This window comes from Kitasatospora sp. NPDC008115, assembly GCF_042957205.1.
Lineage (GTDB): Bacteria > Actinomycetota > Actinomycetes > Streptomycetales > Streptomycetaceae > Kitasatospora.
In genome coordinates, this window is record NZ_JBIBHU010000039.1 from 1 (window position 1) to 54,510 (window position 54,510).

The 54,510-nt window shown below is 74.6% G+C and carries 55 protein-coding genes (1 of these 55 only partly in view); 23 read left to right on the forward strand and 32 right to left on the reverse strand.

The annotated features are described in order from the left end of the window. Nucleotides 1-752 precede the first annotated feature (752 nt). A complete protein-coding gene (locus ACFZBX_RS33945; protein ID WP_391537647.1) occupies nt 753-1,430 on the reverse strand; it encodes an SMI1/KNR4 family protein in 678 nt (225 codons plus the stop codon). Between the two features lie 193 nt (nt 1,431-1,623). Here ACFZBX_RS33945 and ACFZBX_RS33950 point away from each other — a divergent pair, with 193 nt between their 5' ends. Further along, entirely contained in the window at nt 1,624-2,154 is a 531-nt protein-coding gene (locus ACFZBX_RS33950; RefSeq protein WP_391537648.1) for a hypothetical protein, read from the forward strand. Nucleotides 2,155-2,251: 97 nt separating this feature from the next. Beyond that, nucleotides 2,252-3,340 carry a LuxR C-terminal-related transcriptional regulator gene (locus ACFZBX_RS33955; RefSeq protein ID WP_391537649.1) on the forward strand — a complete coding sequence of 363 codons (1,089 nt, stop codon included), beginning with the start codon at nt 2,252-2,254 and terminating at the stop codon, nt 3,338-3,340. Between the two features lie 497 nt (nt 3,341-3,837). On the opposite strand, the gene ACFZBX_RS33960 is transcribed toward ACFZBX_RS33955, so the two are convergent. After that, nucleotides 3,838-4,377, reverse strand: coding sequence for a hypothetical protein (locus tag ACFZBX_RS33960; protein ID WP_391537650.1), 540 nt, complete (start codon nt 4,375-4,377; stop codon nt 3,838-3,840). A 159-nt stretch (nt 4,378-4,536) separates the two neighbouring features. On the opposite strand from ACFZBX_RS33960, the gene ACFZBX_RS33965 reads away from it, so the two are divergent. After that, nucleotides 4,537-6,462 (forward strand): BTAD domain-containing putative transcriptional regulator, encoded by a 1,926-nt coding sequence (locus ACFZBX_RS33965; RefSeq protein WP_391537651.1) that lies wholly within the window; start codon nt 4,537-4,539, stop codon nt 6,460-6,462. A 42-nt stretch (nt 6,463-6,504) separates the two neighbouring features. Here the strand turns inward: ACFZBX_RS33965 and ACFZBX_RS33970 are convergent, their stop codons facing one another. From ACFZBX_RS33970 to ACFZBX_RS33980, 3 genes are all read right to left on the reverse strand, one after another. After that, nucleotides 6,505-6,720 carry a hypothetical protein gene (locus tag ACFZBX_RS33970; RefSeq protein ID WP_391537652.1) on the reverse strand — a complete coding sequence of 72 codons (216 nt, stop codon included), beginning with the start codon at nt 6,718-6,720 and terminating at the stop codon, nt 6,505-6,507. 117 nt (nt 6,721-6,837) lie between these two features. Further along, the gene (locus ACFZBX_RS33975; protein WP_391537653.1) at nt 6,838-7,149 is read right to left on the reverse strand and encodes a hypothetical protein; all 312 of its coding nucleotides are present in this window, start codon (nt 7,147-7,149) and stop codon (nt 6,838-6,840) included. Nucleotides 7,150-7,190: 41 nt separating this feature from the next. Next, a complete protein-coding gene (locus tag ACFZBX_RS33980; protein ID WP_391537654.1) occupies nt 7,191-7,592 on the reverse strand; it encodes a hypothetical protein in 402 nt (133 codons plus the stop codon). A 312-nt stretch (nt 7,593-7,904) separates the two neighbouring features. On the opposite strand from ACFZBX_RS33980, the gene abc-f reads away from it, so the two are divergent. Next, a complete protein-coding gene (gene abc-f, locus ACFZBX_RS33985; protein ID WP_391537655.1) occupies nt 7,905-9,581 on the forward strand; it encodes a ribosomal protection-like ABC-F family protein in 1,677 nt (558 codons plus the stop codon). A 36-nt stretch (nt 9,582-9,617) separates the two neighbouring features. Here the strand turns inward: abc-f and ACFZBX_RS33990 are convergent, their stop codons facing one another. Continuing rightward, entirely contained in the window at nt 9,618-10,142 is a 525-nt protein-coding gene (locus tag ACFZBX_RS33990) for a MarR family winged helix-turn-helix transcriptional regulator (protein WP_391537656.1), read from the reverse strand. A gap of 98 nt (nt 10,143-10,240) precedes the next feature. Here ACFZBX_RS33990 and ACFZBX_RS33995 point away from each other — a divergent pair, with 98 nt between their 5' ends. The 3 genes from ACFZBX_RS33995 (at nt 10,241) to ACFZBX_RS34005 (ending at nt 12,750) form a co-directional block, all read left to right on the forward strand. After that, nucleotides 10,241-11,119: an NAD-dependent epimerase/dehydratase family protein gene (locus tag ACFZBX_RS33995; protein ID WP_391537657.1), complete on the forward strand. Its 879-nt coding sequence runs from the start codon at nt 10,241-10,243 to the stop codon at nt 11,117-11,119. A 302-nt stretch (nt 11,120-11,421) separates the two neighbouring features. Next, the gene (locus ACFZBX_RS34000; RefSeq protein ID WP_391537658.1) at nt 11,422-12,054 is read left to right on the forward strand and encodes a hypothetical protein; all 633 of its coding nucleotides are present in this window, start codon (nt 11,422-11,424) and stop codon (nt 12,052-12,054) included. A 45-nt stretch (nt 12,055-12,099) separates the two neighbouring features. After that, a complete protein-coding gene (locus ACFZBX_RS34005) occupies nt 12,100-12,750 on the forward strand; it encodes a carbohydrate binding domain-containing protein (RefSeq protein ID WP_391537659.1) in 651 nt (216 codons plus the stop codon). A 33-nt stretch (nt 12,751-12,783) separates the two neighbouring features. Here the strand turns inward: ACFZBX_RS34005 and ACFZBX_RS34010 are convergent, their stop codons facing one another. After that, nucleotides 12,784-13,875: a DUF5937 family protein gene (locus ACFZBX_RS34010; protein WP_391537660.1), complete on the reverse strand. Its 1,092-nt coding sequence runs from the start codon at nt 13,873-13,875 to the stop codon at nt 12,784-12,786. Between the two features lie 101 nt (nt 13,876-13,976). Here ACFZBX_RS34010 and ACFZBX_RS34015 point away from each other — a divergent pair, with 101 nt between their 5' ends. Then, nucleotides 13,977-14,201 carry a hypothetical protein gene (locus tag ACFZBX_RS34015; RefSeq protein WP_391537661.1) on the forward strand — a complete coding sequence of 75 codons (225 nt, stop codon included), beginning with the start codon at nt 13,977-13,979 and terminating at the stop codon, nt 14,199-14,201. Between the two features lie 159 nt (nt 14,202-14,360). Here the strand turns inward: ACFZBX_RS34015 and ACFZBX_RS34020 are convergent, their stop codons facing one another. From ACFZBX_RS34020 to ACFZBX_RS34030, 3 genes are all read right to left on the reverse strand, one after another. Beyond that, a complete protein-coding gene (locus ACFZBX_RS34020) occupies nt 14,361-14,948 on the reverse strand; it encodes a hypothetical protein (protein ID WP_391537662.1) in 588 nt (195 codons plus the stop codon). A gap of 66 nt (nt 14,949-15,014) precedes the next feature. Next, entirely contained in the window at nt 15,015-16,358 is a 1,344-nt protein-coding gene (locus ACFZBX_RS34025; protein WP_391537663.1) for a PP2C family protein-serine/threonine phosphatase, read from the reverse strand. A 102-nt stretch (nt 16,359-16,460) separates the two neighbouring features. Continuing rightward, nucleotides 16,461-16,775 carry a hypothetical protein gene (locus ACFZBX_RS34030; RefSeq protein ID WP_391537664.1) on the reverse strand — a complete coding sequence of 105 codons (315 nt, stop codon included), beginning with the start codon at nt 16,773-16,775 and terminating at the stop codon, nt 16,461-16,463. A 304-nt stretch (nt 16,776-17,079) separates the two neighbouring features. Here ACFZBX_RS34030 and ACFZBX_RS34035 point away from each other — a divergent pair, with 304 nt between their 5' ends. After that, a complete protein-coding gene (locus ACFZBX_RS34035; protein ID WP_391537665.1) occupies nt 17,080-17,994 on the forward strand; it encodes a hypothetical protein in 915 nt (304 codons plus the stop codon). A gap of 30 nt (nt 17,995-18,024) precedes the next feature. On the opposite strand, the gene ACFZBX_RS34040 is transcribed toward ACFZBX_RS34035, so the two are convergent. Both ACFZBX_RS34040 and ACFZBX_RS34045 read right to left on the reverse strand, forming a co-directional pair. Next, a complete protein-coding gene (locus tag ACFZBX_RS34040) occupies nt 18,025-19,860 on the reverse strand; it encodes a hypothetical protein (protein WP_391537666.1) in 1,836 nt (611 codons plus the stop codon). Nucleotides 19,861-19,995: 135 nt separating this feature from the next. Then, complete coding sequence (locus ACFZBX_RS34045; RefSeq protein ID WP_391537667.1) at nt 19,996-21,222, reverse strand: helix-turn-helix domain-containing protein; 1,227 nt, start codon at nt 21,220-21,222, stop codon at nt 19,996-19,998. 348 nt (nt 21,223-21,570) lie between these two features. Here ACFZBX_RS34045 and ACFZBX_RS34050 point away from each other — a divergent pair, with 348 nt between their 5' ends. Continuing rightward, nucleotides 21,571-23,574: a M4 family metallopeptidase gene (locus ACFZBX_RS34050; protein ID WP_391537704.1), complete on the forward strand. Its 2,004-nt coding sequence runs from the start codon at nt 21,571-21,573 to the stop codon at nt 23,572-23,574. Nucleotides 23,575-23,665: 91 nt separating this feature from the next. Here ACFZBX_RS34050 and ACFZBX_RS34055 read toward each other — a convergent pair whose 3' ends face one another. Then, the gene (locus tag ACFZBX_RS34055; RefSeq protein ID WP_391537668.1) at nt 23,666-24,295 is read right to left on the reverse strand and encodes an RICIN domain-containing protein; all 630 of its coding nucleotides are present in this window, start codon (nt 24,293-24,295) and stop codon (nt 23,666-23,668) included. Nucleotides 24,296-24,440: 145 nt separating this feature from the next. On the opposite strand from ACFZBX_RS34055, the gene ACFZBX_RS34060 reads away from it, so the two are divergent. Further along, nucleotides 24,441-25,343, forward strand: a complete 903-nt coding sequence (locus tag ACFZBX_RS34060; RefSeq protein WP_391537669.1) for a LysR family transcriptional regulator — start codon at nt 24,441-24,443, stop codon at nt 25,341-25,343. A gap of 9 nt (nt 25,344-25,352) precedes the next feature. Here the strand turns inward: ACFZBX_RS34060 and ACFZBX_RS34065 are convergent, their stop codons facing one another. Beyond that, nucleotides 25,353-26,564 carry an MFS transporter gene (locus ACFZBX_RS34065; RefSeq protein ID WP_391537670.1) on the reverse strand — a complete coding sequence of 404 codons (1,212 nt, stop codon included), beginning with the start codon at nt 26,562-26,564 and terminating at the stop codon, nt 25,353-25,355. A gap of 210 nt (nt 26,565-26,774) precedes the next feature. On the opposite strand from ACFZBX_RS34065, the gene ACFZBX_RS34070 reads away from it, so the two are divergent. Further along, nucleotides 26,775-27,149 (forward strand): hypothetical protein, encoded by a 375-nt coding sequence (locus ACFZBX_RS34070; RefSeq protein WP_391537671.1) that lies wholly within the window; start codon nt 26,775-26,777, stop codon nt 27,147-27,149. Nucleotides 27,150-27,197: 48 nt separating this feature from the next. Here the strand turns inward: ACFZBX_RS34070 and ACFZBX_RS34075 are convergent, their stop codons facing one another. After that, nucleotides 27,198-27,947 (reverse strand): DUF4232 domain-containing protein, encoded by a 750-nt coding sequence (locus tag ACFZBX_RS34075; protein ID WP_391537672.1) that lies wholly within the window; start codon nt 27,945-27,947, stop codon nt 27,198-27,200. Between the two features lie 243 nt (nt 27,948-28,190). Here ACFZBX_RS34075 and ACFZBX_RS34080 point away from each other — a divergent pair, with 243 nt between their 5' ends. Continuing rightward, entirely contained in the window at nt 28,191-29,012 is an 822-nt protein-coding gene (locus ACFZBX_RS34080; protein ID WP_391537673.1) for a hypothetical protein, read from the forward strand. Between the two features lie 12 nt (nt 29,013-29,024). Here the strand turns inward: ACFZBX_RS34080 and ACFZBX_RS34085 are convergent, their stop codons facing one another. Both ACFZBX_RS34085 and ACFZBX_RS34090 read right to left on the reverse strand, forming a co-directional pair. After that, nucleotides 29,025-29,726, reverse strand: a complete 702-nt coding sequence (locus tag ACFZBX_RS34085; protein ID WP_391537674.1) for a 2-phosphosulfolactate phosphatase — start codon at nt 29,724-29,726, stop codon at nt 29,025-29,027. Between the two features lie 220 nt (nt 29,727-29,946). After that, nucleotides 29,947-30,294: a hypothetical protein gene (locus ACFZBX_RS34090; RefSeq protein WP_391537675.1), complete on the reverse strand. Its 348-nt coding sequence runs from the start codon at nt 30,292-30,294 to the stop codon at nt 29,947-29,949. Nucleotides 30,295-30,506: 212 nt separating this feature from the next. Between ACFZBX_RS34090 and ACFZBX_RS34095 the strand changes: the two genes are divergently transcribed. The 4 genes from ACFZBX_RS34095 to ACFZBX_RS34110 all read left to right on the forward strand — a co-directional run bounded on the left by ACFZBX_RS34095 (nt 30,507) and on the right by ACFZBX_RS34110 (nt 34,641). Continuing rightward, nucleotides 30,507-31,457: a 2-hydroxyacid dehydrogenase gene (locus ACFZBX_RS34095; protein WP_391537676.1), complete on the forward strand. Its 951-nt coding sequence runs from the start codon at nt 30,507-30,509 to the stop codon at nt 31,455-31,457. A 34-nt stretch (nt 31,458-31,491) separates the two neighbouring features. Then, the gene (locus tag ACFZBX_RS34100) at nt 31,492-32,682 is read left to right on the forward strand and encodes an acyl-CoA dehydrogenase family protein (RefSeq protein WP_391537677.1); all 1,191 of its coding nucleotides are present in this window, start codon (nt 31,492-31,494) and stop codon (nt 32,680-32,682) included. Nucleotides 32,683-32,698: 16 nt separating this feature from the next. Continuing rightward, nucleotides 32,699-33,448, forward strand: a complete 750-nt coding sequence (locus ACFZBX_RS34105; protein ID WP_391537678.1) for an SDR family NAD(P)-dependent oxidoreductase — start codon at nt 32,699-32,701, stop codon at nt 33,446-33,448. 125 nt (nt 33,449-33,573) lie between these two features. Next, nucleotides 33,574-34,641 carry a methyltransferase gene (locus ACFZBX_RS34110; protein WP_391537679.1) on the forward strand — a complete coding sequence of 356 codons (1,068 nt, stop codon included), beginning with the start codon at nt 33,574-33,576 and terminating at the stop codon, nt 34,639-34,641. A 17-nt stretch (nt 34,642-34,658) separates the two neighbouring features. Here the strand turns inward: ACFZBX_RS34110 and ACFZBX_RS34115 are convergent, their stop codons facing one another. After that, nucleotides 34,659-35,468, reverse strand: coding sequence for an SAM-dependent methyltransferase (locus ACFZBX_RS34115; RefSeq protein WP_391537680.1), 810 nt, complete (start codon nt 35,466-35,468; stop codon nt 34,659-34,661). A 54-nt stretch (nt 35,469-35,522) separates the two neighbouring features. Here ACFZBX_RS34115 and ACFZBX_RS34120 point away from each other — a divergent pair, with 54 nt between their 5' ends. Then, entirely contained in the window at nt 35,523-35,936 is a 414-nt protein-coding gene (locus ACFZBX_RS34120) for a MarR family winged helix-turn-helix transcriptional regulator (protein WP_391537681.1), read from the forward strand. A 42-nt stretch (nt 35,937-35,978) separates the two neighbouring features. Here ACFZBX_RS34120 and ACFZBX_RS34125 read toward each other — a convergent pair whose 3' ends face one another. From ACFZBX_RS34125 to ACFZBX_RS34140, 4 genes are all read right to left on the reverse strand, one after another. Then, nucleotides 35,979-36,344: a peptidase inhibitor family I36 protein gene (locus ACFZBX_RS34125; protein ID WP_391537682.1), complete on the reverse strand. Its 366-nt coding sequence runs from the start codon at nt 36,342-36,344 to the stop codon at nt 35,979-35,981. Between the two features lie 97 nt (nt 36,345-36,441). Further along, the gene (locus tag ACFZBX_RS34130; RefSeq protein ID WP_391537683.1) at nt 36,442-36,882 is read right to left on the reverse strand and encodes a VOC family protein; all 441 of its coding nucleotides are present in this window, start codon (nt 36,880-36,882) and stop codon (nt 36,442-36,444) included. A 181-nt stretch (nt 36,883-37,063) separates the two neighbouring features. Continuing rightward, the gene (locus tag ACFZBX_RS34135; protein ID WP_391537684.1) at nt 37,064-38,410 is read right to left on the reverse strand and encodes a hypothetical protein; all 1,347 of its coding nucleotides are present in this window, start codon (nt 38,408-38,410) and stop codon (nt 37,064-37,066) included. A gap of 123 nt (nt 38,411-38,533) precedes the next feature. Beyond that, complete coding sequence (locus tag ACFZBX_RS34140) at nt 38,534-39,157, reverse strand: hypothetical protein (protein WP_391537685.1); 624 nt, start codon at nt 39,155-39,157, stop codon at nt 38,534-38,536. A gap of 182 nt (nt 39,158-39,339) precedes the next feature. On the opposite strand from ACFZBX_RS34140, the gene ACFZBX_RS34145 reads away from it, so the two are divergent. Then, nucleotides 39,340-40,140 carry an aminoglycoside adenylyltransferase domain-containing protein gene (locus tag ACFZBX_RS34145; protein ID WP_391537686.1) on the forward strand — a complete coding sequence of 267 codons (801 nt, stop codon included), beginning with the start codon at nt 39,340-39,342 and terminating at the stop codon, nt 40,138-40,140. Nucleotides 40,141-40,234: 94 nt separating this feature from the next. Here the strand turns inward: ACFZBX_RS34145 and ACFZBX_RS34150 are convergent, their stop codons facing one another. Then, a complete protein-coding gene (locus ACFZBX_RS34150; protein WP_391537687.1) occupies nt 40,235-41,230 on the reverse strand; it encodes a polysaccharide deacetylase family protein in 996 nt (331 codons plus the stop codon). 262 nt (nt 41,231-41,492) lie between these two features. Here ACFZBX_RS34150 and ACFZBX_RS34155 point away from each other — a divergent pair, with 262 nt between their 5' ends. Together ACFZBX_RS34155 and ACFZBX_RS34160 are read left to right on the forward strand one after the other, a co-directional pair. Next, a complete protein-coding gene (locus tag ACFZBX_RS34155) occupies nt 41,493-42,314 on the forward strand; it encodes a methyltransferase domain-containing protein (RefSeq protein WP_391537688.1) in 822 nt (273 codons plus the stop codon). 150 nt (nt 42,315-42,464) lie between these two features. Then, nucleotides 42,465-43,688, forward strand: coding sequence for a benzoate/H(+) symporter BenE family transporter (locus ACFZBX_RS34160; protein ID WP_391537689.1), 1,224 nt, complete (start codon nt 42,465-42,467; stop codon nt 43,686-43,688). Between the two features lie 32 nt (nt 43,689-43,720). Here the strand turns inward: ACFZBX_RS34160 and ACFZBX_RS34165 are convergent, their stop codons facing one another. From ACFZBX_RS34165 to ACFZBX_RS34175, 3 genes are read right to left on the reverse strand one after another with little or no spacing between them, the layout of a single operon-like run. Then, nucleotides 43,721-45,331: an MFS transporter gene (locus ACFZBX_RS34165; protein ID WP_391537690.1), complete on the reverse strand. Its 1,611-nt coding sequence runs from the start codon at nt 45,329-45,331 to the stop codon at nt 43,721-43,723. A 38-nt stretch (nt 45,332-45,369) separates the two neighbouring features. After that, nucleotides 45,370-45,666, reverse strand: a complete 297-nt coding sequence (locus ACFZBX_RS34170; RefSeq protein ID WP_391537691.1) for an SHOCT domain-containing protein — start codon at nt 45,664-45,666, stop codon at nt 45,370-45,372. A 44-nt stretch (nt 45,667-45,710) separates the two neighbouring features. After that, a complete protein-coding gene (locus ACFZBX_RS34175; protein WP_391537692.1) occupies nt 45,711-46,181 on the reverse strand; it encodes a DUF1269 domain-containing protein in 471 nt (156 codons plus the stop codon). A gap of 251 nt (nt 46,182-46,432) precedes the next feature. On the opposite strand from ACFZBX_RS34175, the gene ACFZBX_RS34180 reads away from it, so the two are divergent. Continuing rightward, a complete protein-coding gene (locus ACFZBX_RS34180) occupies nt 46,433-47,806 on the forward strand; it encodes a hypothetical protein (protein ID WP_391537693.1) in 1,374 nt (457 codons plus the stop codon). A gap of 12 nt (nt 47,807-47,818) precedes the next feature. On the opposite strand, the gene ACFZBX_RS34185 is transcribed toward ACFZBX_RS34180, so the two are convergent. After that, a complete protein-coding gene (locus ACFZBX_RS34185; protein ID WP_391537694.1) occupies nt 47,819-48,217 on the reverse strand; it encodes a PLDc N-terminal domain-containing protein in 399 nt (132 codons plus the stop codon). Between the two features lie 157 nt (nt 48,218-48,374). On the opposite strand from ACFZBX_RS34185, the gene ACFZBX_RS34190 reads away from it, so the two are divergent. Beyond that, nucleotides 48,375-49,286, forward strand: a complete 912-nt coding sequence (locus ACFZBX_RS34190; RefSeq protein ID WP_391537695.1) for an SGNH/GDSL hydrolase family protein — start codon at nt 48,375-48,377, stop codon at nt 49,284-49,286. A gap of 6 nt (nt 49,287-49,292) precedes the next feature. Here the strand turns inward: ACFZBX_RS34190 and ACFZBX_RS34195 are convergent, their stop codons facing one another. The 5 genes from ACFZBX_RS34195 to lanKC all read right to left on the reverse strand — a co-directional run. Next, a complete protein-coding gene (locus ACFZBX_RS34195; RefSeq protein WP_391537696.1) occupies nt 49,293-50,699 on the reverse strand; it encodes a pyridoxal phosphate-dependent decarboxylase family protein in 1,407 nt (468 codons plus the stop codon). 98 nt (nt 50,700-50,797) lie between these two features. After that, a complete protein-coding gene (locus ACFZBX_RS34200) occupies nt 50,798-51,343 on the reverse strand; it encodes a suppressor of fused domain protein (protein ID WP_391537697.1) in 546 nt (181 codons plus the stop codon). A gap of 56 nt (nt 51,344-51,399) precedes the next feature. Then, nucleotides 51,400-53,223 carry an ABC transporter ATP-binding protein gene (locus tag ACFZBX_RS34205; RefSeq protein ID WP_391537698.1) on the reverse strand — a complete coding sequence of 608 codons (1,824 nt, stop codon included), beginning with the start codon at nt 53,221-53,223 and terminating at the stop codon, nt 51,400-51,402. A gap of 155 nt (nt 53,224-53,378) precedes the next feature. Beyond that, a complete protein-coding gene (locus ACFZBX_RS34210; RefSeq protein WP_391537699.1) occupies nt 53,379-53,516 on the reverse strand; it encodes a SapB/AmfS family lanthipeptide in 138 nt (45 codons plus the stop codon). Nucleotides 53,517-53,588: 72 nt separating this feature from the next. Next, a protein-coding gene (lanKC, locus tag ACFZBX_RS34215; RefSeq protein WP_391537700.1) for a class III lanthionine synthetase LanKC crosses the window boundary here: on the reverse strand, nt 53,589-54,510 show its 3' portion. 1,634 nt of this gene lie beyond the right edge of the window; only the last 922 of its 2,556 coding nucleotides appear in the window; its start codon lies off the right edge, out of view; it ends in the stop codon at nt 53,589-53,591.

The window sequence follows — 54,510 nt, forward strand, 5'->3', positions numbered from 1 at the left end:
ACACCGACCAGAAACCAACCCACCCCCACCCACGGCCACCCCCAGAGAGACCACAACCCGCCCCCGACCGCCACCAGCCCCCACAACCCGACCCCAACAGCCGGACCACCACACCCCCACACGCGCCACTCAACCCGGACCAGCAACCAACCACCCCTTCACCACATGCCGGCCAACCCCCACCGGCCACCCGGCCCCCTCCCCCACACCCCGACCACCACCACAAACAAGGCCAACCAACCCACAAACAGGAACCACCCACAACCACCACAACCCCGAAACCCCCAACACCCCCCGACCACGAACACCCAACCACCCACCCCCACCACACACCCCAAACCATACCCGGACCCTTCGCACACAACCCCGAAAGCCCAAACCCCCCACCCCTATCCACCACCACAACACGGACCACGACTTTCAAAAGCCGCTGCCCTACCCACCGTCGAGTCTGTCGATCGACCGGGAGCCTCGATCGGGTGACTGCGGACCCCACCAGGCAGCGACCAACCGTCAGGTCCGACCAAGTGCCGGAGCACAGGCGCAAGGGCGGGAATCAGCCCATCAACGCTGGCGGCGAACCCCCGGACAGGGAAAAGGAGTTCAGCCTCACACCCGCCGCCGAATCCGGTAAGGACCGCCGACCCTACGGCGTTGTGGTCAGGGGCACGCTCGGCCGGCGGGGGCCCGCCGATCGGCTGCGATGAGATCCTGTGTCCGTGCGGTAGGCGTAGGGCCGCAGGTTTCCAGGATCAGTTTCGGTCCAGCCCGCAGACCGTCTCGGCCGCTGCGAGCCACCCGAGGTACCCCCCTGCGAAGTCCAGTGGGGAGCCGTCGGTGTCGTACATCGGATGAAGATCCGTGCCATTGCAGCGATCGTCGCGCCACATTCGGCCGCGTTCCGGTCCGGTGACGACCAGCCAGACCACCGTCCCGCAACCCTCGCCGCACAGGCTGAGCGCCCCGGCTGTCCGGCGCGGGTCGTGCTGCACCTCGCCCAGACGCTCCTCCCACGCCTCGAAGGCGGCGTCGAGATCGGCGAGGTCGTCGAAGTCCTCCCGCAACGGCCGCCCGGCCAGGATCTCAACCGTTGCCACCGGGTCCGCCCCACCTGGGAACAACTCGGCGAACATGCCCGGCTCTGCCTCCTCAAGGAGCTCTCCGGCCCAGTGCCAGCCTGCGGAACCATCGCGCCGCACCGGGAGAATGCCGTAGGCCGGACCAGCCCCTCCGGCTCCGACGTGCAGCAGGAAGAAGCGATAGTCCTCGGGCAGATCAACATCCAGCCACGCTTCGAGGTCGGCCACCTCGGCGGCGGTCAGGGGGTCATCGAGCGCAAAGCCGTGGGCCCTCGCCCCGAACACCTCGTCGCCGCCCGGCACTGCGGCAAGTGTCAGAACCCGATCACGCACCCCGGTCCAGTCGGTCACAGTGCCCGACCCTACCGGCCACCGCCGACACTCGGCCTGCCCGGGTCGGCGGACCGTAGCACTTGGAGGCCGGGAGAGCCGGCGGAGGGGAGACGCACCGTTGAAACTCCCGCGGCGCTGTCGACAGGCCTTGACCAGTTGCTGGATCATGGATGTACGAGGAGATCAAGGCCAGTCGTGGAACGGGGTGGGGATGGGCGTCAGCGATCTGGTGCGCGCCGAGTTGGCGCGGCACGACTGGACCGCGCTGACCTGCGCCTGCCTCGACTCGGCCGAGCATCTCCCGCTCGTGTTCGAGACGCTTCTGGGTGCCGAGACTCCCCAGGAGGCCTTCGGCTACAGCCTCTCCGGACATGTCGAGTACAGCGGCATCATCGCAGAGTGCTCCGCACCCGCGGGCGGCGTCATCCTCGCAGCTCTCGCTGGTGAGCTCTCGCCGATGGTTCGGAGTGAGTTCCTGGACACGCTGCTACGTGTGGCCTACGGCTCGGAGCATGACGACGCGCCGTCCTCGGCACGTGCGGAGGACGAGTTCCGGACGGTGGTTCGGGAGGGCTTCTGGCTCCTCATGCAGGCCGGTCTTGCCGGCAGCGCGCAGGACGCCGAGACGGTGGCCGACCTCTGCGAGTACTACGACCTCGGTGATCAGAAGTCGGCGTACTACCAGTCGCTGCTGCGAGCGCGCGTACGCGCGAAGACCAAGCGCCGAGGGGCGGGTCGATAGTCAGGCGGCGACCGGCGGCATCCCGGGAGCGTGTGGGGAACACCAACTTCGGCCCTATGGTACGGAGATGACCTCATTCCGTGACAGGGAACGCCGCATGGTGGGAGAGATCGACGATCTGGCGGCGGCGAAGCTCCCGCTGGAACAGTTCTTCCGGCAGCTCCTCACCATCCTCGGGCCCGCTCTCGGATCCGAAGCGGGCTGCCTGCACGGGGCCGATCCGGTCACCGGCTTCCTGACCTCCACCGTTGCCGAGGGTCTGCAGGCGACCGCCTTCGAGCACGCCATCCGGCTGGAGATGTGGTCCGACGACACCACCCGGTTCGTCGACATCCGAGCCGCCGGCCGCGTCGTGGAAACCGTCCACCGCGCCACCGGCGGCCGTCCCGAAAGCAGCGTGCGCTACCGGGAGTTGCTCGCCGAGTACGGGCTGGGCGACGAGCTGCGGATGAACTTCGATGTCGGCGGCGGGCGGTGGGGAGCCGCCGCGTTGATGCGCGAGGCCGGGTCGGCACCCTTCGGCGCGAGCGAGCAGCGGCTGGCCGAGCGGGCCGCCCGGGCCGTGGCCGCCGCCCTGCGCGACTATGCGCTGCCCGCCACAGGCTCCCCTGACGGGCAGGACCTCCGGGCGGACCCGCAGGACGGACCGTACTGGCTCGGGGTCGCCGTCATCGGCCCCACCGGTCAGCTCACCTCCGCGGACTCCGGGGCCCGGCAACTGTTCGAGGAGCTCTCCGAGCCGCAGTACCGCCCCGCCGGAGTACCGACCGCGTTGATCTACCTCTCCGAGCGGGCCCGCATCCACGCGACCTCCGCGAACGCGGGCGCCCACGCCTGGACCCTGCTGCGCCGCCCCAGCGGCCAGTGGATCGCCGTCCGCGCCTCGTTGCTCGACCAGTGCCCGCGGGGCAGCGTCGCCCTGGTCGCCCAGCCCGCGAGCCCGGTCGACGTCATCCCGCTGTCCCTGCTCGCACACCGGTTCTCCCCCCGCGAGCAGGAGGTGGTCCTCCAGGCGGTACGGGGCCTGAGCACCAGGGACATCGCCCACCGGCTCTTCCTGAGCCCGGCCACCGTCCAGGACCACCTGAAGTCGGCCTTCACCAAGACCGGCGTACGCAGCCGCCGCGAACTCGTCGCGCTCCTCGCGGCCCCGTACACCGCCCGACTCGGCCACCCGCCGACCTGACGCCCCCCGCCCGACCGGTCCCGCTCCACCCCGCCCCGGAGGCCGGCACGAGCCCGGACGGCACGACAGCCCCAGGTCACCGACCTGGGGCTGTCGTGGAGCGCTCCGCAACGGGTCGTCCCCCTACCACAGGGAGGAGATCGTCGGCCCCCCACAAACCTGGGATGCCACCGGTCGCCGCCGGATGGGAAGGTCTCTTCCGGCGCCGCCCCCCGCAAAGCGGTCCGCCCCGCCCCCCATGACACCTTCCCGGCAGAGGAGTTCCCGCCCCATGCCCCGTGCCCCTCACCCCGCCCTGCCTCCCCGGCTGCCGAGGAGCCCCGAACACAGGACGGCCCGCCCGGCCGAGGGTGACCCGGCCACTCGCGCCGGAGCCCTCGCGCCGTGCTCCGAGGGCTCCGGACCGGAGACGGAGCCGAAGGCGGAACCGGAGGCGGAGGCGGTACGGCCGGGCGGACTACCCCCCGCCCCGCCCGGCCGTCACCACCGCGCCGCCGTCAGTTCCAGGGGTTGGCCTGCTGGTCGTTGATGGCGGTCCAGAAGCGGGCGTTGGGGTTGATGTTGCCGTACGCCCAGAAGCTCCACCCGCCGACGTACTCCAGGTTCGGGCCGTAGCGGCCGTCGTGGAACTCGGCCTGGCGCCAGCCGATGCCGAAGGACGCCTGGCAGACGCTGTTCGCGGCGGCCTGGCTGTTCAGGCGCGAGCCCTTCACCGGCTGGCTGAGGGCGACGGTGCCGCCGGCCCAACCGTTGTAGAAGCCGATGCTGATGCCGTCCGGCGCCGGGCTGCCGTCCACGTTGATGCACAGGACCGGCAGCGAGACGGACGGAAGGGTGTCGCCGTTGTACGGGTCGCTCGGCGTCGAGTGCGCCGGGCCGCCGACCTGAACGGTCCCGTCAGGTCCCGTCGCGAGCACCTGCCAGGTCATTCCCTTGTGAGTGGCCGGCCCGGCGGCCTGCGCGGTGCTCGCCGAGAGGGGTACGAGGGCAAGGCCGAGTGCGACGGCCAGGGCTGCGGCCTGCTTCACGCGCTTCATCCAACTGCTCCTTGAGTGTGGGAGAGCCGGCCCCAGCGGGGCCGGTGGGAGAAGACTTCCAACGAGGTGCACAAAGTCGACATGAGTCCGTCATGAGGCGGTCACGGGCTTCGAGGGTGTCCGGGTCGCCTCGGCATCGGCCAACAACGGGAAGGAAGCATGGAGTTCAAGATTCTGGGGCCACTGGAAGTGTGGACCGACGACGGCAGACGGGCCCGGACGGAAGGGGCCAAGCAGGAGCGGATGCTCGGCACCCTGCTGCTGAACGCCGGATCCGTCGTCCCGGTGGCCCGACTGGTCGACGCGGTCTGGGACGACGAACCGCCGGCCACGGCCCACCGCCAGATACGGAACCTCGCCGGGCTGCTGCGGCGCAAGCTCGCCGCCGTCCACGACGGGCCGCCGGTGCTGCTCACCGACGGCCCCGGCTACCGGATCGCACCGAACGGCCACCAGGTGGACGCCCTGACCTTCGCCCATCGGGCCTCGGCGGCGCGCCGGCTTGCCGAGCGCGGCGAACCCGCGGCAGCCGTACAGGAGTTCCGATCGGCGCTGGGCCTGTGGCGCGGCCCGGTGCTCGACGGGCTGTCCGGAAGTCTGCTGGCCGCCGGCTCGGTGGCACTCAACGAACTGCGGCTCACCGCCTGGGAGAACTGCCTGGACCTGGAGGCCGAACTCGGCCGGCACCGGCAGACCGTCCCGGAGCTGACCGCGCTGGTCGCCGAGCACCCGCTCCGGGACCGCTTCGTGACGCAGCTCGTCCGGGCCCTGCACCGGGCGGGACGACAGGCCGACGGGCTCGCCGCCTACCGCCGGTTCGCGCGACAGCTGGCCGACGAACTCGGCCTCGACCCCGGACCTGAACTCCAGCTCCTGCACCAGGAGTTGCTGAAGGACGGGCTTGCCGACCCGGCCGCCCTCGCGCCCCGCCCCCGGCAGCACGTGCCCAGGCCCGCCCAACTGCCGCCCGCGCTGGCCACCTTCGTCGGGCGGAGGGTGGAACTCGGCGCCCTGGACGGCCTCACCGAACCAACCGGCCCGACCGAACCAACCGGCCCCACCGGCTCGACCGGCTCGACCGTCGCCGCCGGGATCGGCGTGGTGACCGGCGGCGCCGGGACGGGCAAGACCACCCTCGCCGTGCACTGGGCTCACCAGGTCCGCGAGCGCTTCCCCGACGGTCAACTCCACGTCAACCTGCGCGGGTACGCCCTCGACCCTCCGCTGACCCCCCACGAGGCGCTGGCCCGCTTCCTCCGGGCCCTCGGCACCGACCGCGACCAGATACCCGGCACCATCGACGAGAGCGCCGCCCTGTACCGGTCGCTGCTCGCCGACCGCAGGGTGCTGGTACTGCTCGACAACGCCCGCAACGCCGAGCAGGTCCGCCCGCTGCTGCCCGGTTCGGCGGGCTCGCTGGCCCTGGTGACCAGTCGGGACGGGCTGGCCGGGCTCACCGCCTGCGACGGCGCCCGGCGGCTGGTGCTCGACGTCCTGCCCCAGCCCGAAGCCGTCGAACTGCTCGCCCGGATCACCGGCGCCCACCGCACCCGCGCCGAACCCCGCGCCGCCGCCGAACTCGCCGCCGCCTGCGGTCACCTGCCGCTCGCCCTCGGCATCGCGGCGGTCCGCCTCGCGGAACGCCCCCACCGCACCCTGGTGGAACACGCCGCCGAACTGCGCGACACGGAGGACCGCCTCACCGCGCTCCAGCTCGACGGCGACGCCGCCTCCGCCGTCCGGGTCGCCTTCGACCTCTCCTACCGCGCCCTGCAGCCCACCGCCCAGCGGCTCTTCCGACTGCTCGGCCTGGCCCCCGGCCGCTGCATCAGCACGGCCGCGGCCGCCGCGCTCTGCGACTCGGCCCCTGCGGCGACCAGGCCGGTGCTCGAACACCTCGCCGCCGCCCACCTGCTCAACCCCGCCGGCCCGGACCGCTACCGCCTGCACGACCTGCTGCGCTGCTACGCCGCCGAACGCGCCACCGCCGAAACCGGCTCCGCCGACCGCGCCGCCGCCCGGGAACGCCTCCGCTCCTGGTACCTGCACCACGCGGAGCCGTCGGCCCACCTGCTCACCCCGTAGCGCCGGCGCCCGCCGCGTGCCCCGCGTCCTGAGCGCCAGGCCTCAGCGACAGATCCAGTAGCTGTCGCGGGCCGGGTGCCGGCGCCGCTCACCGGTCGGACGCGTCACCACGACGTCACCGCCCTCGTACGAGACGCGGTCACCCGCCGCGACGAACACCGGCTCGTCCAATCCGACACGGAAGTCGGAGTGGAGCAGGAACTCGCTGAGCAGCAGCATCCGCGGCAGCGGGGTGATTCCGTCGAAGTTCACGCGCATGAGCCCCAGCGTCCCAGGATCCAGTGCCGTCGCGACAGGCGTCCGGCCCTTCAATTCCAAGGGAGGCGGGCGCCCTGCCAAGGCGCACCGGTGCGCCTTGGCCGGGCGCCCGATGGGTCAGCGGGTGCAGCTGATCGCGGCGTTGGCCCCGTAGTAGCCGGGGGCGAGGCGGTAGGACTCGGCGTAGAGCAGCACGCACTGCTCGTTGAGGAAGCCGCTGATCAGCGCCCGTCGGCGGGCCTCGTTCTCGGCCTCGCGCTTCGCCTCCTTGGGGCTGTTCTCGTAGGCGGAGCCCGTGAACTGCTGCGTCTCCTGGACGGTGGCGGTGGCCGTGCTGGTGGCGGCGGTGGCGTGCGCGGCGCTGGGTGCGAGCGCGGCCAGGCCGGCGAGGACGAGGGTGGCGCCGGACCGGACGAGTATCGACTTCATGGTGGTTTCCTCTTTCGTTCCCGATGGACCTTGACAGGGGCTCAGCGCTGGCAGAACACCTGGGCGACCGCGGTGAACCAGCCGAAGCCGGTCGACCTGACCTCGGAGCCCAGGAGGTAGCACTGGCTCCGCTGCCAGCCGGCCGACTGGGCATAGACGTAGGCCACGTTCGCCGCGCTCTCGATGGCCGAGCCCATCGAACCGCCCGTCCCGCTGCCCATGAACTTCGCCATCTCGGTCGCGGAGACCGACGCGGCTCCGGTCGATCCGGCTGCGGTCGATGCGGCTGCGGTCGACACAACTCCGGTCGATGCGGCTGCGGCCGGGGTGGCTGCGGCCGGGGTGGCCTGGGCGGAGGCGGCACCGCCGAGCAGGCAGGCCGAGGCGGCGAGGGCCACGGCGGTGATACGCAGGCGGGTGTGGAGGCCGGACGAACGGCGCATGGGAACTCCCCGGTGATGTTCGGACAGTGACTGGAGCGGCCGGTCGTACCGGCCGACGCGCTCACTCTCGCCCCGCGCTCTCCGGCCCGGCAAAGCCCTTCGGCCACCGTCGAATCCGGGCCCCGCCACCGGGTGGGAGCAGCCCAGGGGCGCGGGCGGTCCGGGACCGGCGCCACCGAGGTCGTCGGTGGGGTGGCGGGTGGGGTTGTTATGATGGGGGTATGGCTTTCCTCTTCTTCGTCTGAGTCCGGGCACGGCCGTTGCCGCCGTTTCTGCTGCCCGTAGACCCTTCGCATGTCCAGGGAAAGTCCTATGCGCGATCGCGCCCGTCCTGTCCTGTCCGCCGTCGGCCGTGTTGCGGCGGCGCAGTTGTCCGTCAAGGACGTCACCAAGTCCTACGGGACCCGGGTCGTCCTCGACCAGGTCTGTTTCACCGTGCGGCCGGGTGAGAAGGCCGCCGTCGTCGGCGAGAACGGTGCCGGGAAGTCCACGTTGCTGCGACTGCTCGCCGGGGTGGAGGCGGCGGACGGTGGGGAGGTCACCGTCGTGTCTCCCGGCGGGGTCGGCCATCTCGCGCAGACGCTCGGGCTGGGCGCGGATCGGACGGTGGGCGATGCCGTCGATCATGCGCTGGCGGAGTTGCGGGAGATGGAGCGAGGGCTGCGGGCGGCGGAGGAGTCGCTGGGCGGGGCGTCGGAGGAGGAGCTCGCCGCGTACGGGGAACTGCTGATCGCGTACGAGGAGCGGGGCGGGTACGAGGCGGACGCCCGGGTGGAGGCCGCGATGCACGGGCTCGGGCTGGGGCGGATCACGCGTGAGCGGCTGCTCGGGTCGCTGTCCGGCGGGGAGCAGTCGCGGCTCGCGCTCGCCTGTGTGCTGGCGGCCGCGCCGGAGCTGCTTCTGCTGGACGAGCCGACGAACCACCTCGACGCGGCGGCCGTGCGCTGGCTGGAGGAGCACCTGCGCGCGCATCGCGGCACCGTCGTCGCGGTCACCCATGACCGCGGCTTCCTGGAGCGCGTCGCCACCACGATCCTTGAGGTCGACCGGGACGACCGCACCGTGCGCCGGTACGGCGACGGGTGGGCCGGCTACCGCAGTGCGAAGGCCGCCGCCCGGCGCGGTGCGCAGCAGCGGTACGCGGAGTGGGTCGAGGAGGTGGCCCGCGCGCAGGAACTGCTGGAGGCGGCGGGACGGCGGCTGGCCACCACCGGCCGGGACCCGAAGCAGGGGTTCGGCAAGCACCGCCGCTCCAGTGAGGCGAAGCTCGGCGGGCAGGTGCGCGCCGTCCGGGAGCATCTGGAGCGGCTGCGGCGCCACCCGGTGGCGGAGCCGCCGGCGCCGCTGCGTTTCACCACGGACCTGTCGGCGGCGGAGGAGCTCCCGGCTACGCCGGCGGACGGGCCGGCCCGGGCGCCGCTCGCCGAGCTCGACGGTGTGCGGGTCGGCGAGCGGCTGTGGCTCGACGGGCTGCTGTCGGTCGCGCCCGGTCAGCGGCTGCTGGTCACCGGCGAGAACGGCGCGGGCAAGACGACGCTGCTGCGCGTCCTGGCCGGTGACCTGGAGCCGGACGCGGGCACGGCGCGCCGTCCCGCGCGGATCGGCTACCTCGCGCAGGAGCTGCCGGCGCGCTCGACCCGGCTCCCGCTGCTCGACGCGTTCGCCGCCGGACGGCCGGGCCATGCGGACGAGTACGCCGGGCGGCTCCTGGCCCTGGGCCTGTTCCGCGAGGAGGATCTGCACGTCCCGGTCGCCGCGCTGTCCGCGGGGCAGCAGCGCAGGCTGCAGATCGCGGTCCTGGTGACCCGGCCCGCGGACCTCCTGGTCCTCGACGAACCGACCAACCACATCGCGCTCGATCTCGTCGAGGACTTCCAGCAGGCGATCGCGGCGTTCCCGGGGGCGGTGGTCGCCGTCTCGCACGACCGCGGCTTCCGCGCCCGCTTCGGAGGGGAGCGGTTGGAGCTGCGGGCCGGCCGGAGGCGGTGACCGGGGCGGCCCACGCGGCCCACGCGGCCGAGGCGGCTACCCCTCGACGTGGTCGCCGAGGGTGACGAGGACGCGGCGCAGCAGGCCGGCCAGCTGGTCGCGTTCGGCACCGGTGAGCCCGGTGAGCTGGCCTTCCTCGCCGACGAGGTGGTGTTCGACGAGGCGGTTGGCGAGTTCCCGGCCGCTCTCGGTCAGGGAGATCAGCACCCGGCGGCGGTGGGCGGGGTCGACGGCCCGGTCGACCAGGCCCTTCTCCACGAGGTGGTCGATGCGGTTGGTGAGGGCTGCGGAGCTGACCATCGCGGCCGAGCTGAGCTCGCCGGCGGTGAGGACGTGCGGCGCACCGGCGCGGAGCAGGGTGGCCAGGACGTCGAACTCCCAGGGTTCGATGCCGTGGAGGGCGAGGTTCTCCTTGATCCCGCGCTCCAGCAGGCGCGAGGCGCGCGAGATGCGGCCGATCACGCCCATGGGAGAGGCGTCCAGGTCGGGGCGGACCGCGCGCCACTGGGCGATGATGCGGTCGACGCCGTCATGCTGCGACTGCTGTTCCGGTTCCGTCATGCCCCGGAGTCTAACATTTCGACGTGGAAGTGTTTGACATCTCCGATCAGGCCTGCCTATAGTTTCGATATCGAAATTTTTGACTATGGGGGATCACCATGAAGGTCCTGCTCACCGGCGCCACCGGCTACATCGGTTCCGCCGTCACCGAACACCTCATCGCCGCCGGCCACCAGGTCGTCGCGCTCACCCGGAGCGCCGAGCCGCAGCCCGGCCGCGGCTGGCACGCCCAGGTGGTCGGCGACACCGCCGACCCGGCCTCGCTGGACGGCGCGGTCACTCCCGACATCGAGGCCGTGATCCACCTGGCGCCGCCGAGCGGCGACGCCGAGGTCGACACCGCCGTCATCAAGGCGCTCGCCACTCCCCTGCGCGGCACCGGCCACCCCTTCGTCTACACCAGCGGCGTCTGGGTGCTCGGCGCCACCGGTGAGGAGCAGGAGGTCGGCGAGCGGGCGCCGGTCAACCCCATCGACATCGTCGGCTACCGTCCGCGGATCGAGCAGCGGGTGCTGGCCGAGTCCGCCGAGGGCGTGCGCGCGGTCGTCGTCCGCCCCGCCATCGTGTACGGGCGCGGCGGCGGCATCCCCGCCATCCTGGTCGACCGGGCCCGCACCCAGGGGGCACCCGAGTACTACGGCGAGGAAGGCGTGCGCTGGCCGACCGTCCACGTGGACGACCTGGCCGAGCTGTTCGTGGCCGCGGTCGAGCGGGCCGAGCCGGGCACGCTCTGGCACGGCGTCGGCGAGCCGGCCGTCCCCGTGCGCGACCTCGCCCGCGCCGCCGGGCGGGCCGCCGGTGTGCCCGCCGATCCGCACGTGGTGCCCGTGGAGAAGGCCGCCGAGGTCTTCGGCGCGCTCTTCGCGGACGCCCTCGCCCTCGACCAGAGCGTCAGCGGCGCCGCCGCCCGTACCGGCCTCGGCTGGAAGCCGGGTCGGCCGGGCGCGGTGGCCGAGATCGGAGCGGGTTCGTACTGACCTGCCGAGAGGCCCCGCCCGCGGCGGACCGGATACCGACCGGCCCGCCGCGGGCGGGGCCTCGTTGACGTCCGGTCACGGCGGCCGTCGACGGCCGTCCGTCCCAGGAGTCCCGGCCCCGCTCGGGGCGGGCGGGCGAGGAAGTGCCTCAAGTGGCGCGGGAGGGCGCCGACTTCGCGCCGAGCACGGTCCGCTGCCGCCGACGGCCCGCCCGCCCTTGACGGCGGCGGGCCGCATCCACCAGGGTGTGGTCCACTCCCTCGCACCGCTGCCCCATCGGCACTCCCCCACCCGGAGACGGCATGCGTGCACCCGCCCCACCCCGCCCCGCCCGCCGGAACAGACGCGGCCGTCTGCCCGTCGGCGTCACCGTCGCCGCGCTCACCGCGGCGGCCTCCGCCGTCGGCCTGGCCGGCTCGGCGGCGAACCCGCTCCCGCGGGTCGACCTGATCCTCAACGGGGCGTTCGACTCCTTCCCGTGGATCTGGTCCTGCGAATCGAACGTCGCGCCCAGCCACATCCCGCACGACCACTACGTGACCGGCCGCCCCACCCCCGACAGCAACGCGCGGTGCGCGCAGCGGGTGCGGGTCCAGCCCGACTCGACCTACACGCTGTACGCCACGGTCCGCGGCCCGTACGCCTTCGTCGGCGTCAGCGGCGCGGCCGGCGAGAACGCCTCCACCTGGTCGGGCCAGAGCAGCTGGAACGACCTGTCGGTGCAGGTCACCACCGGGCCGGACACCACCCAGCTCACCGTGTACTTCCACGGCTGGTACGAACAGGCGGCCTACGACGTGCGGCGGGTCTCCTTCATCGGCCCCGGGTACCAGCCGAGCCCGTGCGGCGAGCCGGACAGCCCGTCGCCGACGGCGACCGAGAGCCCCGCGACCCCCTCGCCGACCCCCACCTGCCGGCGCACGTACATCCCCTGACGGCCGCCCCCCGACCATCGGGGCACCCCCACACCGGAGAAAGCCATGCGCTCTTCCCGTCCCCGCCACGCCGGCGGCGCCGGCCCGCTGGGTGCCGGCCTCGGCGCCCTCGTCCTGGCCGGCGCGGCCGCGCTCGTCGCCAACGGCTCCGCCATCGCCCAGCCCGCTCCGCTGGACTGGATCAGGAACGGCGACTTCCGCGGCCCGCTCGCCCAGGGCTGGTCCTGCCAGGGCGAGTTCGTCCAGACCGACCAGGGCATCGAGGGCCGTCCCAGCGGCCAGGACTACGCCGGCTGCTCGCAGACGGTCACGGTCGTGCCCGGCACCAGGTACTCCTTCTCGGCGTACATGTCCGGCCCGTACACCTTCGCCACCATCTCGGACCCCGGGACGGGCACCGGAGACGTGATCCTGTGGGCCAATGGGCCGGAGTGGAAGTCCCTGGCCACGAACATCGCCATCGGCAACGTCCACCAGGTGACCGTCACCTTCCACGGCTGGTACGGGCAGGACCCCTACCGGATCAGCCGCGTCTCGATGATCGGGCCGATGTACCCCAACGACTGCCCCACGACCACCCCGGGATCGCCCGCGCCGACCTCGACGGAGCCCTGCCGGCCCCGGCCGACCACGCCCCCGAGCAGCCCCGGCGTCCCCACGCCCACACCCACACCGGCAACCACCACCGGAGCCTGAGAGCCCGCGCCGGGACCGCTCGTCCGGCCTTCGTCAGCGCAGCAAGGACTCCAGGAAGTCTCCGCCGAGCCGGGTGACGACCGCGAGGTCGAGCTGGTGCAGGACGTAGCGGCCCCGGCGCTGGGTGATGAGCAGCCCGGCCTTCCGCAGCACGGCCAGGTGGCGGGAGACCTCCGGGGCGGTGATGCCGTACGCGTCGGCCAGCTCGTTCGTCGAGTACATGCCGCGCGCGAGGTTGCGGCACAGCCGCATCCGCATCGGGTGGGTCAGCGCGTCCAGGCGCAGCGTGACCGTCTCCACGGACTCGGTGCCGCCCACCTCGTGGGCGGCCACCGGGTACTGGATGACGGGCTGCCAGCCCGGCGCGTAGATGACGAAGAGGTGGGGCCAGCCGAAGACGCTCGGCAGCAGCGTGAGGGCGGTGTCGCGGGCCTCGGTGCGGCCGTGCACCAGCTTGTCGGCGACGATCCGGGCGCCGTGCTCGTCCTCCTCCAGGCTCAGCGCCGGTGACGCCACCGTGAGCGCCTGCGCCAGGCCCTTGCGGCGCAGCAGCTCGCTCTTGTCGCGGGCGTCGGCGGCGAGCTGGACGCGGACCCGGCGCCAGGTGTCGGCGAAGAACGCCTGGTCGCAGTCCTCCAGGAGGCGTCGTATCCAGGCGCGGGTGGCGGTGGGGTCGGCGAGCATCCGCTCGACGAACGCCGCCTGGCGCGGGCCTCGCGCGGCGGCCAGGTCGAGCGCGCGCCGCCGCGACCACGCGTCGACCAGCGGTGACGGCAGGCCCTTGGGGTAGTGGCTGGTGCTGCAGGAGATCTCCAGGGCCGCCCCGACGAACCGCTCGTCCTCCATCCGGTCGAGATCGTCCAGCTCCTCGGCGAGGGTCTCCCGGGGCCGGGGCGGCAGCAGGAAGTCGGAGCGCGTCGAGCGCCACATGAAGTCGGCCTCCAGCAGGCGGTCGGCCAGCTCGGGCCGGAGCGCGGCGGAGGTCGCCGTCGTCCACGCGTGCAGCCGGGCGTGGTGAGCGGGCTCGGCCAGCGCGTGCAGCGCGTTGCCGAGTTCGGCCAGCGGCGAGGGCTGGAAGAGGATCCGCTCGTGCGGCAGTCCGGTGATGTCGATGGTCACGCTCACCCCCCCTATGATGCCGGGCCTGCCGAGCGCGCCGATGCGCCACTTGACCAGGGCTGTCAATCCACGGGACCAGCGGGCCGTCCGCGGTGCACGGTGGGTGCATGAACGCGCTGCACCAGCATCTCCTCGACAGCTACCGGGCCGCCCAGCACGGCGAGCCGACCCCGCCCGTCCCCGGTGCCCAGGACGTCGCGGCGCTGCGGGCCGCCCGCGACCACCGCCGCTTCGAGGCCGTCCTCGCCGGCCGCCCGGCCACCGGACGCCTGCGCCTGGCCCTCCGGCTCGCCCTGCGCCGCCGCCGGCAGCCCGGGGCCGGGGCCTGCTAGGGCGTGTCTTGTGGATCTTGTCGGATCAGGCCGCGGCGTTGGGGTGCGTGCATCGCAAGGCGGAGGAGGGAGCCACTGCGGAGCATTGGCGACCGACGACAACGCGGCGAGGTGCGTGCCCCGGCGCCGCGGACCCGGCAAAGATCCGCAAGACACGCCCTAACCCTTCGCGACGCTCGGGCGGCCGGTGGCCGGGTCCACCGTGTAGCGCGTGACCGTCCGGTCCGTGGTCACCGTGATCTGGTGGGGGCCGGTCCACTCGGCGCTCTCGAAGTAGCCGCGCGGGTCGTTCTCGTCCCAGACGCCCAGGTCCCAGTGGCGGGCGGACCAGCCGGTGCCGGTGAGCAGCTCCACCTGGTAGACCGGGTCGATCGAGAAGGCCGTGTCGGTGACGGTCAGCACGTGGTCCGGGCGGTCCGGGGCGGCCTTGCGGTCGACCGGCCGCCCGTCGCCGCCGAACACGGACGCCAGGAAGACGGCCGAGGCGCCCGCGGCGGCGAGGGGCATCAGCAGGGCCGCACAGCCGACCTGCGACCGCCGGGTGCGGAACTCGAACCCGATCACCATCGAGACGACGGTCAGCGCGGCGGCGGCTCCGACCAGCGCCACCGGGTGGTCGAGCAGGCGCTGGACCAGCACCAGTCCGCCCGAGCGGGAGGCGTGCAGGCCCGGCAGGTAGACCGCCACCGCCAGCAGGGCCAGGCCCCTGAGCCACCACACGATCCGTCTGCGCCGCTGCGCCGTCATCCGCCCCCCTCGATGATCGTTCGCGCGGACTGTACCAAGGCCCCTGCCCCGGCCGGGCGGGTGGTGTCAGGGGTGAGCGGCGGGGGTGCGGATGGCGAGGATGGCCATGTCGTCGTGACCGTCGCTCGGGTGGTGGTCGGCGAGGATGTGGACGAGGTCCTCCAGGGAGCGGGTGGCGTGGGCGGCGGCGAGGGCGGCGAGGGAGTCCAGGCCCTCGTCGATGGAGCGCTCGGGGTGTTCGACCAGGCCGTCGGTGAACAGTACGACGGTGCTGCCGGCGGGCAGCGGGTGGGTGTGGTCGGGGCGGTGGATCTCGGGGTCGACGCCCAGCGGGATGCCGGGTTCGCCCTGGACGTACCGGGCGCGGCCGTCGGGGGTGAGGACGAGGGGCGGCGGGTGGCCGGCGGTGCTCCAGTGCAGGGTCCAGCCGTCGGCGGCGGGTTCGATCCGGGCCAGGCACGCGGTGGTGACGGGCAGGTCGGTGATGGCGCCCACGGTGTGGTCCAGCTGGGTCAGCACCGAGCTCGGCGGGGTCCGGCGGTCGTAGAGCAGCGCCCGGAGCATGTTGCGGGCCTGCGCCATCGCGGCGGCGGCGTGCAGGTCGTGGCCGACCACGTCGCCGATGACGGCCACGCAGGCCCGGTCGGGCAGCACGGCGGCGTCGTACCAGTCGCCGCCGACGCCGGCCGGTTCGGCGGCGGTGCGGTAGACCGCGGCCCCGTCGAACGGGGCGAGCTCCGGCAGGGTGGGCAGCAGCAGCCGCTGGAACTGCTCCGCACTGTCCCGCATGTAGCCGAACAGGCGGGCGTTCTCGATGGCGATGCCGGCCGCGCCGGCGAGGGCGCGGACGATCTCCTCGTCGTCCTCGTCGAAGGGCTGCCCGTCGATGCGCTCGGCGAGGTAGAGGTCGCCGTAGATCTCGCCGCGGACGGTGATCGCCACGCCGAGCAGCGTCCGCATCGGCGGATGGCCGGGCGGGAAGCCCACCGACGACGGGTGGGAGGGGATGTCGTCCACCCGCAGCGGCCCGGGGTGGCGGATCAGGTGGCCGAGCACCCCGCGCCCGTGCGGGAAGTCGATCCCCGCGAGGGCCGCGTACTCCTCCTCCGTCAGGCCGGCGGTGACGAACTGCTCCAGCCGGTCGCCGGAGGGGGCCAGGACGCCGAGCGCGCCGTAGTGGGCGCCGGCCAGGTCCATGGCCGTCGTGACGATCCGGTGCAGCACCACGGGCAGGTCCAGGTCGCCGCCGATCGCCAGCACCGCCGACAGCAGCCCCTGCAGCCGGTTCTTCGCCCTGGCCAGGGCGCGCAGCTGGACGGCGACGCCCTCCAACTGCTCCCCCAGGTCCAGCCGGAGCTCCGGCCGCTCCCCCTCGCCCGGTGCGCCGGCCGTCTCCACGTCGGAATTCACGCCATCACCTCGTTCGTCACCACCGGACCAACGCTACGCACGAGACGGCCGCCCGGCCGGGAGCACTCGTCCGGGCGGCCCAAGATGCTGCTCGTGCGCGGGCTACCCGGCCCGGAGTTCCGCCTCGCGGGCCGCCAGCGCGAGGGCGAGCACCCGCTCCCGGTGCGGGTCGCGGGGGTCCAGGGCCCGGGCCGTCGTGAGCGCCTCCTCCAGCAGTGCCAGGCGGGCCTGCGGCAGCCCGCCCACCTCCGGGAGCCGGGCCGCGTCGAGCAGCGCCCGGGCCAGCTTCGATCCGTACACCTCGGGCGAGACCTCGGTCAGCAGCCGGTAGGCCCAGAGCCCGCGCGGTCCCTGAAGCACCCACTGGTCCGTGCTGAGCAGCAGCATCCTCGCCCGCAGTACCGCGTCCTGATTCACCGTGAACCCCCTTCGTTCCGTTGCCACGCCACCTCCCGCGCGGCCGCGCAGGGCAGCACGACGTCCGTGCCGGCGCCCGCGAGCAGGCGCCGGCACGGGGCCGGGAGCGTGGATGACGTCGAGTCTGCGGGTGGCCGGGGGTGCTGGACAAGCGCGATCCGCTGTGCTTCCGGTCCTACCGGCGGGGCCTCTGACGAGGCATGATGGAGTCGACACTCGCCGCTGGTCCGGGAAGGCCGATTCGGTACGGGGCACGGGCGGGAAGGATTCCTCCGACCGTGTCGTCACGCCGAGGAGGTCCATCGTGCGCAGGGGTTCGAGGACGACCGCCCAGAAGGGGCATCCGTTCGGCCGTCAGCCCTCGGGCGGACTGGCGGACGTGCTGTGGGACTGGTCGAAGTCCGGGACCAGGACCGCCGTGCGCAACCGGCTGCTGCGCCGGCTGCCCGGGGTCGGGACGGCGTCCGCGTACCGGTTCGGGCTGGTCGAGCGGCCGCACTACGCGTACGGCGTGCGGCGGGCGACCGAGTCGGCGGCGCGGCTGGGGCACCGGGGCGTCACGGTGGTGGAGTTCGGCGTGGCGGGCGGCAACGGGCTGCTGGCGCTCGCCGGGCACGCCCGGTACTACGCCGCCGCCACCGGGGTGGCGGTGCGGGTGGTCGGCTTCGACAGCGGGGCGGGGCTGCCGGCCCCCAAGGACCCCCGGGACCTCCCGTACCTGTTCGCGCCCGGCTACTACACGATGGACCACGACCGGCTGCGGGCCCGGCTGGGAGCGGCCGAGCTGGTGATCGGCGACCTCGACCGGACGCTGCCCGACTACCTGGACTCGCACGCCGAGGTGCTCAAGGGGCATCCGGTCGGCTTCGTCGCCCTCGACCTGGACTACTGCTCCTCGACGGCGACGGCCCTCGGCCTGTTCCGGGGCCCGGAGCACGGGCACCTGCTGCCGAGGGTCACCTGCTACCTCGACGACCTGCCGGGGACCATCGAGCGGATCGGCGAGGCCGCCGCGGTCGCCGACTTCAACGCCGCCCACCCCGACCGGGCGATCGGCCGGGTCCTGGGCCTGCGGTCGTTCACCCCGTTCGACCCGCCGTGGGCCGACCAGATCTACGTCCACCACCGGTTGGACCACCCGGACTACGGCCGGCTGGAGGCCGGCGCCACCGGTGACCAGCTCCCCCTGGACCCGCCCCGGCGGCGGCGCGGTCGCTGAGACGGGACCGGGCGGGTCGGCTGCGGCGGGTCAGGGACGCGGGGAGGCCTGGTTCTGGACGCGTCCCTGGAGGGCCTTGGAGAGCTCCGCGACGCAGGCGGCGAGCTGTTCGGTCGTCAGCCGGCCCGGGTCGTCGCCGCAGCCGGCCGCCGGTGCGGCGGGTGTGGGTGCTGTGGGTGCCCCGGGTGTCGCGGGTCCAGTGGGCGCTGTGGAGGGGGCCGGGACGGGGGTCGGGGACGGCCCGCCGCCCGGTGCGGTGATGCTGCCGTTCAGCGACACCAGGTTGGGCGTCACCGTGGCGTCGCCCGACAGGTCGATGTAGTCCTGGGTCTGGCCGTTGAAGTCCACGAAGCCGCGCCACATGTCCCGGCCGTACGGGATGATCTCCTGGAGCGCGCCGCCCTTCCCGGTGCTGATGGTGATCCCGGTCTGCTGCGCCATGTACGACACCATCCGGCTGGCCAGCACGTCCAGGTTCACCGACGGGGCGTCGTCGCCGCGCACGTAGACGTGCAGGTCGTTGAGGCCGCCGCCGGCACGGTCGGCCTGGAGTACCGCGAACGCCACCACCAGCTGCGAGGAGCTTTCGCGCGGCACCAGCGGTGTGACGTAGTACAGGTGGCCGTCCGCCTTCGAGCGCAGCAGGAACTCGCCCGGGTTGGTGGCGTTGGTCGCCGCCGAGGTGTGCGCGTAGCCGAAGCCGCGCGCGTCCTTGGCGCCGCGCCCGCCGAGCCACTGCACCTCGTGGATCTGCGAGCGGACCACCGAGGTCGCGTACACCGCCACCGGCAGTTCGCCCGGGGCCACGGTCGCCCGGTGGATCACGTCCGGGCGCCCGTCCGCGGAGCCGCGCAGCACCAGCACGCCGGCCGGCTCCAGCACCGTGCGCTGGCGGAAGCCGATCTGGCGTGCCACCGAGATCACCACCACCGGCCGGGCGGTACGGGGGTCGGCGCCCTCGCAGTAGCCCTGGATGTCGTTGTCGCCGTAGACCAGTTCCGGGAAGCGCTCGGCCAGCAGGTTGCGCAGGCTGACGGCCCCCGTTCCGGCGAAGGCCCGGCCGAAGGCGTGGTCGCCGCGGAAGACGCAGGTGGTCACCGAGTTCGAGCGGCCGTCCCAGACGGCGACGCCCTCCATCGGCTGCTCGCCGGAGCCGTCCAGGACCGCCGTCCACACCCCGCCGCCCTCCGAGGCGTCGGGCAGGTAATGCAGGCTGCGGCCCAGCAGGTGGGTCCCGGAGGTCAGTCCGGCGCTGTCGGTGAGCGCCTTGGTCGCCGCGGCGTAGGAGGCGGTGCGCGCCTCGAAGTCGAAGTCCGGCATCGGCGCGGTCTTCACGCAGGCCGGCACGTCCGCCGTGCCCACCAGGTCGCAGCGGCCGCCGTCGCCCGGGCGGGTGCGCTCGGTCACCGGCAGCACCGAGCGCGGCGCGCCCGCGCCGGTGGCCGGGACGTCAAGCACGGTCGCCGCCGCGTAGAAGCGGCCCGCGTCCTTGTCGTCGTCCCAGACCCCGGTGCCCGCCCGCAGCAGCGAGCCGGCCACCGCCAGCACCACCACGGCCAGGGTCAGCCGCACCTTCCAGCCGCGGAGGCCGACCCCGGCCTCCTCCGCGATGATCACCACCGCCCACACCGTGCCGCACAGCCCCACGGCGACCCAGAACCAGAACAGCGGCGCCGCGTCCAGCGGGCCGCCGTGCGGGAAGAACTCCCGCCGGATCAGCAGCGCGTAGCTCTGGTCCTGCTGGCCGAACCCACCGAACGCGAAGTGCTTGAAGAGCCACACCACGCCCGCGAGCAGCGGCATCCACAGCCACCAGACGGCCAGTGCCAGCGCTCCGCGGCGCGCCGCACGAACACCACGACCCATCACGTCCCCCAGTTCCGCGCCCCGCCGCCGCCCGCTCCCCCGGCAGCCGCCGGGGCCTCTGCCCCGTCCATTCCCGCCCGGCCGGCCCGGCAAGCCTCACGGACCGGCCGGGCCGGGCGGGCGGGCGGGCGGCGCTCAGAGCTCGGGGTCGGTCCGGGACCAGGCCCTGCCGTCGTGGAAGTAGGCGGGCGCGTCGCGGACGGCGGTGGTGCGGAAGGGGCGGCCGTGGTCGTCGACGCGCAGCCGGCCCTGGCGGTCGCCGCTGCTCCAGACCAGGTCGAGGTACCAGGTGACGTCCTGGGAGGCGGTGGTGGCGTCGATGTTGAGGACCTGAGGGTCGGTCGCGGAGACCCGGTAGGGGAAGTTCGACGTGGCGGGCGCGCCCGCGTCGTCCAGGCCCGGCACCGGGGTGACGCGGGGCGCGGACGAGTCGAGGTCCACCGCGAAGGCCGCCGGGGTGAGGGCACCGCCGCAGCCGGAGCCGGGGGTGTAGGCGTTGCCCTTGGGCGCCGGGCGCGTGCTGACGACCTGGAGGTACGCGGCGTGCAGGACGACCGGGGTGGCGTCGGCGCCCTGGACGGTCAGTTGCAGGCGCAGGTGTCCGCCGGGGACGCCCTGCTGGGCGGCGGCCCAGCCGTCGACGTCCGCGGGGTTGTCCGGCGGCACGGCCACCTGGCCCGGGGTACGGGCGGAGAGGAACCACTGGCCGCAGGGGCTGCCCCAGTTGTCGGTCAGGACGTTGACGTGGAAGGGGGCCGGGGTGTCCTCGGCAGGGGCCGGGGCGGCGCTCGACGGCGTGTTGCCCGGGGTCGGGGACGGGGGCGGCGGTGGCAGGGTCGGTGTGGCGGACGGCGCGGGCGGGAGGGCGGCGGGTTCGCCCCGGCCGTACAGGACGAACGCCGAAACGGCGGTGACCAGGACGACCGCCAGCACGGCGCCGAGCACCGCCCTGACGCGGCGTCGGCCGGCCGTGGTGGCCGGGCCGGTCGGGGCGGTCGGGGCGGTCTCGGTGATCGCGGTGATCGCGGTGGTCGCGGTGGGGAGGGACGGCGGTGGCACCGCTGCCGGAGGCGCGGCGGCCGGCCGGGGCCTGGTCGCCGTCGTGCCGCTCTCCCGGCGCCGCGCCGCGTCCGCCACGATCCAGCGGCGGTGCAGTTCGACGAGTTCCTCGTCGCTCGCCCCGCAGGCGCGGGCGAACCGCTCCACCGGCGCGTACTCGGTGGGGACCGCGGCGCCGTTGCAGTACCGGTGCAGGGTGGAGGTGCCGGTGTGCAGCCGGGTCGCGAGCGCCCCGTAGCTGTGGCCCGAACGTTCCTTCAGCGCCCTCAGCGTCCCGGCGAACTCGTCGGTTTCCACTCCCACCAGGACTCCCCCGCACCACGGCCCCGGCCCGGCCTCCCGCCGAACCCGCAGCTCACGCTACCGGTAGCCGGTCCGCGATCCCCAATCGCGGGTCCGTTCGGGCAACGTCCGGTCCGGTCCGGAACCGGGGCCCCGGCTTGACGGAACTTGCCAACCCCGGGCATCACACGCACCAACCGTTGACCGGAGCATGACGTCATGTGAGGGTTCGAGCACCCGAGCGCGGACGGCCCGCACGGCCGTCCCCACACACGGCCCTGCGGTGTGCCACCAGCCATTCCCTCCGCGGTCGAGGACCCCCACAAGCTAGGAGCCTCGATGAAACGCAGTGCCACCGCAGGCCGGTTGCTGACCGCCGCGACCACGCTGACCGTGCTGGCCGGCACCATCGCCGCCACTGCGGGCCCGGTCACCGCCGCGCCCGTCCCCGCCCCGCCGAGCGGACCGGCCGCCGCCGTGCAGGCCGCCGACGCCGCGGTCGCCGGGGGCGCGAACGCCCTGGCCAAGGGCTCGGACGACACCTACGAGCGCACCAACGTCACCCCCTGGGTCGGCGGCCTCTACTCCGTCGCCTACGAGCGCACCTACAAGGGCCTGCCGGTGGTCGGCGGCGACGCCGTCGTCCTCGCGGACTCCCAGGGCCAGGTCCACGGCCTGCAGTCCGCCGCCACCGGCCCGGTCGGCGGCACCACCACCGCCCGGATCAGCGCCCAGAAGGCCGAGAAGACCGCGCGCACCAAGCTGGCCACCGTCGACTCCGTCGAGTCCCGCCGCCTCGTCGTGCGCGTCAAGGACGGCGACAGCGGCCGACTCGCCTGGGAGACCGTGCTCACCGGCCGTACCGGCGAGGCCCCCAGCCGCCTGCACGTCTTCGTCGACGCCACCACCGGCGAGGTCATCGAGAGCTACGACGACGTCCGGGCCGGAACGCTCAACAGCAAGTGGAACGGCCCCACCCCGACCATCAACACCACGGGCTCCGGCAGTTCCTTCTCGCTGCGCGACCCGAGCCGTCCCGGGCTGAGCTGCGCCGACAACGCCACCGGCCAGGTGTTCACCAAGTCCTCGGACTCGTGGGGCAACGGCAGCGCCACCAGCAAGGAGACCGGCTGCGGCGACGCCATGTTCGCGGCGCAGAAGGAATGGGACATGCTCCGCGACTGGCTGGGTCGCAACGGGCACAACGGCAACGGCGGCAGCTGGCCGGTCAAGGTCGGCCTCAACGACGTCAACGCCTACTGGGACGGCTCCTCGATCTCGATCGGCCACAGCCAGGCGAACGAGTGGATCTCCTCGATCGACGTCGTCGGCCACGAGTTCGGCCACGGCATCGACCAGTTCACCCCCGGCGGCGCCAACAACGAGAACGGCCTGGGCGAGGCCACCGGCGACATCTTCGGCGCGCTGACCGAGGCCTACGCCAACCAGACCTCCCCCTACGACGACCCGGACTACCTGGTCGGCGAGATGATCAACCTGGTCGGCCGCGGCCCGATCCGCAACATGTACAACCCCTCGCTCGTCAGCAACAACCCCAACTGCTACTCCGCCTCGATCCCGAGCACCGAGGTCCACGCGGCCGCCGGCCCGCTGAACCACTGGTTCTACCTGCTCGCCGAGGGCTCCAACCCGGGCGGCGGCAAGCCCACCAGCCCGACCTGCAACAACTCCACGCTCACCGGCGTCGGCATCAAGGACGCGGGCCGGATCTTCTACGGCGGCATGCTGCTCAAGACCAGCGGCATGACCCACAAGAAGTACCGCACCACCACCCTGACCGCCGCCAAGAGCCTCGACCCGAGCTGCAACCTGTTCAACCGCACCAAGGCCGCCTGGGACGCGGTCAGCGTCCCGGCCCAGGCCGGCGACCCGACCTGCAACAACAACGGGAGCAACGACTTCTCGCTGTCGCTGAGCCCGTCGTCCGGCTCGGTCAAGCCCGGCGCCTCGACCACGGCGACCGTCAACACCGCGGTCACCTCGGGCACCGCGCAGACCGTCGTGCTGACCGCCTCCGGCCTGCCGTCGGGCGTCACCGCGACCTTCAGCCCGTCGTCCGTCCAGGCCGGCTCCGCCGCCACCCTGACCCTGTCGGCCGCCTCGTCCGCCGCGACCGGCAGCTACCCGGTCACCGTCACGGGCACCGCCGGGAGCACCGTCCACACCGCCCAGTTCACGCTGACGGTCGGTAACGGCACGCCCAACCCGGGCGGCACCTGGACCGTCGGCACCACCTACCAGGCGGGTGACGTCGTGACCTACAACGGGGTCAGCTACCGCTGCCTCCAGGGCCACACCGCCCTGGCCGGCTGGGAGCCGTCGAACGTCCCGGCGCTCTGGCAGGCCGTGTGACCGGGAGCCTCTGACATCCGGTGAAACCGCCGCGCCGCGGTCCGTCGAGGGGACGGACCGCGGCGCGTTCGGCCTTCGGGCCCGGGGTGGATCAGTTGTACCACCACTCCTGGTTGCCCTGGCCGTAGCCGCAGTCCCACAGCTGGACCACGTTGCCGCGGCCCCAGTCGTAGATGTCCAGGCACTGGCCGGCGGGACCGGGGAAGCCGGGAGGCACGCTGGGGAACGCGCGGTTGACGAAGCGCCAGCGGCCGGCGCTCGCGGGTACGGTCCAGGACTGCGAGGCGCTGTTGTCGCACGGGAGCTGGACGAGTTGCTGCCCCCGGCCCCGGTAGCCGTCGACGCACTTGCCGCCGGCGTTGCTCCGGATCTGGTAGCCGCCGCTGGTGGCGTTGAACGAGATGTTCCAGGACTGGTTGGCGCCGCCGTGACAGCCCCACATCTGGACCCAGGGCCCGTTGCCCCAGTCGTAGACGTCCAGACACTTGCCGCCGGCCTCGGGGGCGTTGCTGGTGAGCGTGTACGTCCGGGGCGGGTACTCGCCGACCGTCGCGGCCGCACCGGCCGCCGCCGTACTCGCCGCGAGGGTGCTGCCGGAGGCCACGGGCGCCGCCGGCTGCGCGGCCGCGGGCTGCCCGACCGCGACCGCGGGCCCTGCGCACAGTGTCAGCGCCACCGCGGCGGCGGCGAGGGCCGGTCCAACTCGTCTGGAGCGGTTCATGGTTGGTTTCCTTTCCGAGGAGTGGTTCAGACCAATGACGGTAGGGCTGCGGCGGCGCCCGCACACAGTCGAGTACCAGCCGTTCCGATCATGGCCGGGCACCGGCGTTCGGCGGGCCCGGGAGGGTGGGGCGTAGGCTGCCGAGGTGGAACCACCGACGCCCGCGCCGCTCCTGCCCGAACTGCCGTTGCAGGAGCTGGAGTGCTTCTCCGTCCTCGTCCGCGAGCTGCACTTCGGCCGGACGGCGCAGCGCCTCGGCCTCTCCCAGGGGCGGGTCTCCCAGCTGATCAAACGCCTGGAGAGCCGGGTCGGCGCCCCGGTGTTCCGGCGGACCAGCCGCCGCGTCGAGCCGACCGCCCTCGGACGCGCCCTGGCCGAGCAGGTGGTGCCCGCGTTCGAGCGGCTCAGGGAGGGCTACGACGCGGCCCGCACCCGCGCTGCCACGGCCCGGCCGCTGCGGCTGGGCTTCCAGTGCGCGGTGTACGAGCCGGTCGCCCGGGTGATCGCGGGCCTGCCGGAGGGCACCACGCGGCTGGTCGAGATCCCGTGGGCGGACCCGTTCTCGCAGCTCGCCCGGGGTGAGGTGGACCTCGCCATCGTGCTCGCCCCGTGCCGGGAGCCGGGGCTGGAGGTGCTGATGACGTTCTCCCGGCAGCCGGTGTACGTGGCGGTCAACGCCGCGCAGCCGCTGGCCGGAGCGGACGCCGTGGACGCCGAGGAACTGGCCGCGCTGGCGCTGGTCGAACCTCGGGGCCCGGCCCCCGACTACTGGCGGCAGGCGAACGCGCCCCGGCGCACTCCGGGCGGTCGTGCGCTGTCCTACCCGGCGGGGGCGGTCACCCTCCAGGAGGGGCTGTCCATGGTGGCGAGCACCCGCCACGGGCTGCTGCTGTGCGAGCGCAGCACGTCGTACGTCCAGCGGCCGGACATCCGCTACCTGCCGGTGCCCGGGCTGGAGCCGACCGACCTGGTGCTCGTCCAGCGGGAGGGGCGGGCGCATCCGCTGGCGGCGGAGTTCGTCGGTCTGCTGCGCGGGCAGGTCGACTGAGCCCGCGGGCTACCGGCGCCGCCGGTGGCCGGACGGCCGCGCCGGCACGGTGAGCAGCAGTCCGGCGGCGGCCAGGCCCGCCGCGGTGAACAGGACCGCGCGGTTCCCGGCGCGGTCCACCACCAGGCCGCCGGCGAGGGAGCCGAGCGCGATGCTCGCGTTGAACACCCCCGCCCAGAGGGCCGCCGAGGCCTCGGTCACCGCCGGGGCGGCCGTGCGCACCCAGGCCTGGGTGGCCACCGACACCCCGCCGTACGAGAGGCCCCAGAGGACCAGGACGAGCAGCACCCCGACCATGCCGCCGGTGGCGAACGGGAGCAGCGCGGCGGCCAGGGCGACGCCGGTGAGGGCGGCGGCGACGGCCGCCCCGGGGTGGCGCCCGGACAGCGGGCCGAGGGTGAAGTTCCCGGCGACCCCCGCCACGCCGTAGACCAGCAGGCAGCCGGCGATCACACCGCTGCTCAGGCCCGCGTCGGCTTCGAGGACGGGGCGGACGTAGGTGAAGCCGGCGAAGTGGCCGAGCACGACGAAGGCGGTGACGGCGATCGCCACGGCCACGCCGCGGTGGCGCAGGGCCGAGGCCGGTCCGCCCGGCCGTTCGCCGTCGTGCACCGGCGGGGCGGGCAGCTCGGGCAGGACGGTGGCGAGGGCGGTGGCGCAGAGGGCGCCGAGGGCGGCGAGCGTCCAGAACGCGAAGCGCCAGTCGAACAGCGCGGCCAGGTAGGTCCCCAGCGGGACGCCGAGGACGGAGGCGATGGAGACGCCGGAGAAGACCAGCGTCATGGCGAGGGCCGTCCGCGGGCCTTCGGCGAGGCGCGGGCCGAGGCCGGTGACCAGACCCCAGACGATGCCCATCGCCACGCCGAGCAGGATCCGGGCGGCGGCGAGGACGGCGAAGCCCGGGGCCAGGGCGGTGAGCGCGTTCGCCAGGGCGAGCAGCAGCATGAAGGCCACCAGGACGGCGCGGCGCTCGCGCCGGCCGACGAGCCGCGGGGCGAAGGGGGCGAGCGCGGCGGCGATCAGGCCGGTGATGGTGAGGGACAGTCCGGTGACCCCGTCGCTGACCCCGAGGCCGTGCGACATCTCGGTGAGCAGCCCGACCGGCATCATCTCGGAGGACACCAGGGTGAAGGTGGCGAGGGCGACGGCGAGGACCGGCGACCAGCGCTGCGGGGCGGTGGGCGGAGCGGGCGGTGGGGCGAGGGTTTCCGCGTTTGTCATGCGATCAGCCCATCAGCCGGGGAATGGGCCGAACAAGATCGATGACCTCATCGATCGATGAGCCTGGCTCATCGATCGCGCGGCCTCGCCGGGTCCGCGGGCACACCCCCGGGCGCCTGTCGCGTGTCGCCCGCCGCCGGGCGCCGGGTACCGTGACGGTGCGGCACCGCGGGGTGCCCGGTGGGCGATCGACGGAGAGGCGGAGAACGGATGACCCTGGAGGAGGGCCGTCGCGTCCGGCTGGCCGAGGACCTCGGGATCGGCGACGCGCACGCCGGGGAGCCCGCGGCGGTCGTCGGGTTCCTCTCGCTGGGCGCCGGAATCGAGGGCACCGTCGAGCGGGTGAACGGGGAACTCCCCCAGAGCCAGGAGGTCCGCGAGTACCAGCGACTCAAGGCGCTCCTCGACGACTACGGGCACACCATGCCGCAGGCGAGCCGCGAGCGGCTGGAGGCGGAGATCGCCGGGTTGGAGCCGCAGTGGGCCGCGTACCGGGGGCGGGGCAGGCGGGTGACGGTCCGGGTCCGCTGGGACAACGGCTTCGTCCTGGACGAGGTGCACGAGGACGTCCTCACCACGCTGTGACGGCGCCGGGCGCCGGCCCCTCCCCCGGCGGGCGGGGCTGGGCCGGGCTCAGGGCTGCTGGTCCGCGGTGGCCGCTGAGGCGGCCGCGTCCGCGACGGTGGCCCGGTAGAGGCCGAGCCTCGGCTTGAGGACCTTCGCGCCGGAGCCGAGCGGGAAGTTGCGCGTCTCGGCGGTGGGCATGTGGTCGCCGTCGGCCAGCACGTTGAGCTGGTCGATGCCCGGCGCGGTGCCGGTGCTCGCGCCGCCGGGGTTGAGGTCGATCACCGCGTAGGCGGTCTTTCCGGCACCGACCGGGTGGGCGGGGGCGCCGCCCAGGCCGCCGGGGACCAGCGGCCTGACGTCCTTGCCGCGGTCGGCGGCGTGCGAGTCGCCGAGGCTGACCAGCGGGTGGTAGCTGAGGCCGCAGGCGTGCGCGCCCTGGTTGCGCACCTCGATCACCCGCTGGGTCGGCGCCTCGGGGCGGGCGGTCACCCGGACCGTCAGGTCCTTGCCCTCGCACGGGTGGGCGTAGGCGTAGGCGTCGTCGTCGGCCGCCCCGGACGCGCCCGCCGCCGTGGGCCTGCCGGCGGCGGGGGCCGATGCGGTCGCCTTGGGTGCCGCCGGCGCCGGAGCGGCGGCGGCGTCGGTGGCGGCGGGCTTCGGCGCCGCGGCGTCCGGGGCGGCGGGCTTCGGGTCGGAGGCCGAGGTCTGCTTCGCCGGCTGCGGCCCGTCGGACAACCCGTCCGGCCCGCAGGCGGTCAGGGCGAGGGCGGCGGCGGCGAGCGCGGCGGGGACGAAGAGAGCACGGCGAACGGGCATGACGGACCTCTGGAGGAGCGAAGGGCTTGGAGGGGGCGGTCGGCGCCGGACCCGGCGCCCCGCCGAGCAGCACTCTGACCCGCCGTCCGCCCCACTCGCCAGCCCCTCCGGGCGATCCGGCACGCTGGAACGGTTCCACCCCTTCCGACCTGCGAATTCATGCCCTGCCTGGAACGGCCGCGCGGGACGTCCCAGGCGGAAATCCATTGGCGGGGACGTGCTGTGATCGGCCAGGGTGGGCCCGTGGCCGATCGTGCGAACTTCGTCGTGGTCCGCGGGAGCGGCGAGTACGAGCTGTACCTCTCCCGCTTCGGCGCCGTGGGGATCGACCTCGACCTGCTCGTCGGGCCGGCCGGGACCCTCGCCATGGTCCGGCGGCTGAGCGCGGACGACCGGTGGCTGGACGACGTGTTCTGCCAAGGGGCGGCACTGCTCGACCTCGGCCGGAAGGTGCTGCTGCTGTTCGCCTGGGAGGGGCCGAGCGTCGGCCTGCGGCACCGGGCCGCGACCCTGGAGCTGCTGCGGCAGGCCTGGGCGGGGTGGGAGGTGCGCTGGGCGTACGACGGCAACGCGGATCTGCGGACCTACCTGGGGCTGGACCCGGAGCACGTCCGTGACCGCGACGGCGGGACCTCGGCCGGGGCGCTGCTGGAGCCGGACGACGAGGGCCTCGCGGAGCCGGACCCGATGGCCGCGGTGGTGACGGTCGGGTCGGACCGCTGCTTCGTGGTGGCGACCGCCGGCGACCACCCGGTCCGGGAGGGGAGCGCCCTGCTCGACCGGCTGGTGGGCGCCCCGGAGCACGGCGTGTGCCGGGTGGCGGCCGAAGCCGGGGTCCACGTCGATCCGCTGCGGCGCCGGGTGGGCTGGTGGGTGCTCGGGTCGGCGGCGGAGGCGTACGAGATGCCGAGGCGGTGGCCCGGGTGGACGGTCGAGTTCTGGGAGGACCGCTGGGAGGAGCACGTCCGGGCGGCCGGAGGCCGGTTCCGGCCACCGGCGGTCGACCGCGAGCGGGCGCTCGCCGAGGTCCGGGCGGCCGCCGCCGAGCATCGCCGGACGGTCTGACCCGCGCGCAGGTCAGACCCGGGCGCCGCCGGTCGGCGCAGGCACGGCGCGGGGGCGGAGGACCATCAGCGAGTCCTCCCAGGCCGCCGCCATGGCGAAGGGGAAGCGGTCGAGTTCGAGGCAGAGGGCGACGTCGTCGGGGTGGGCTCCTTGGCGCACCCCCTCCGACAGTTCGGCGGCCGCGCGTGATGCGCCGGCGCGGCGGAGGAACTCGGCCGCGTCCGTCCCGGGCTCGGTGACCCTCCGGGCGATGTACTGGGCGCAGGCGAGGTCCTCCTCGGCGCGCCCGTCCTCGCCCGTGACGACGAAGGTGACGCCGTCGCACCCGCCCGTCCGCAGGAGCCGGGCCGTCGCCTCCGCCACCACGAAGCTCGCGCAGAGCACCAGCGACGCGTCCTTCACCGCGAGGGCTCCGACGGTGCCCGCCGTGGTCTTCTGCACGACGGTCCGTCCGGTGAGGTCGGCGGAGCGCAGCATGGCCGGCGAGTTGACGGCGTCGAACCCGGGCGCGGGCGGGCCGTCCTTGAGCGCCACCCAGTCCGGGTGGCGGGCCTTGAGCGCGAGGGCTTCGTCCAGCGACCCGGCGAGAACGATCTTCTCCGCCCCCCGGGCGAAGGCCCAGGCGGCCACCGTGTAGGCGCGCATCACGTCGATGACGACCGCGACGGACGGGGTTTCGGTCAACTCGGTGATGCCGAGGAATCGGGCGTCCATCCGGTCATGATCGCGCGGATCCGGCCGGCGGCGTCCGGATGGTGACGCGGGTCACTGCCCGGGCGTCGCATCGGCCCGCGCGGCGCGCGGCGGCGCCCGCATTGCCACCGGGGCGGTCTCCGGCCGCCGGGCCCACCACCGCAGGAGCCCGGGTGCCGTGGGCGAAGCCGCCCGCCCGCCGGGGCACGTCGGTGCGCCCCGGCGGTGGCCGTTCGGCGGTTCAGCGCTGGCAGAACAGGGTCGCCCTCGCGGAGAACCAGCCGCCGCCGGTCGACCTGAGGTCGACGGCGAGGACGTAGCACTGGCTGCGCTGCCAGCCCGCCCCCTGCGCGTAGAGGTAGGCCAGGTTGACCGCGCCCGTGCTGGCCGTTTCCATCGAGCCGCCGGAGCTGCCGGCGGTGAACTGCGCCGTCTCGGTCACGGCGGCGGACCCGCCCGAGCGAACGCTGACGGCGCTCCCGGCACCGGCCGGGGCTGCCTGCGCGGAGGCGGCGGCCCCGAGGAGGCAGGCCGAGGCGGCGAGGGCCACGGCGGTGACGCGCAGGCGGAGCGTGGACGTACGGGTCATGGGAACTCCTCGTTCACGGGTTCGGCGGTCGACGGGGCCGGGTCGGATCCGGCGAACCCAGCGTCACCGGGCGCGGCCCGCCCGGGCAAAGCCCTTCGATCCCCCTCGAATCCGGACCGCGCGGCAGCGTGCGCTGTCACAACCGGCGGGCCTGTCCGGTCGTATCGGATGACCGGCGTATGCCGGGACCCCGAAGCGAAAGGCCGACCACCGTGCCCAGCGACGCGCCCCCGGACCGCCGGCAGGTCTGGCTGCCCGCCGAGTTCACCCGCCTCGCCGGCCTGCCCGGCACCCTGCGTTACGCCCACTGGGACGGTCGCTCGCCGTTCCCCTCGGACCCGGGCACCGTGGAGTTCTACGTGCCGCCGCTCGTCCAGGACCTCGGCATCATCGGCCGGCCGCTGGAACGGATGACGCGGCTGCGGGCCGTCCAGGCGCTCAGCTCGGGAACGGACGGGCTCGGGGCGCGGCTGCGCCGGCTGCCGGGGCCGGTCACCCTGTGCAACGCCCGGGGTGTGCACGCCCGCAGCACCGCCGAGCTGGCGCTGACGCTCGTCCTCGCCTCGCTGCGCCGGGTACCCGAGTACGCCCGCGGCCGGCGCGCCGGGGTGTGGCGGCCGGCCGTGACGCCCTCGCTGTACGGGCGTTCGGTGCTGATCGTGGGCTACGGCGCGGTCGGCGGCGCCCTGGACGGACTGCTGGCCCCGTTCGGCTGCGCGGTCACCCGGGTCGCCCGCACCGCGCGCGACTGCCCGCGCGGGCCCGTGCACGGCGCGGACCGGCTGCCGGAGCTCGTCGCGGACGCCGACGTCATCGTGCTGACACCCGCGCTGACACCCGCCACCCACCACCTCGTGGACGCGGACCTGCTGGCCCGCGTGCGCGACGGCGCGCTGCTGGTGAACGTCGCCAGGGGCGAGGTCGTGGACACCGCCGCCCTGCTGGCCCGGGTGCGCGAGGGCGGGCTGCGCGCCGCGCTCGACGTGACCGACCCGGAGCCGCTGCCGGCCGGTCATCCGCTGCGCGCGGCGCCCGGGGTGCTGGTCACCCCGCACGTCGGCGCGTTCACCTCCACCATGTGGCCCCGGCTGGAGGCCCTCATCTGCCGCCAGCTGGGGCGGTTCGCGGCGGGCGAGGAACTCGCCAATGTCGTCGCCTACTGACGCCGGCACCACCCGAGAGAGGGAAAGGACGACCATGGACACCGCGCCTCCCGCCACCGCGCACCGCCCCGACGACCCCGGGCCGGTCGCGGCGGCCCGCTCGCTGGTGCCGCTCCTGACCGAGCAGGCCCCCCGCACCGAGGAGCGGCGCCGTCTGACCGGAACCGCCCTGGCCGCCCTGCGCGAGGCCGGGCTGCTGCGCCTCGGCACACCCCGGGCCCTCGGCGGCCACGGCGCCTCCGTGCGCACGGCGGTGGAGGTGTGCGAGGAGCTGGCGCGCGGCTGCTCCGCCGCCTCCTGGACGGTCGGCATCGCCTACGGCGGCGCCCTGTTCGCCTCCCAGCTCGACCATGACGTGCGGGCGGCCCTGTGGCGGGACGACCCGGACACCGTCGTCTGCGGCACCGCCAACCCGTCGGGCGCGGCCCGGCGCGTCGACGGGGGCTGGACCCTGGACGGCCGGTGGGCCTGGATCTCCGGCATCCACCACGCCTCCTGGGCCCTGCTCGGCTTCGAACGGGCCGACGCCGGTACGGAACGCCTGCTGGCCCTGGTCCCCGCCGGCGCGCTGGCCGTCGAGGAGGTCTGGCGGATGGCCGGGATGCGCGGCACCGGCAGTGACACCGCCCTCGCCGAGGGGGTGTTCGTGCCGGACTCACGCACGGTCTCGCTCACCGCCATGGCGGACGGCGTCTACCGCCGCCGCCACCCCGGCGAGCCGCTGGTCCTCTTCCACCTCTCCATCAACCTGCCCCTGGTCGCGACGGCGGTCGGCCTCGCCGCCGCGGCGCTGGAGCGGGTGCTGGACTCCGTGGCGCGGGGCCGGCGCGCCCTCTCCCCGCTGTACCGGCTGGTCGCCGAGGCCCCGGCACACCAGCTCGACGTGGCCCGGGCCGCGACGCTGACCGACACCGCGCGCCTGCACCTGCGCCGCGCGGCCGACGAGGTGGACGCGCACGCGGGCGCCGGCCTGCTGCCGCCGCCGGTGGAGCGGGCCCGGCTGCGGATGGACGCCGCGCACGCAGTGCGCTGCGCCCGCGAGGCGGTGGGCCTGCTGCTGGACACCGCGGGCGCGGGCAGCTTCGCGGACGGCGCGGAACTGCAGCGGATCTGGCGCGACATCGAGACGGCCTCCCGGCACGCCGCCCTCAGCGTCCAGACCCACCAGGAGATCTACGGCCGCGCCCTGCTCGGGGCCCCGCTGCCCGCCGGCCCGGTGATCTGAGACAGGGGTGGAGACGATGACGACCACGACGACGCCCGGCGCCCGGGTGGCGCTGGTCACCGGCGCGGGCGGCGGCATCGGCGCCGCGACCGCCGCCCGGCTGCACGAACTGGGCCACCGGGTGGCCCTGCTGGACGTCGACGGCGAGGCGGTGAGCGCCCTGCGCGAGCGGCTCGACCCCGGCGGGAACCGCGCGCTGGCGCTGCGCGCGGACGTCGACGACCCCGACGCCGTGCACGGCGCGCTGCGCGAGGTCCGCGCCGTCTGGCACTCCCCCGACATCCTGGTCAACAACGCGGCCCGCACCGCCCCGGGCTCGGTGTGGGACGTCGGCCTGGCGGAGTGGGACGCCGTGCTGGCCACCAATCTGCGCAGCGTCCTCACCCTGACCAGGCTCTGCGCGCCCGCGATGCGCGAACGCGGCTGGGGGCGGGTGGTCAATCTCGCCTCGCTGGCCGGCCAGCAGGGCGGCATGCTCGCCGGTCCGCACTACTCCGCCGCCAAGGCCGGGGTGCTGGTGCTGACCAAGATCTTCGCCCGGGACCTCGCGGCGGCCGGGGTGACCGTCAACGCCGTCGCCCCGGCCGCCGTCCACACCCCCGCCGTGGCGCGGCTCGGCGCGGGGGCGGCGGCGCGCTCCGTCCCGGTGGGCCGGATGGGCCGGGCTGCGGAGGTGGCCGCGCTGGTGGCGTACCTGGTGGGCGAGGACGCCGGGTACGTCACCGGCGCCACCTTCGACATCAACGGCGGCAGCCACATGCGCTGAGCGCGGTCCCGGAAGCCGGGCGTCCACCACCCGAAGGGACGGGATCGCGGTGCGCCGCGCTTCGGGGCGGCCGCCGCTGGGCAGCCTCCCGGGCGGACACGGACGGCCGCGAGGAGGAGGACGGGATGAGCCAGGATCAGGACCGGACCGACGGCGGGCAGGCGCACCCGGGGACGGCGGGCACCGAGGACGGCCTCAGGCGCTCCGCCGCCTTCCTGGTCGACGAGGCCCTCGGCTTCCTCTTCCCCGCCGCCCTGCGCGCCGCCGCCGACGTCGGGGTGGCCGACCACCTCGCGGACGGCCCCGCCACCCCCGCCGAACTCGCCGCCGCGACCGGCACCGACGCCCGCAACCTGCACCGGGTGCTGCGGCTGCTCGCCACCCGGGGCGTGGTGGCGGAGGACGAGCGGGGCCGGTTCGCGCTCACCGAGGCCGGACAGGCGCTGCGCAGCGACGTCCCCTACTCGGTGCGCTCGGCCGTGCAGATGCTCACCGACCGCACCATGTGGCGGCCGGCCGGGGAGCTGACGCACTGTCTGACCGAGGGCACCACGGCGTTCGAGAAGCTCTTCGGCATGCCGTTCTTCGACCACTTCGCCAAGGACGAGCGGACCGCCGCCGTCTTCCACGTGGGCATGGCCGCGATGTCCGACCAGGAGAACGCGCCGATCGCCGCCGCCTACGGCTTCCCGCCGAGCGGCACCGTGGTGGACGTCGGCGGCGGCCACGGCGGCCTGCTGCTGGAGGTGCTGCGCGGCAACCCGGGCCTGGCGGGCGTGCTCTACGACCGCGCGCACGTCCTCGCCGGGAACCGGCTGGCCGCGCACCCGGAGGTCGCGGGCCGCTGGACGACGCGGGAGGGCGACTTCTTCTCCGCCGTGCCGGCGGGCGACGTCCTGCTGCTCAAGCGGATCACGCACGACTGGGACGACGACGACTGCACCACCCTGCTCGGCCACTGCCGCCGCGCCCTGCGCCCGGGCGGCCGGGTGCTGGTGCTGGACGCCGTGGTCCCGCCCGGCAACGCGCCCCACCAGTCCAAGGACCTCGACCTGATGATGATGGCCTCCCTCACCGGCCGCGAGCGCACCGAGGCCGACTTCGCGGAGCTGTTCGAGCGCGCCGGGCTGCGGCTGTCACGGGTGATCCCCACGCCGACCGTCCTGTCGGTGGTCGAGGCGGTCGCGGCCTGAGGCAGCCGCCCGCGCCCTCAGCCCCCCGGGCGCCGGACCGCCTCGATGAAGCCCGCCGCGGAGGGGCCGGGCAGCGGGCGGGCGTAGCGCCGGGCGAGCTGTTCCAGGGTGGTGAGGCCGGTGGTCCAGCCGTGGCCGTCGAGCCAGTCGCGGGTGCCGGGACCGAGGCCGCCGCGCCACAGGACGGTGAGGTGGGCGAGTGCCGGGTCGTGGGGCGTGACGGTGACGTCCCGGCCCTGCTCCAGCAGCAGCCTGCTGCCCGGGGCGGCCAGCGCGGCGACCGCCGTGAGCAGGCCGGCCGCCTCCTCGGGCGCGAGGTAGACCAGCAGGCCCTCGGCGAGCCAGGCGGAGGGCCGCGCCGGGTCGAAGCCGGCGTCGGTCAGGCGGGCGGGCCAGTGCGGCTCCAGCAGGTCGGCGGGCAGGACGGTGCGCCGGCTCCTGGGCTCGGCGCCCAGGCCGTCGAGGACCCGCTCCTTGAAGGCCAGCACCGGGCCCAGGTCGAGTTCGAACACCCTGGTCCCGGCCGGCCAGTCCAGCCGGTGGGCGCGGGTGTCCAGGCCCGCCGCGAGCAGCACGACCTGGTCGGCGCCGGCGGCGAGCAGGCGGTCGTCGTAGAAGCGGGTGCGCAGGATGCCCTGGGCGACCAGGGCCTCGGCGAGGCCACCGGTCGGGCCCTCCGCGGGCAGCGGTACGTCGGCGGCGGCGGCGAACGCGGCGGCGTACGGGTCGTCGAAGAGCGGGTCGGGGCGGGCGCTCTCGTAGGCCCGGACCAGGGCGACGGACAGGGCGGTGCGGGACACCGGGCGCAACGGTTCGGAGGTCGTCATGGCAGGGCAATCTATATCGCTGCAGATGCATCTGTGAAGATGTAGTCTGCCGGCATGGACGGCGTGCAACTCCTCAGACTGGGCAAGCGGTTGACCGACCTCGGCCGCGAGATGATCATCGATCCGGCGTCCGAGCACCTCACCCCCGGCGAGATCGCCGTGGTCGCCGACGTGTACCGCCACCCCGCGACCTCGGTCCGGGACATCCAGGCCCGGACCGGCTTCGCGCAGAGCCATGTCTCGGTCTCCGTCGCCCGGCTGCGCGAGCGCGGTCTGCTGGAGGCCGCCGCCGATCCGCTGGACGGGCGACGCACCCTGCTGACGGTCTCCGAGTGGGCCCGGCGCACCATCCGCGAGCACGTCGCCCGGCCCGCGGAGCCGGTCATCGCGAAGGCCGTCCCGGAGCCGGAGCGGGCCCGGCGCGTCGCCGAACTGCTCGACGAACTCGCCGGCCTGCTGCTGCCCTGACGCCCCGCGGCGTGCGCGGGGCGCCGGGCCGGGCGGCCGGTGTCAGCAGGCCTTCCAGGAGGAGATCCGGTCGTTGAAGCCGCTCACTCCGAGGTCGGCGAACTGCTGCCCGGCGTCCAGCCGGATGTACTGGCCCTGGAAGCCGTTGTGCTCCCAGAAGCACAGCCGCGAGCCGCTCGCGTTGATGATGGAGGAGATGGAGTCCTGGAAGCGCCCGCCGTCGTGGATGTTGCGGACCGGGTCGGTGACCCAGGCACCGCCGACAGTGCAGTCGTTGAAGTGGGCGTTGCGGCAGACGATGACCGAGTTGTCGTCGGCGGCCGCGGTCCCGGCCGAGGCCACGGATATCGTCAGCGCCGCGGCGGTGGTGGCGAACACGGCCAGGATCCTGGTGAAACGGGCGCGCATGGGTCCTCCTGCGGTCAACGGGCCGGGGCGGTCCGCTCCGGCTTGTCACCCCGATTGACCGGACAGCGCCCCCGGGTGTGACACCCCGTCGGCCGGGTCAGCCGAGTTCCTCGGCCAACCCGACGATGATGCCCTCGGGGCCGCGGACGTAGCAGAGCCGGTAGAGGTTCTCGAACCGGACCACCTCGCCGACCAGTTCGGCGCCGTGGGCGAGCAGGCGGACCACCGTGTCGTCGATGTCGTCCACGGCGAACATGACCCGGCGGATGCCCAGGGTGTTCGGCGGTGCCTGCCGGGGCTCGGGCCTGACCGGCTCCGGCGAGTGGAACACCGCCAGCTCGATCCGGCCGTGGCCGTCCGGGGTGCGCAGCATGGCGACCTCCTGCCGGACGTCCTCCAGTCCGATGATCTGCTCCACCCAGCGTCCTTCGACCGGGGAGCGGCCCTCCAGTTCGAGGCCGAGTTCGGTGAAGAACGCGACGACGGCGTCCAGGTCCTCGACCACGATGAGCACGTTGTCCATCCGGCGGATCGTCATGGCGGGTCTCTCCTCGGTGTCGTCGGCCGGGGTGGTCGCGGCCCTCGCCATCCTCCGCCGTTTCGTCCGGGAGCGCCGCCGTACGAGCTCCTGCGCGCACACGCGTCACCCGGCCGCCGGAGGTGGCGGCCGGGTGACGGGTGTGCGTGGAGGAGCGGGTGTGTGTGGAGGAGCGGGTGTGTCAGTCCTCGGTGGAGCGACGGCGGCGGGAGACCGCCACGAGCGCCGCACCGGCGGCAACGGCCGCGGCGGCGGCGCCGGCCTCCCAGCCCAGGCCCTCGGCGCCGGTGGCGGCGAGCTGGCCGGAGCGCGGGGCGGCGTCGGCGGTGCCGTTGGTCCCGCCGGTCCCGTTGGTGGTGGTGCGGGCCACGGCCTGGACGGCCTGAGGCGTCGCGGTGGCCTGCGGCGCCGGGGTGGTCCGCGGCTGCTCGGTCGGCCGGTCGGTCGGCTGCGCGCTCGGCTGCGTGGTGGACTGGGACGGCTGGGGGGCGGGCTGCGTGGTGGGCTTCGCGGCGTCGGCCTCGTCCTCGGCGCGGGCCGCGGCCCAGCCGTGCTCCAGGAACGCCAGGACGGCCTGGTCGTTGCCCTCCAGGGCGGCGAGCGCGGCCTTCCTGACGGCCGGTCCGCCGCTCTCGGCGATCTGCGACACCTTCACCCGGTTGTCGCTCATCCGCACCGCCGCCAGCTCGGTCTCCAGGAAGCGGCGCAGTCCGGCGGCGTCACCGGCGAGCGCCTTGCGGGCGGCCTCGCGGGTGTGCCGGCCGGTCTGCGGGTCAGCGGCGATCGCCTCGATCTCGGCGCGGTCGTCCTCGGCGCGGGCCGCGTACTGGCCCTCCTTGAGGAACTTCACGACATCCGCGTAGGTGCCCGAGAGCGCGGCGGACGCGGCCTCCTTCACGGCCGGACCGCCCTTGAAGAGGATCCGGGCGACCTCGACGCGGTCGTCGTCGGCCTGCTGCTTGGGGAGCTCGACCTCCAGGAAGTGCCGCAGCGCGGCGGGAGTGCCGACGGCCAGGGCCGCCTGCCCGGTCTCCCGCACGCCCCGGCCGGTCTCCGGGTCCGCGAGGATCCGCTCGATCTCGGCGCGGTCGTCCTGGGCGCGGGCGGTGTACTGACCCTCCTTGAGGAAGGCGACCAGGTCCGCGTAGGTGCCGCGCAGCGCGGCCTCGGCGGCCTTCTTCACCGCCGGACCGCCGACGGCGAGGATCTGGAAGCCCTTGACGCGGTCGTCGGTCACCCGGGCGTCGTGGAGGCCGACCTCCAGGAAGCGCCGCAGGTCGGCGGCCGTTCCGGCGAGGGCCCTCTCGGCGGCCTCCCGCACGGACACGCCGCTCTCCTTGTCGGCGAGGATCTTCTGGATCTCGGCCCGGTCGAGGTCTTCCTGGGTCGTGCCGCCCTCGGAGCCGGTGTCCGGCCCGGAGACACCGGTGGGCTGGGGAGCATCGGCGGCCAGGGCCGACGACGGGAAGAGAACGGCGGGGGTGAGGACCGCGGCCGCGACGACGGCGGACACCCGGGGCAGCTTCATCCAGCAGAACCTGTCTCTGTGCGTAGAGTCTGTGAACGCACGAAGCATAGATCCTTTTCACCTACCGGCACACCACCATATTTTCACCGGCCCGGGGCCCGCCGCGGAACACCTGTCTCCGGGTCAGGCCGCCTTGAGGCGGTACATGGTGGCCGTGTCGCTCGGCCTGCTGCCGAAGCTGCAGTTGTGGCTCAGGGTGGTGGCGTAGCTGCTCCAGCCCCTGGGCACCGAACACGCCCACAGGCCGTCGACCGGGGTGCGCAGCCGGTAGGCGGGGTTGGTCGTGCCAGGGGCGAGGCTGCACTGGGAGACGTTGGTCACCAGGTCGTGGACGAAGCCGCTCGCCGTGACGCAGGAGGTGACCAGGTCCCCCGGCACCCGCAGCCGGTAGGAGGCCGACGAACTTCCCGGCGCCATGCTGCAGTTGCCGCTCATCGTGGTGGTGTCGTAGACGAAGCCGCTCGCCCGGACGCAGGACACCAGCCCGTCGACCGGGGTGCGCAGGTGGTAGCGGGGCGTGGTGCCGCACGACGAGGAGGCGACGATCTGGTCGTAGACGTAGCCGGCCGGCACGGAACAGGACCAGGTGTTGTCCAGGCCAGTGACGGCGGCGGTGGCGGCGGAGGCCTGCGGGGTGCCGGCGAGCACCGGCAGCAGGGCGGCGGCCGCCGCCAGGACGGCGCCGGCGGTGGCACGGGCGGCGGTGCGGGCACCACGGGCACGGTCGGTGAAGCGGGAAGCGGTCATCGCGTATCTCCTCCGGGTTCGGCGGCGCGCAACGGCGCCCGGTCGTTCTTCTACCAGCCGCTCGGCGGGCCCCGGGGGCCGCTCCGGGTCGACCGGTCCGCCCCGTCCACCACCCGTCCAGTCGGCCCCTACGCCGGGCCCGCCGCCGTCCGATCGCCCGCTCCGGCGGGCAGACTGGACCCGTGAGCCACGGTGACGAGGAGGGGCGGCCGGTGCCCGCCGAGCTGCGCGGGTACCTGGAGGAGGTCGTCCGCCGGGTGCGGGCGGTGTGCGGAGCGCGGGCGGTGAGCGTGCTGGCGGTCGGCTCGGTGGCGCTCGGGGACTACCGGCACGGGCGCAGCGACGTGGACGTGGTGGTCGTCGTCGAACCCGGTCCGCCGGAGGCGGCCCTGCGGGAGCTGGCCGCCGCGCTCGACCACCGGCGACTGCCCTGCCCGGCGGCCGGACTGGAACTGGTGCTGTACGACGCGGACTTCGCCGGGCGGCCCTCGGGCGGCGCCGGGTACCTGCTGAACCTCAACACCGGCGCGCTGCTGACGGAGCGGGCCGACCGGGACCCCGCCGGGGCCGAGGCGTTCTGGTTCGTAGTCGACCGCTCGATCGCGCACCGGGCCGGGATCACCCTGTGGGGCGCGCCGGCCCGGCGGTCGATCGCGGAGCCCGCGCCCGCCGAGCTGTTCGCCGCGCTGCGCGCCGGTGTGCGCGAGCACGCCGAGGGGGCGGGCCACCTGGCGGACAACCGGGTGCTCAACGGCTGCCGCGCGGTGGTGTTCTGCCGCACGGGCCGGTGGGTGGCCAAGCGGGCGGCGGCTCGCGAGACCGCCGCCGCCGAGCCCGGGTTCCGGCCGCTGCTGGAGGCCGCGCTGCGCAGTTTCGAGCGGCCGCGGGCGGAGGCGGCCGCACTGCCCCCGGCCGAGGTGGCGGAGTTCCTGGCGTGGGCGGGCGAGCGGGTCGAGGAGACGGCCTCGGCGGCCGGCGCGTGACGGCGGGGGTCAGGCCAGGAGGGGGGCCGGGTCAGGAGGGGGCCGGGCGCACCGGGGCGGTAGGCCGCCGGCGGCCCCTCGGACCTGCGGGGCGCTACGCGGCCGGCGCGGCGGCGAGCGCCTCGTCCAGGCCCACCAGGCGGTAGCCGCGTTCGCGCAGGCCCGTGATGACGGCGGGGAGGGCGGCGACGGTCTGGGAGCGGTCGCCGCCGCCGTCGTGCATGAGGATCACCGAGCCGGGGCGGACCTGGTCGAGGACACGCTCGGCGATGGTGGCGGGGCCGGGCCGCGACCAGTCCTTGGCGTCGACGTCCCAGAGCACCGTGGTCAGCCCCAACGCGTCGACCGCGCGCAGGAGTTCCGGGCTGCGTCCGCCGTACGGGGGGCGCAGCCAGCGGGTCGGGCGGTCGTCGCCGCAGGCCTCGGCGAGCACCTCGCCGGTGTGGCCGAGCTGGCGGGCGAGTCCGGCCGGCCCCAGGTCGGGCAGGTAGGCGTGGGACCAGGTGTGGCTGCCGAGGGTCTGGCCGGCGTCGGCGGTCCGGCGCACGACGTCGGGGTGGGCCAGGGCCTGCAGTCCGATGCAGAAGAACGCCGCCGGGGCGTCGTGGCGGCGCAGCACGTCCAGCACCTGCGGGGTGAACTCCGGGTGCGGGCCGTCGTCGAAGGTCAGCGTCACCAGCGGCTCGGTGCTGAAGCCGCCGGTCACCAGACGCCCGCAGCGGGCGAGTTGACGCTCCACCGTCTCGCTGGCCAGGTCCGCCGCCGCGATCTCCTCCTCGCGGCCGCTCATCGTCCACCCCGCCGACGGCAGGGCGGTCAGGGTGGCGGCGCGGGTGCGGCCCAGCTCGGCGAGCACCTCCGCGGTGGCGCCGCCGTCCGCCGGGACCGGCGGGTCGGCGCGCAGCACCGGTATCCCGGCGGCGCCGAGGGGCCCGTCCAGGAGGCCGTTGGCGCTGTCGATGACCACGGTGAGGCCGCCGGGGGTGCGGGCCGCCAGTTCGGTCAGCCGTGCCACCGGCCCTTCCACGCCGCAGCGTTCGAGCACCTCGACCGCGCCCGGCGCGGCGATCCGGTAGCCCTCACGTGTCACGCCCACACCCGCGAACCGCACCGTGCCGCCCTCCCTTGGAACGTTCGAGGCCGACGGGACGGCTCCGGGCACCACACGGTCCCGCTCCCCCACGGCGTCCCAACGGCAGGCAGCCCGATCATACGGACGCCCGGCCCCCAGGACGATAGGAAGGAATGGAATGACCTGGATGACAAGATCGTTACCGAGGGCGGGGATTGACCCGGCGACAGCTCGTGGCGCGCGCCGGGCGGCGCCGCGGGCCGTCCCTATAGTGGGCGCCATGACCGAACCGCCGCGTCCGACCTCGGCCTTCCACGCCGGTAACGCCGATCCCTCGATCACCGGCCGGCTGGTCGCCGCACTGGACATGCAGGCCGAGCACACCGGGGTTCGGAGGCTGCGCGCGTGGGCGCACCAGCGGCTGGCGGTGGCCCCGGGCGAGCGGGCGCTGGACATCGGTTCCGGCACCGGTTCGGAGACGCTGGTGCTCGCGGCGGCGGCCGGGCCGGGCGGCACCGCGACCGGTCTCGAACCCCACCCCGGCCTGCGGGCCCTCGCCGAACGGCGCGCCGCCGAGGCCGGCAGCCCGGCCCGGTTCCTGGACGGCGACGCGCTCGCGCTGCCACTGCCGGACGCGGACCTGGACGCCGTGCGGTGCGAGCGCGTCCTGCAGCACCTGACGGAGCCCGCGCGGGCCGTCGCCGAAATCGCCCGGGTGCTGCGGCCGGGCGGCCGGGTCACGCTGCTGGACACCGACTGGGCCACCTTCGTCCTCCACCCGGCCTCCCCCGCGGTCGGGACCGCGCTGGGCACGGTCGCGCGGGAGGCCGCTGCCACCCCGGACGCCGGGCGCCGCCTCGCCGGCTGGCTCGCCGATGCCGGTCTGACCGTCGACGGGACCGGCGCGGACGTCCTGCTGCACGACCCGCGGTCCGTCACCTGGCCGCTGGTGCACCTGCTCGGCGCGGGGGCCGTCGAGCGGGGCCTGATCACCGAGGCGCAGCGCGACGGGCTCCACGACGACCTGGCGGCCGCCGCCGAGCGGGGCGCCTTCCACCTGTCGGTGACGATGTTCGCCGTCCTCGCCCACCGGCCGCGCTGACGGCGGGACGGACGGCGCGGACGGCGGGACGGGCAGGGCGGACAGCGGGACGGGCAGGGCGGACGGCGGGACGGGCAGGGCGGACAGCGGGACGGGCAGGGCGGACGGCGGGGCGCGCCGGGGGCGTGCGGGCTTCGGGATACTTCCCGGATGACAGATGAACTGACGGTCCGACCGGAGACGGGTCCGGTCGGGGGCGGGGAGCGCCGGACGCTGCGGCGTGATGTGTCGGCGCCGGCGCTGCTGGCGGGGCTGGTGTGCGTCGCGGTGTCGTTCTCCGGGCCGCTGGTGGTGGTGCTCACGGCGGCGGCCGCGGGGCGGTTGGACCCGGCGCACACGGCGTCCTGGATCTGGGCGGTGGCGATCGGCAGCGGGGTCAGCGGCTTCGCGCTGAGCTGGTGGACGCGCACCCCGGTGGTCACCGCCTGGTCGACGCCGGGGGCCGCGCTGCTGGTGGCCGGCCTCGGCGACCACCCCTACCGGGAGGCGGTCGGGGCGTTCCTGGTGAGCGCGGCGGCGGTGACCCTGTTCGGAGTGACCGGCTGGTTCGGCCGGCTGATCGCCGCCGTGCCGGAGGGCATCGTGAACGCGATGCTGGCGGGCATCCTGTTCTCCTTCGGCGCCGGGATCTTCGGCGCCGTGCACAGCGCGCCGCTGCTGGTGGTCGGCGGCTTCGCGGCCTTCCTCCTCGCCAAGCGCTTCGCGCCCCGGTACGCCGTCCTGGTGGCACTGTCGGCCGGCGGCGTGCTGGCCGCGCTCTCCGTCGGGCTGCCACTGCACCTCGGCACGGGCGGGCCGACGGTGCCCGTGCCGACGGCGCCGGCGTTCTCCTGGTCGGCGCTGGTGGGGCTGGCGCTGCCGCTCGCGATCGTCACCCTGGCCTCGCAGAACGCGCCGGGCCTCGGGGTGCTGCGGGCCTTCGGCTATCCGGCGGACGACCGGCTGCTGATCGGGACCACCGGGGCGGTGTCGGTGCTGATGGCGCCGTTCGGCTCGCCCGGGGTGAACCTGGCGGCGATCACGGCGGCGATCTGCTCGGGCCCGGAGGCCCACCCGGACCCGCGCCGCCGCTATGTGGCGGGGATGTCCTCGGGCCTGCTGTACGTGGTGGTGGGCAGTTTCGGCGGGGTTCTGGTGAGCCTGTTCACCGGGTTGCCGAAGGAACTCGTCGCGCTGATCGCCGGGGTGGCGCTGCTGGCCTCGCTCCAGGGCAGCCTGGCAGCGGCGGTCACGGCGGAGCGCGGGCGGGACGCCGCGGTGGTGACCTTCCTGGCGACCGCGTCCGGGATGAGCCTGTTCGGCATCGGCTCGGCGTTCTGGGGCCTGCTGTTCGGGCTGGGCACCCATCTGGTGCTGGACGCGCGCCGCCGCTGAGCCGGAGCGGAGCGGCACGGCCGGACGTCCGGCTACTCCTCCTCCCCGGATCCGCCGTCCCGCTCGGCGGCCGGGTGCCCGGTGGGGAGCCTGCGGGTGAACAGGAGGGCGCCGGCCGTGATGCCCGTGCACGCGAGGACGGCGGCCTTGAGACCGTCGATCTGCGCGTCCTGGTAGTCCTCGACGACGGCCGCCGCCTCCTCCGGCGGCAGCCCGGGCTGCGCCGCCAGCGCGGTGGCCACCTCGTCGGCGGGCACGAAGGACAGGCCCGCCTCCACATGGACGCCGGCCTGCTCGGCGACGGCCGCGGAGACCCGCGGATCGCTCTCGATCTGGCTGGTGACGGATGTCGCGAGGGCCCCGATGAGGATCGCGCCGATCAGCGCCGTTCCGAGGGAGGAGCCGAGGTTCTGCGCCGTGTACTGCAGTCCGCCGGCCTCGCTGCGCTCCTCCTGCCGCACGCTGGACTGCACGGTGTTGCCCAGTTGGGAGGCGAGCGCCCCCATGCCGATGCCGAGCAGGGCCATCGCCCCGGCGAACGACGCGCCGTGCAGTTCCGGCCCGATGGCGGCGATCAGCCACAGGGTCGCGGCGACCAGGATCAGCAGCCCGGCCCGGGCGATGGTGCGGGGCGAGGCGAACCGGAGCAGCAGCGAGCCCGACATCGACGCGGCGAGCATCGTGACGGACACCGGCAGCAGCCGCAGGCCCGTCTCGAAGGCGTCCAGGCCCTGGACGACCTGCAGATAGAGCGGGATGACGAAGAACAGGCCCAGCAGGACGGTGTTCTGGTTGAACAGGGTCATCAGCCCCGCGCGCAGCGTCCGGTTGTCGAACAGGTCGAGCGAGAAGAGGGGGTCCAGTCCCCTCCGCTCCCGCCGGCGTTCGTGGACGCAGAACAGGTAGGTCAGCGCGCCGCCGAGGGCGACGGCGAACAGCGTGGGGGCGAAGCCGAGGACGGTGAACGGCGGGTTGCGCGGCTTGACCCAGCCCCACGTCCCGCTCTGCAGGACGGCCAGGACCATCAGGGCGAGGCCCGCGGCGGAGAGCACGACGCCCGCCACATCGAGCCGGGGCCGCCGGGCCGGCGCCGGCTGCTGCGGCACCCACCGCATCAGGAGCAGGATCAGGACGACCAGGACCACCTCGCCGGCGAACACCAGCCGCCAGGTCAGGTAGGTGGTGACCCAGCCTCCGAGCAGCGGCCCCACCGCGATGCCCGCACCCGCGAGGCCGCCGATCACGCCGTAGGCCACGGCCCGGTCGCGCCCGCGGTAGGAGCCCGCCACCAGTGCGGCCAGCGCGGGCAGCACCAGGGCCGCGCCCAGGCCCTCGATGACCGACCAGCCCAGCGCCAGCACACCCACCGTGGGCGCCACCGCGGTCAGCCCCGATCCGACCGCGTAGACGACCAGGCCGATCACGAAGACCCGGCGCCGCCCGAACATGTCGCCGATCTTGCCGCCGGTCAGCATGAACGCGGCCATCACCAGGGTGTACAGGGTGATGACGGCCTGGATGGCGGTGACCTCGGTGTCGAAGTCCTCGACCAGTTGGCTGATCGACACGTTCATCACCGAGGCGTCGAGCACCATGAGGAACTGTGCCGTGCCGAGCACGACCAGCGTCTTCCAGCGGTTCACCGTGCCTCCCGCCCGTGCGCCGCGTCACCGGACCCCGGTCAGCTGCCGAGGATCCGCGCCTTCTGGGCGGCGAACTCCTCCTCGGTGAGGACGCCCTGGTCCTTGAGCGTCGCCAGGTCCTTGAGCTGGTCGAGCTTCTCCTCCATGGTCGTGGCGGCGGCGGGTGCCGGCGCGGGCGGGGGCGCGGACGCGGCGGGCTCGGCGTAGTAGCCGGCCTGCTGGGCGTCCTGCTGGGCCCAGCGGCCGGCCTGGCGCCGGGAGACGCGGTTGGAGACGGCGGTGGCCGTTCCGGCGACCACCGCGGTGCGGGCGACTCCGCGGAGCAGTCCGGGCATGGCTTCCTCCTGAGGGGGTGACGGAAGGGGTGGGGGGACGTGGGTCAGCTCGCGGAATCGGGTCCTTCGAGCGATTCCAGGACCTCCAGGAGGTCCTGGAGCGGGACGCGCCCGCCGGCGACCATCCGGGCGTCCTCCCGGCGCAGGGCACTGGCCAGCGGCGCGGCCCAGCGGTTCTCGTAGAGGAGGACGGCGGCGGAGTCCCCCGGCTCCAGGAGCGTGCCGGCCTCGGCGAGGTCGGCGGCGCTGAAGAGTCCCGAGGAGGCGCCCTCGAAGACGGTCAGGTCGAGGCGGCCGTCGCCGGTCACATCGGCCAGTTCGAGGCCCGCCACCGTACCGTCCGCGTCCTTGCGGACGAAGGTCAGGTCGAGCACCCGGATGATGTCGCGCTCGACCAGGTCGACGAGCAGGGGCAGCCCCTCGCCGGTGAGGTGGCTTCCGGGGAAGGCGATGACCAGGTAGTCGATGGGGCCCGGTTCGTCGAGTTCGCCGGTCGTGTCGGGTTCGCTGCTCACGTCGGCTCCCGTTCCCTTCGGAGGAGGGCCGGCCGACGGCGTCGGCCGGGGGTCGGCCCCGGACACTGTCGCTTGTCGCTGTCGCTCCCGTGCAAGCCGACCCTCGGCGACGCTAACCCGCAGCCCCCGCCCTCCGGCTCACCTGTTCGGGGTGATCCGGCTCGCCGTCCGCCCGGCCTGGCCCTTGGCTGGTGTCTACGGTGCCGGTCGTCCCGGCGCCGTCGTTCCACCCAGAGCGAGGAGCTGCCCGTATGCCCCCGGCCGAGTCCAGCACGCCGCAGCCCGACCGTCCGCGGCCCGACCGTTCGAAGGCCGATGAGCTGGACGCGCTCCACCACCGGGTCGCGCAGTTGGAGGCCGAGGCCCGACGGCGGCCGCAGCACCACCGGCTGCGCACCACCGGAGCGACCGTGCTGGTGATCGCGGCCTCCCTGCTGTCGCTGCTCGCGGTCATCGCCGTCTGGGCCCACGACGAGATCACCGACACCGACCGCTTCGTCGCCACCATGGCGCCGCTCGCCCACGACCCGGCCGTGCAGGACGCCCTCGCCAACCGCATCACCGATGCCGCGACGGAGCAGATCGACGTCAAGGCCTTCGTCGACGACCTCTCCCAGGCCGCCGCCGAACAGGGCGTGCCGCCCCGGCTCGCCCAGCTCCTGGGCGGGCTGACCGGTCCGCTGGAGGGGGCGCTGACCAACCTCGTGCACGGCGCCGCCGAGCGGGTGGTCACCAGCGACGCCTTCGCCACCGTGTGGGAGGAGGCCGTGCGGGCCGGGCACGCCACCATGGTCAAGGCCCTCACCGGCCAGGGCGGCGGCGCGGTGGAGCTGAAGAACGACGAGGTCGTGATCGACATCGGGCCGATGGTGGAACGGGTGAAGACCCAACTGGTCAACGCCGGCTTCACACCCGCCGCGAAGATCCCGGAGGTGCACACCTCGTTCGTGGTGTTCTCCTCCCCCGACCTGGCCAAGATCAAGGGCTGGTTCCGGCTGCTGCAGATCCTCGGCTGGTGGCTGCCGGTCATCACCGTCCTGATCGCCGCGGCCGGTGTGCTGACCGCCTTCAACCGCCGCCGCGCGCTGGTCGGCGCCGCCCTCGGCATCGGGGCGGCGATGCTGTTTCTCGGCATCGCGCTGGCCGTCTTCCGCTCCTACTTCCTCGACCACCTGCCCGCCGACGCCTCGCCGGCCGCCGCCGGAGCCGTCTACGACGCCATCACCGACTACCTGCGCAGCGCCGTACGGATGGTCGGCTTCCTGGCCGTGGTCGTCGCGCTCGGGGCGTTCTTCATCGGCCCCTCGCGCGCCGCCGTGACCGTCCGCTCGGTGAGCGGGCACGGGGTCGCGGCGCTGCGCTCCTCCGCCGACTCGGCGGGCTTCCGGGCCGGTCCGGTGGAGCGGTTCGTACGCCGCTGGAAGCGGTGGCTGGGGGTGGCGATCCTGGTCGTCGCCGCCGTGGTGTTCACCCTCTGGGACCACCCGACGGGCATGGTGGTGTTCTGGTTCGCCGTGGTGGTGCTGGCGGCCTTCGCCGTGCGCGAGTTCCTCGCGCCCGCCCACCCCGTCACGCGCGAGCCCGCGTCCCCCGCACCGGCGGGCGCGGGGGACACGGAGCGCTGAACGCCCGAGGACTCACTCCAGCACGATCGCCTTGGCGCGCTGGAACTCCTCCTCCGTGATCGAGCCGTCCCGCTTCAACTCCGCGAGCCGGGCCAGTTCCGCGGCGGCGCCGGCCGGCTTCGCCTCCGCCCCGGCGGCGTCCCGCACGTAGGTGCGGAACTCGGCCTCCGCCTCCTTCGCGCGGGTCGTCTCGCGCATCCCCATGCCCTTGCCGCGGGCGATCAGGTAGACGAACACCCCGATGAACGGCAGGAGGATCAGGAACACGCACCACCCCGCCTTGCCCCAGCCGTTCACGGTGTCGTCCCGGAACAGATCGCCGAAGACCCGGAACAGGAGCATGAACCAGAGGATCCAGAGGAAGATCCACATGGTCGTGAGGAAGATGTTCAACAGTGGATAGTCGTCCATCGCCCGCCTCCGGAGGAGAAGCCGAACCCCCTCACGGTCCACGGTGGCACGCCCCGCCCGGCCGCACACCACCCGGGACGGGTGAGCCCCGGCGGCACCCGGCGCATATGCTTCGCACACAATGCGACTGGTGACCATCCGACCACGAGGAGTGCTGATGCGGGATCACGCGACCACCGCGACGGGCGGCGTTCCACGGACCACCCGCCGGCTGCTGTCCGTGCTGACCTCGGCGGTCGTCGCAGCGGGCGGGCTCGCGGCCGGTTCCCCGGCCGGAGCGGCCACGGACCGCTTCGAGCGCTACGTCGCGCTGGGCGACTCCTACGCGGCCTACGGAAGCGTCTCCAAGAACTACGGCACGCCCGCCGGCTGCACCCGCGCGAGGGACAACTATCCGAATCAGCTCGCCGCGTCCCTGGGCCTGGCCGCGAGCTTCGTCGACGTCACCTGCGGCGACGCGAGGACCATCAGCATGACCGTCCCCGAGGCGCTGCCGGGCGGCGCGGTGAACCCGCCCCAGTTCGACGCCCTGAAGCCCGGCACCGATCTGGTCACGGTCACCATCGGCGCGAAGGACGCCCTCAGCGACATCCTGGTGAACTGCGCCGTCATCGCCGGCACCGACCCACAGGGCAACCCGTGCGAGCGGACCTACACCGCGAGCGGGACCGACCCGGCGGCCGCGGCGATCGACGCGGTGCGCCCCGGGATCGAGGGCGTCCTCGACGGCATCCGCGAGCGTTCCCCGCACGCGACCGTGGTCCTCGTCGGCTACCTGTCCGGCCTGCCGCCCACGACCGGCTGCTGGCCGGACGTGCCGATCGCCCGGGGTGACGTCCCGTACGCCTACGGCCTCCAGAAGCGGATGAACGCGGTACTGGGCGCCGCCGCCGCAAGCCGCGGGGCGATCTTCAGCAACCCTGGCGACGTCCTCGGACACGACGCCTGCCAACCGCCGGGAGTCCGCTGGGTCGAGCCCCTCGACCCGGCCCCGGACACCAACGCGACGCACCCCAACGCCGCCGGGCAGGCCTACGTCGCCGCGCTCACCAGGTCGCTGCTGCGCTGACGGGGATCACGGCCCCGGCGGCGTGTCGCTCCCGAGCGCCTGCACCGCCCGGGCCAGGGCCGCCGCGGTGCGCCGGACGTCCGCCTCGGTGGTGCGCCAGTTGCTGAACGCCGCGCGCAGGGCGGGGACGCCGGCGTAGCGGGTGGGGGTCAGGAAGGCCTCGTCGGCGACGGCCGCCGTCAGCGCGGCGAGGCGTTCGGGGGTGGGGTCCTCGGTGAGCGTGAAGCAGACGACGTTCAGCCGGACCGGGGCCAGCAGGCGCAGTCCCGGCGTGTCCGTCACGGCCCCGCCCAGCGCCCGGGCGCCGGCCACGCAGCGTTCGACGATCTCGCGGTGGCCGGAGCGGCCGTAGGCGCGCAGGGTGAACCAGGCGGCAAGGGCCCGCAGCCGGTGGGAGTTCTCGGGTGTGAGGTGCACCAGGTCGGGATTCTCGCCGAGCGGGCCGAGGTAGGCGGCGGCGTTGCGGAAGACCTCGGCCTGGAGGTCGGGGCGGCGGGTGAACTGCACGGCGCTGTCGTAGGGCACGTTGAGCCACTTGTGCAGATCGACGCAGACCGAGTCGGCCCGGTCCAGGCCTTCCACCAGGCCGGCGTGTTCGGGGACCAGGGCGGCGAAGGCGCCGAACGCCGCGTCCACGTGCAGCCAGCAGCCGTAGCGGTCGCGCAGGTCGGCCAGTGCCCCCAGGTCGTCGAAGTCCACCGTGTTGACGGTGCCGGCGTTGGCCACCAGCACGCACGGCCCGTCGGCCTCGGCCAGCACCCGCTCCAGCGCGGCCACGTCCACCGCCTCGCGCCCGGGCAGCGCGGGCACCTGCACCAGCGCGGAGCGGCCCAGGCCCAGGACCGACAGGGCCTTGGCGACGCTGGAGTGGGCGCTGCCCGACAGCACCCGGACCCGGCCGAGCGCGCCGGCGCCCTCCTCGGCGACGTCCACGCCGAGGCGTTCGCCGAGCCACTGGCGGGCGATCGCCAGACCGACGGTGTTGGACATGGTCGCGCCGCTGACGAAGGTGCCGCTGTGCGCGGCGGAGAGCCCGAACAGCTCGCGCAGCCAGCCGACCGTCTCGTGCTCCAGCCACTGGCCGGCGCCGTCCAGCGAGGAGTTGGAGTTCTGGTCGGCGGTGGCGGTCAGCCAGTCGCCGGCCAGCGCCGCCGGGGTGACGCCGCCAGTGACGAACCCGAAGTAGCGCGGCCCCGCGCCGGCGGAGAGCCGCGGTTCCCAGCGCTCGCCGAACTCGGCCAGCGCCTCCCGCAGCCCGCCGCCCCCCTCACCCAGCGGCACCGGCGCGGGCGGGGCGGCGTCGGGGACCGCCGGCCGCTCGTCGAGGGAGGCCAGGAAGGCGGCCGCCACCTGGCGGGTCTCCTCCAGCAGCGCGGGCAGCCGGGACAGGTCGGCGGCGAGTTCGGGGTGCATGGCGTGCTTCTCCGGTCGATCGGGTGTTTCGTCGACGGTAACCGCAGGGGCCGTGCGATGTCCCGGTCCAATCCGCACCCGGTGGCCTGGTCGGGTCGTCAGACCACCGATGCCCGGAAGGGGTCGGTGGGGACGATGGCGGCCTCGTCGAAGAGACGTTCCAGCGCGTCGTGGCCGTGCCGCCGCCGGTACCCGATCTCCGCCGCCGTCACCGGCAGGGCCCACAGGAGGCGGGCGTGCCCCTCGGGCAGGGGGCAGTGTTCGAGTCCGGGACCGTACAGGTAGGGCAGGCTGATCAGCAGGTGGTCGCAGGCCGAACCCGGCACCCACGGCTCGCCGAGCGGCAGGCTGTGCTCCGGGCCGAGCCGGTGCCCGCCCCGGTGGTGGCGGGCGATCACGGCCAGGAGTTCGACGAACCGCCGGTCGCGGACGTGGGCGGTGATCACGAACTCCACGTCCTGGCCCTGCCCGGCCGTCGCGGACCGGCAACCCGTCGTCACGTACGTCCAGCCGCCTCCGCGCGGGCCGGGGCCCACGACGAGGACGCGCGGGTCGTGTTCGACGGCCTCCACGGGGTGCCCCTCGAAGAAGGCCCGGACGTGTGACTCGACCGCCGCCACGGCGGCCGTCCTCGCGGCGCTCATCACGTGATCATGACAGAGGGCGGGGACGGGAAGCCGTGTGCCAGGGCGTGCCGGTATCAGCGGAGGGGACCGGTCTGGCTGGTCACCAGGTCGCGGTAGGGGGCGCAGCGGGCGAGGAGGGTGGGGTGGTCGGCGGCGTCGAGGACGGTGCCGTGGTCCATCATGATGACGTGGTCGGCGTGCTGGACCGTGGTGAGGCGGTGGGCGACGACCACGACGGCGCTGCGGCGGGCGAGCCGGTCGACGATCTCGCGGAAGCGCAGTTCGTTGAGGCCGTCGAGTTGGCTGGTGGGTTCGTCCAGCAGGACGATGTCCGCGTCGGCGAGCAGGGCGCGGGCCAGGGCCATTCGCTGGCGCTGGCCGCCGGACAGGTCGAACTCGCGTCCCAGGACGGTGTCCAGGCCGTGCGGGAGGCGTTGGACGTCCTCGGCGAGGCCGACGGCGGCCAGGGCCACGGCGAGTTCCCGGTCGTCGGCGGCGCCGGCCCGGCCGAGTCGGAGGTTGTCGCGGGCGCTGGCCTCCAGGAGGGTGAACTCCTGGTCCACGTAGGCCATGCGGGCGCGCAGCGCGCCGAGCGGCCAGGCTTGGAGGTCGTGGCCGAGCACACTGACCGAGCCGGTGCCGGGGCGCACGAAGCGGCCGACGACGGCGAGGGCGGTGCTCTTGCCGGCGCCCGAGGGGCCGACGACGGCGGTCAGGCCGGTGCGCGGGATGCTGAAGGAGGCGGCGTTCAGGGCGGCCCGCCGGGTTCCGGTGTGGGTGTAGGTGACGGTGCGGAAGACCACCGCCGGGGCGTCGGGCGCGGGGGTGGGCGCGGTGCGGTCGGCGTCGTCCGGGTCGGCCTCGGGGGGCAGGATGAGCAGTTCGTTGCAGCGGTCGCGGGCGGCCAAGCCCGCCTGGAGGCGTCCGAACCCGGTGGCGAGGGTGTTGACGGAGGGGACGGTCTGGAGCAGGTAGAGCAGGAACGCGGCGAAGGCGGCCACCTTCAGCTCCCCCGCCGCCAGCCGGGCGCCGCCGGTGAGGATGACCGCGATCATCGCGAACTGGTTGCCGAGGGTGAGCACGGCCGGGACGAGGGCGCCGAGGCGGGCGCCGGTCAGCGAGACGGCGTGCAGGTGTTCGGCGTCCTCGGCCAGGACGCGGTCGGCGAGCGGTTCGGCCCGGTAGGCCTTGATGGTGGTGAGGGCCTCCAGGTCCGCGGTGAAGCGCTGGGCGATCCGGCCCACCGCGTCCTGCTGTCCGGTGACGTTGGCCCGCATCCGGCGGGTGATCACCAGGACCAGGCCGGTCAGCAGGGCGAGCGCGGCCACGGTGACGGCGGTGAGCACCCAGTCGATCCAGAGCATGACCGCGAGGGTGGCCAGCACGCTGAGCGCGGCGAGCGGCAGCTGCATCGCCACTTCCACCACCTGGCCCAGCAGTTGGGCGTCGGAGGTGACACGGGCGGCGAGTTCGCCGGTGCCCCGGGCCCGGACGACGGGCAGCGGCAGCCGGAGCGCGTGGGACATCAGGGCGGTCCGCAGCCGGTAGGTCATTCCCTCGCCGACCCGGGCCAGTTGGAAGCCGGAGAGGGCCTGGGCCGCGGCGCCGGTGAGGGCGGCCGCGGCCATCATCAGCAGTCCGGGGGCGAGCGAGCGGTGCTCGGAGAAGTCGCCGACGATCCGGCGGACCAGCAGCGGGAGGGCGAGGGCGGCGGCAGTGGCCAGCACGGCGAAGCTCAGGGCGGCGGCGAGGCGGACCGGCTGGGCGGCGAGTTCGCGGCGCAGCCGGACCGGCGGCGGTGCGGGCGCGGGCGTGGACGTGGACGTGGACGCGGGCGCGGGCGCGGCTTCGGCGGGAGGTGCGGGCGCGGTGGTGGCGGGCGCGGGCCGGTCGGCCACGGGACACCTCTCTTCTGGGCGGGACGGCGCCGGGACGAGGGAACGGGCCGCGGCGGCGTTGGCCGCGGCGGCCCGGAGAGCCGGCCGGGGTGGTCCCGGGGACCACACCGGCCGGCTCGACCGTTACGGACCGCCCGGGCGGGCGGCCGGTCGGGTCAGAGGCAGAGCAGCGTGCTGACGGTGCTGGTGCCGCAGTTGAGGACGCTCAGCGAGCTGGTGCTGGCGAGCATGTCGTCGATCGGGGCCGCCTCGGTCTCGGGCAGCTCCAGGGTCTGGAGGTCGAGGATCGCCATGACGTTCTCCTTCGGTGCGGTGGATCACCCGGCCGGGCGGCCGGGAGTCTGTGGGGTGCGGCCCGCGGGGGCCTACAGGAAGGGAAGGAACGGGGTGCCGGCCAGGGCGGTGCCCAGGGCCAGCAGGATTCCGGCCGAGCCGGTCGCCAGGTCCGTCGACAGCCGCAGCAACTGGTCGCCGGGGAAGGCGAGGTGGCCGTGGAAGGGGACCTGGTGGAGTGCCAGCAGGGCGCGGTGCCGGGTGAGCAGGGGTTCCGTCGTCGCCGGGTCGCCGGTCAGGGCGAGGTGGGCGAGGAGTCCGGCCCGCCCGTTGAACAGGCCTGGCTGGATCACGAACTCCGGTTCGGCCGCCTTGCGGATCATCGCCTGCCGTCCGGCCGACGGGCTGTCGGGCCGGTGGGCGAGCAGCGCGGCGAGGACGAGGCCGATCCCCGTGCTGCCGGTCTCGATGTAGGGCAGCACCCGGCGCCGGTCGACCACCTGGAGGGTGCCGTCCGCGACCTGGACGCAGCGTTCGAGGTCGAGTTCCAGGAGGCTCTCGGCCTGGTCCAGCAGAGCGTGGTCCCCGGTGTGCTCGTGGAGGCGGACCAGGGCGAGCGCGGCGCCCGACGCGCCGGCCAGCAGGCCGGCCCGCCGTCGGGCGTCCTCGCGGCCGGTCTTCTCCCAGGTCGTCGCGGCGCTCCTGGCGGCGGCCAGGGCCTCCTCCAGCAGCCGCTCGTCCCCGGTGGCGCGTGCGAAGTGGAGGAGGGTGAGGGCGATGCCCGGGCCGCCGGAGGCGAGCGTGGGGGCCGGAGGCGTCGCGTCCTCGGCGGCCTCGGCCGCGCGGAGGCGGTGCAGGAGTTCGGACGCCCGCTCGTGCTCGCCCAGCAGGTCGAGGACGTAGGCGATGCCGTGGCCGCCGTGGTAGAGCCCGGGGACGAGGCGGCGTTCGCGGGCGGCTTCGGCGAGCCACCGCACGTGTGCGGCGTCGACGGCGGCGCCGGTCGTGTGCAGG

Excerpts from the sequence above, each read along its gene's own strand:
- ACFZBX_RS33950 (WP_391537648.1), top strand. The coding sequence starts at position 1,624 with ATGGGCGTCAGCGATCTGGTGCGCGCCGAGTTGGCGCGGCACGACTGG.
- ACFZBX_RS33955 (WP_391537649.1), top strand. The coding sequence starts at position 2,252 with ATGGTGGGAGAGATCGACGATCTGGCGGCGGCGAAGCTCCCGCTGGAA.
- ACFZBX_RS33960 (WP_391537650.1), bottom strand. The coding sequence starts at position 4,377 with ATGAAGCGCGTGAAGCAGGCCGCAGCCCTGGCCGTCGCACTCGGCCTT.
- ACFZBX_RS33965 (WP_391537651.1), top strand. The coding sequence starts at position 4,537 with ATGGAGTTCAAGATTCTGGGGCCACTGGAAGTGTGGACCGACGACGGC.
- ACFZBX_RS33970 (WP_391537652.1), bottom strand. The coding sequence starts at position 6,720 with ATGCGCGTGAACTTCGACGGAATCACCCCGCTGCCGCGGATGCTGCTG.
- ACFZBX_RS33975 (WP_391537653.1), bottom strand. The coding sequence starts at position 7,149 with ATGAAGTCGATACTCGTCCGGTCCGGCGCCACCCTCGTCCTCGCCGGC.
- ACFZBX_RS33980 (WP_391537654.1), bottom strand. The coding sequence starts at position 7,592 with ATGCGCCGTTCGTCCGGCCTCCACACCCGCCTGCGTATCACCGCCGTG.
- abc-f (WP_391537655.1), top strand. The coding sequence starts at position 7,905 with ATGCGCGATCGCGCCCGTCCTGTCCTGTCCGCCGTCGGCCGTGTTGCG.
- ACFZBX_RS33990 (WP_391537656.1), bottom strand. The coding sequence starts at position 10,142 with ATGACGGAACCGGAACAGCAGTCGCAGCATGACGGCGTCGACCGCATC.
- ACFZBX_RS33995 (WP_391537657.1), top strand. The coding sequence starts at position 10,241 with ATGAAGGTCCTGCTCACCGGCGCCACCGGCTACATCGGTTCCGCCGTC.
- ACFZBX_RS34000 (WP_391537658.1), top strand. The coding sequence starts at position 11,422 with ATGCGTGCACCCGCCCCACCCCGCCCCGCCCGCCGGAACAGACGCGGC.
- ACFZBX_RS34005 (WP_391537659.1), top strand. The coding sequence starts at position 12,100 with ATGCGCTCTTCCCGTCCCCGCCACGCCGGCGGCGCCGGCCCGCTGGGT.
- ACFZBX_RS34015 (WP_391537661.1), top strand. The coding sequence starts at position 13,977 with ATGAACGCGCTGCACCAGCATCTCCTCGACAGCTACCGGGCCGCCCAG.
- ACFZBX_RS34020 (WP_391537662.1), bottom strand. The coding sequence starts at position 14,948 with ATGACGGCGCAGCGGCGCAGACGGATCGTGTGGTGGCTCAGGGGCCTG.
- ACFZBX_RS34040 (WP_391537666.1), bottom strand. The coding sequence starts at position 19,860 with ATGGGTCGTGGTGTTCGTGCGGCGCGCCGCGGAGCGCTGGCACTGGCC.
- ACFZBX_RS34055 (WP_391537668.1), bottom strand. The coding sequence starts at position 24,295 with ATGAACCGCTCCAGACGAGTTGGACCGGCCCTCGCCGCCGCCGCGGTG.
- ACFZBX_RS34065 (WP_391537670.1), bottom strand. The coding sequence starts at position 26,564 with ATGACAAACGCGGAAACCCTCGCCCCACCGCCCGCTCCGCCCACCGCC.
- ACFZBX_RS34070 (WP_391537671.1), top strand. The coding sequence starts at position 26,775 with ATGACCCTGGAGGAGGGCCGTCGCGTCCGGCTGGCCGAGGACCTCGGG.
- ACFZBX_RS34075 (WP_391537672.1), bottom strand. The coding sequence starts at position 27,947 with ATGCCCGTTCGCCGTGCTCTCTTCGTCCCCGCCGCGCTCGCCGCCGCC.
- ACFZBX_RS34085 (WP_391537674.1), bottom strand. The coding sequence starts at position 29,726 with ATGGACGCCCGATTCCTCGGCATCACCGAGTTGACCGAAACCCCGTCC.
- ACFZBX_RS34090 (WP_391537675.1), bottom strand. The coding sequence starts at position 30,294 with ATGACCCGTACGTCCACGCTCCGCCTGCGCGTCACCGCCGTGGCCCTC.
- ACFZBX_RS34100 (WP_391537677.1), top strand. The coding sequence starts at position 31,492 with ATGGACACCGCGCCTCCCGCCACCGCGCACCGCCCCGACGACCCCGGG.
- ACFZBX_RS34105 (WP_391537678.1), top strand. The coding sequence starts at position 32,699 with ATGACGACCACGACGACGCCCGGCGCCCGGGTGGCGCTGGTCACCGGC.
- ACFZBX_RS34110 (WP_391537679.1), top strand. The coding sequence starts at position 33,574 with ATGAGCCAGGATCAGGACCGGACCGACGGCGGGCAGGCGCACCCGGGG.
- ACFZBX_RS34115 (WP_391537680.1), bottom strand. The coding sequence starts at position 35,468 with ATGACGACCTCCGAACCGTTGCGCCCGGTGTCCCGCACCGCCCTGTCC.
- ACFZBX_RS34120 (WP_391537681.1), top strand. The coding sequence starts at position 35,523 with ATGGACGGCGTGCAACTCCTCAGACTGGGCAAGCGGTTGACCGACCTC.
- ACFZBX_RS34125 (WP_391537682.1), bottom strand. The coding sequence starts at position 36,344 with ATGCGCGCCCGTTTCACCAGGATCCTGGCCGTGTTCGCCACCACCGCC.
- ACFZBX_RS34130 (WP_391537683.1), bottom strand. The coding sequence starts at position 36,882 with ATGACGATCCGCCGGATGGACAACGTGCTCATCGTGGTCGAGGACCTG.
- ACFZBX_RS34135 (WP_391537684.1), bottom strand. The coding sequence starts at position 38,410 with ATGAAGCTGCCCCGGGTGTCCGCCGTCGTCGCGGCCGCGGTCCTCACC.
- ACFZBX_RS34140 (WP_391537685.1), bottom strand. The coding sequence starts at position 39,157 with ATGACCGCTTCCCGCTTCACCGACCGTGCCCGTGGTGCCCGCACCGCC.
- ACFZBX_RS34155 (WP_391537688.1), top strand. The coding sequence starts at position 41,493 with ATGACCGAACCGCCGCGTCCGACCTCGGCCTTCCACGCCGGTAACGCC.
- ACFZBX_RS34160 (WP_391537689.1), top strand. The coding sequence starts at position 42,465 with ATGACAGATGAACTGACGGTCCGACCGGAGACGGGTCCGGTCGGGGGC.
- ACFZBX_RS34170 (WP_391537691.1), bottom strand. The coding sequence starts at position 45,666 with ATGCCCGGACTGCTCCGCGGAGTCGCCCGCACCGCGGTGGTCGCCGGA.
- ACFZBX_RS34180 (WP_391537693.1), top strand. The coding sequence starts at position 46,433 with ATGCCCCCGGCCGAGTCCAGCACGCCGCAGCCCGACCGTCCGCGGCCC.
- ACFZBX_RS34185 (WP_391537694.1), bottom strand. The coding sequence starts at position 48,217 with ATGGACGACTATCCACTGTTGAACATCTTCCTCACGACCATGTGGATC.
- ACFZBX_RS34190 (WP_391537695.1), top strand. The coding sequence starts at position 48,375 with ATGCGGGATCACGCGACCACCGCGACGGGCGGCGTTCCACGGACCACC.
- ACFZBX_RS34195 (WP_391537696.1), bottom strand. The coding sequence starts at position 50,699 with ATGCACCCCGAACTCGCCGCCGACCTGTCCCGGCTGCCCGCGCTGCTG.
- ACFZBX_RS34200 (WP_391537697.1), bottom strand. The coding sequence starts at position 51,343 with ATGAGCGCCGCGAGGACGGCCGCCGTGGCGGCGGTCGAGTCACACGTC.
- ACFZBX_RS34210 (WP_391537699.1), bottom strand. The coding sequence starts at position 53,516 with ATGGCGATCCTCGACCTCCAGACCCTGGAGCTGCCCGAGACCGAGGCG.